The sequence below is a fragment of the Streptomyces sp. NPDC059788 genome, assembly GCF_042732265.1.
GTDB lineage: Bacteria > Actinomycetota > Actinomycetes > Streptomycetales > Streptomycetaceae > Streptomyces.
The window spans coordinates 110,181-167,492 of the sequence record NZ_JBHWHY010000002.1; the positions used below are offsets into that span (position 1 = coordinate 110,181).

General features: G+C 72.3%; 48 protein-coding genes (1 of these 48 cut by a window edge). 30 read left to right on the forward strand and 18 right to left on the reverse strand.

All coding sequences use genetic code 11. From position 1 onward, the window contains the following. Positions 1–152 precede the first annotated feature (152 nt). Positions 153–749, reverse strand: a complete 597-nt coding sequence (locus ACFV57_RS02335) for a two-component system response regulator (RefSeq protein WP_385224783.1) — start codon at positions 747–749, stop codon at positions 153–155. Next, a complete protein-coding gene (locus ACFV57_RS02340) occupies positions 746–4,768 on the reverse strand; it encodes a HAMP domain-containing protein (protein WP_385224785.1) in 4,023 nt (1,340 codons plus the stop codon). Before ACFV57_RS02340 ends, ACFV57_RS02335 begins: the two co-directional genes overlap by 4 nt. A gap of 1,061 nt (positions 4,769–5,829) precedes the next feature. Between ACFV57_RS02340 and ACFV57_RS02345 the strand changes: the two genes are divergently transcribed. From ACFV57_RS02345 to ACFV57_RS02355, 3 genes are all read left to right on the forward strand, one after another. Next, positions 5,830–7,800, forward strand: coding sequence for a SpoIIE family protein phosphatase (locus tag ACFV57_RS02345; protein ID WP_385225132.1), 1,971 nt, complete (start codon positions 5,830–5,832; stop codon positions 7,798–7,800). Between the two features lie 93 nt (positions 7,801–7,893). Beyond that, positions 7,894–9,126: a radical SAM family heme chaperone HemW gene (hemW, locus tag ACFV57_RS02350; protein ID WP_385224786.1), complete on the forward strand. Its 1,233-nt coding sequence runs from the start codon at positions 7,894–7,896 to the stop codon at positions 9,124–9,126. A gap of 97 nt (positions 9,127–9,223) precedes the next feature. Further along, positions 9,224–10,030, forward strand: coding sequence for a Uma2 family endonuclease (locus ACFV57_RS02355; protein WP_385224788.1), 807 nt, complete (start codon positions 9,224–9,226; stop codon positions 10,028–10,030). Here the strand turns inward: ACFV57_RS02355 and ACFV57_RS02360 are convergent. Both ACFV57_RS02360 and ACFV57_RS02365 read right to left on the reverse strand, forming a co-directional pair. Continuing rightward, positions 10,008–10,841, reverse strand: a complete 834-nt coding sequence (locus tag ACFV57_RS02360) for a DUF3097 domain-containing protein (protein WP_385224790.1) — start codon at positions 10,839–10,841, stop codon at positions 10,008–10,010. The two genes, ACFV57_RS02355 and ACFV57_RS02360, sit on opposite strands and share 23 nt — an antisense overlap. 28 nt (positions 10,842–10,869) lie before the next feature. Continuing rightward, positions 10,870–11,604, reverse strand: a complete 735-nt coding sequence (locus ACFV57_RS02365; RefSeq protein ID WP_385224792.1) for an MBL fold metallo-hydrolase — start codon at positions 11,602–11,604, stop codon at positions 10,870–10,872. 251 nt (positions 11,605–11,855) lie between these two features. On the opposite strand from ACFV57_RS02365, the gene hrcA reads away from it, so the two are divergent. From hrcA to ACFV57_RS02385, 4 genes are all read left to right on the forward strand, one after another. Then, positions 11,856–12,872: a heat-inducible transcriptional repressor HrcA gene (gene hrcA, locus ACFV57_RS02370; RefSeq protein ID WP_030021995.1), complete on the forward strand. Its 1,017-nt coding sequence runs from the start codon at positions 11,856–11,858 to the stop codon at positions 12,870–12,872. Next, positions 12,873–14,009: a molecular chaperone DnaJ gene (dnaJ, locus tag ACFV57_RS02375; protein ID WP_385224794.1), complete on the forward strand. Its 1,137-nt coding sequence runs from the start codon at positions 12,873–12,875 to the stop codon at positions 14,007–14,009. It begins immediately after the preceding gene. Between the two features lie 281 nt (positions 14,010–14,290). After that, on the forward strand, positions 14,291–15,442 hold the full coding sequence (locus ACFV57_RS02380) for a nitronate monooxygenase (RefSeq protein WP_385224796.1): 1,152 nt from the start codon (positions 14,291–14,293) through the stop codon (positions 15,440–15,442). Then, positions 15,439–16,182 (forward strand): 16S rRNA (uracil(1498)-N(3))-methyltransferase, encoded by a 744-nt coding sequence (locus ACFV57_RS02385; protein WP_385224798.1) that lies wholly within the window; start codon positions 15,439–15,441, stop codon positions 16,180–16,182. The genes ACFV57_RS02380 and ACFV57_RS02385 overlap by 4 nt, the downstream gene beginning before the upstream one ends. 139 nt (positions 16,183–16,321) lie before the next feature. On the opposite strand, the gene ACFV57_RS02390 is transcribed toward ACFV57_RS02385, so the two are convergent. Then, positions 16,322–16,750 carry an OsmC family protein gene (locus ACFV57_RS02390; RefSeq protein ID WP_385224800.1) on the reverse strand — a complete coding sequence of 143 codons (429 nt, stop codon included), beginning with the start codon at positions 16,748–16,750 and terminating at the stop codon, positions 16,322–16,324. A 124-nt stretch (positions 16,751–16,874) separates the two neighbouring features. On the opposite strand from ACFV57_RS02390, the gene ACFV57_RS02395 reads away from it, so the two are divergent. The 3 genes from ACFV57_RS02395 (at position 16,875) to ACFV57_RS02405 (ending at position 19,177) form a co-directional block, all read left to right on the forward strand. After that, positions 16,875–17,699: a hypothetical protein gene (locus tag ACFV57_RS02395; protein WP_385224802.1), complete on the forward strand. Its 825-nt coding sequence runs from the start codon at positions 16,875–16,877 to the stop codon at positions 17,697–17,699. 193 nt (positions 17,700–17,892) lie between these two features. Beyond that, positions 17,893–18,249: a histidine triad nucleotide-binding protein gene (locus ACFV57_RS02400; protein WP_385224804.1), complete on the forward strand. Its 357-nt coding sequence runs from the start codon at positions 17,893–17,895 to the stop codon at positions 18,247–18,249. Between the two features lie 22 nt (positions 18,250–18,271). Continuing rightward, positions 18,272–19,177: a ribonuclease Z gene (locus tag ACFV57_RS02405; RefSeq protein ID WP_385224806.1), complete on the forward strand. Its 906-nt coding sequence runs from the start codon at positions 18,272–18,274 to the stop codon at positions 19,175–19,177. Positions 19,178–19,202: 25 nt separating this feature from the next. Here the strand turns inward: ACFV57_RS02405 and ACFV57_RS02410 are convergent, their stop codons facing one another. Further along, positions 19,203–19,997, reverse strand: coding sequence for an HAD family acid phosphatase (locus ACFV57_RS02410; RefSeq protein WP_385224808.1), 795 nt, complete (start codon positions 19,995–19,997; stop codon positions 19,203–19,205). A 216-nt stretch (positions 19,998–20,213) separates the two neighbouring features. Here ACFV57_RS02410 and ACFV57_RS02415 point away from each other — a divergent pair, with 216 nt between their 5' ends. The 3 genes from ACFV57_RS02415 (at position 20,214) to ACFV57_RS02425 (ending at position 23,481) form a co-directional block, all read left to right on the forward strand. Further along, positions 20,214–21,662, forward strand: coding sequence for an enolase C-terminal domain-like protein (locus ACFV57_RS02415; RefSeq protein ID WP_385224810.1), 1,449 nt, complete (start codon positions 20,214–20,216; stop codon positions 21,660–21,662). 95 nt (positions 21,663–21,757) lie between these two features. Then, positions 21,758–22,843 carry an S-(hydroxymethyl)mycothiol dehydrogenase gene (locus ACFV57_RS02420; RefSeq protein ID WP_385224812.1) on the forward strand — a complete coding sequence of 362 codons (1,086 nt, stop codon included), beginning with the start codon at positions 21,758–21,760 and terminating at the stop codon, positions 22,841–22,843. Continuing rightward, complete coding sequence (locus tag ACFV57_RS02425) at positions 22,843–23,481, forward strand: MBL fold metallo-hydrolase (protein WP_385224814.1); 639 nt, start codon at positions 22,843–22,845, stop codon at positions 23,479–23,481. Before ACFV57_RS02420 ends, ACFV57_RS02425 begins: the two co-directional genes overlap by 1 nt. 14 nt (positions 23,482–23,495) lie before the next feature. Here the strand turns inward: ACFV57_RS02425 and ACFV57_RS02430 are convergent, their stop codons facing one another. Then, positions 23,496–24,830, reverse strand: coding sequence for a 6-phospho-beta-glucosidase (locus ACFV57_RS02430; protein WP_385224816.1), 1,335 nt, complete (start codon positions 24,828–24,830; stop codon positions 23,496–23,498). Between the two features lie 66 nt (positions 24,831–24,896). Between ACFV57_RS02430 and ACFV57_RS02435 the strand changes: the two genes are divergently transcribed. The 4 genes from ACFV57_RS02435 (at position 24,897) to ACFV57_RS02450 (ending at position 30,277) form a co-directional block, all read left to right on the forward strand. After that, positions 24,897–26,123, forward strand: a complete 1,227-nt coding sequence (locus tag ACFV57_RS02435; protein WP_385224818.1) for a carbohydrate kinase family protein — start codon at positions 24,897–24,899, stop codon at positions 26,121–26,123. A 214-nt stretch (positions 26,124–26,337) separates the two neighbouring features. Beyond that, positions 26,338–28,428: a PhoH family protein gene (locus ACFV57_RS02440; RefSeq protein WP_385224820.1), complete on the forward strand. Its 2,091-nt coding sequence runs from the start codon at positions 26,338–26,340 to the stop codon at positions 28,426–28,428. A 20-nt stretch (positions 28,429–28,448) separates the two neighbouring features. Then, a complete protein-coding gene (gene ybeY, locus ACFV57_RS02445) occupies positions 28,449–28,946 on the forward strand; it encodes an rRNA maturation RNase YbeY (protein WP_385224822.1) in 498 nt (165 codons plus the stop codon). A gap of 14 nt (positions 28,947–28,960) precedes the next feature. Next, a complete protein-coding gene (locus ACFV57_RS02450; RefSeq protein ID WP_385224824.1) occupies positions 28,961–30,277 on the forward strand; it encodes a hemolysin family protein in 1,317 nt (438 codons plus the stop codon). On the opposite strand, the gene ACFV57_RS02455 is transcribed toward ACFV57_RS02450, so the two are convergent. Continuing rightward, the gene (locus ACFV57_RS02455) at positions 30,243–31,466 is read right to left on the reverse strand and encodes an MFS transporter (protein ID WP_385224826.1); all 1,224 of its coding nucleotides are present in this window, start codon (positions 31,464–31,466) and stop codon (positions 30,243–30,245) included. The genes ACFV57_RS02450 and ACFV57_RS02455 overlap by 35 nt on opposite strands. An 88-nt stretch (positions 31,467–31,554) precedes the next feature. On the opposite strand from ACFV57_RS02455, the gene ACFV57_RS02460 reads away from it, so the two are divergent. Beyond that, positions 31,555–32,343, forward strand: coding sequence for a helix-turn-helix domain-containing protein (locus ACFV57_RS02460; protein ID WP_385224828.1), 789 nt, complete (start codon positions 31,555–31,557; stop codon positions 32,341–32,343). Here the strand turns inward: ACFV57_RS02460 and ACFV57_RS02465 are convergent. After that, entirely contained in the window at positions 32,325–33,857 is a 1,533-nt protein-coding gene (locus ACFV57_RS02465) for an MFS transporter (RefSeq protein ID WP_385224830.1), read from the reverse strand. The genes ACFV57_RS02460 and ACFV57_RS02465 overlap by 19 nt on opposite strands. A gap of 161 nt (positions 33,858–34,018) precedes the next feature. Between ACFV57_RS02465 and ACFV57_RS02470 the strand changes: the two genes are divergently transcribed. Both ACFV57_RS02470 and ACFV57_RS02475 read left to right on the forward strand, forming a co-directional pair. After that, positions 34,019–34,909, forward strand: coding sequence for a helix-turn-helix transcriptional regulator (locus ACFV57_RS02470; RefSeq protein WP_385225134.1), 891 nt, complete (start codon positions 34,019–34,021; stop codon positions 34,907–34,909). 106 nt (positions 34,910–35,015) lie between these two features. Then, positions 35,016–35,369 carry a cytidine deaminase gene (locus ACFV57_RS02475; RefSeq protein ID WP_385224832.1) on the forward strand — a complete coding sequence of 118 codons (354 nt, stop codon included), beginning with the start codon at positions 35,016–35,018 and terminating at the stop codon, positions 35,367–35,369. A 100-nt stretch (positions 35,370–35,469) separates the two neighbouring features. Here ACFV57_RS02475 and ACFV57_RS02480 read toward each other — a convergent pair whose 3' ends face one another. Continuing rightward, on the reverse strand, positions 35,470–37,023 hold the full coding sequence (locus ACFV57_RS02480; RefSeq protein WP_385224834.1) for a class I adenylate-forming enzyme family protein: 1,554 nt from the start codon (positions 37,021–37,023) through the stop codon (positions 35,470–35,472). A gap of 289 nt (positions 37,024–37,312) precedes the next feature. Here ACFV57_RS02480 and ACFV57_RS02485 point away from each other — a divergent pair, with 289 nt between their 5' ends. From ACFV57_RS02485 to ACFV57_RS02505, 5 genes are all read left to right on the forward strand, one after another. Further along, positions 37,313–38,932 carry an NAD(P)-binding domain-containing protein gene (locus ACFV57_RS02485; RefSeq protein ID WP_385224836.1) on the forward strand — a complete coding sequence of 540 codons (1,620 nt, stop codon included), beginning with the start codon at positions 37,313–37,315 and terminating at the stop codon, positions 38,930–38,932. Beyond that, the gene (locus ACFV57_RS02490; RefSeq protein WP_385224838.1) at positions 38,929–40,029 is read left to right on the forward strand and encodes an alpha-hydroxy acid oxidase; all 1,101 of its coding nucleotides are present in this window, start codon (positions 38,929–38,931) and stop codon (positions 40,027–40,029) included. The genes ACFV57_RS02485 and ACFV57_RS02490 overlap by 4 nt, the downstream gene beginning before the upstream one ends. Beyond that, positions 40,026–41,468: a cytochrome P450 gene (locus ACFV57_RS02495; RefSeq protein ID WP_385224840.1), complete on the forward strand. Its 1,443-nt coding sequence runs from the start codon at positions 40,026–40,028 to the stop codon at positions 41,466–41,468. The genes ACFV57_RS02490 and ACFV57_RS02495 overlap by 4 nt, the downstream gene beginning before the upstream one ends. Positions 41,469–41,506: 38 nt before the next feature. Then, positions 41,507–42,772 (forward strand): cation:proton antiporter, encoded by a 1,266-nt coding sequence (locus tag ACFV57_RS02500; RefSeq protein ID WP_385224842.1) that lies wholly within the window; start codon positions 41,507–41,509, stop codon positions 42,770–42,772. 115 nt (positions 42,773–42,887) lie between these two features. Beyond that, positions 42,888–43,886: a GTPase Era gene (locus tag ACFV57_RS02505; protein ID WP_385224844.1), complete on the forward strand. Its 999-nt coding sequence runs from the start codon at positions 42,888–42,890 to the stop codon at positions 43,884–43,886. Positions 43,887–43,928: 42 nt separating this feature from the next. On the opposite strand, the gene ACFV57_RS02510 is transcribed toward ACFV57_RS02505, so the two are convergent. The 4 genes from ACFV57_RS02510 to ACFV57_RS02525 all read right to left on the reverse strand — a co-directional run bounded on the left by ACFV57_RS02510 (position 43,929) and on the right by ACFV57_RS02525 (position 48,046). After that, entirely contained in the window at positions 43,929–45,188 is a 1,260-nt protein-coding gene (locus tag ACFV57_RS02510) for an MFS transporter (protein ID WP_385224846.1), read from the reverse strand. Continuing rightward, on the reverse strand, positions 45,185–46,573 hold the full coding sequence (locus ACFV57_RS02515; protein WP_385224848.1) for a GH1 family beta-glucosidase: 1,389 nt from the start codon (positions 46,571–46,573) through the stop codon (positions 45,185–45,187). The genes ACFV57_RS02510 and ACFV57_RS02515 overlap by 4 nt, the downstream gene beginning before the upstream one ends. A gap of 80 nt (positions 46,574–46,653) precedes the next feature. Further along, positions 46,654–46,920, reverse strand: a complete 267-nt coding sequence (locus ACFV57_RS02520; protein ID WP_385224850.1) for a protealysin inhibitor emfourin — start codon at positions 46,918–46,920, stop codon at positions 46,654–46,656. Positions 46,921–46,981: 61 nt separating this feature from the next. Next, positions 46,982–48,046 carry a M4 family metallopeptidase gene (locus tag ACFV57_RS02525; protein ID WP_385224852.1) on the reverse strand — a complete coding sequence of 355 codons (1,065 nt, stop codon included), beginning with the start codon at positions 48,044–48,046 and terminating at the stop codon, positions 46,982–46,984. Positions 48,047–48,351: 305 nt separating this feature from the next. Here ACFV57_RS02525 and leuA point away from each other — a divergent pair, with 305 nt between their 5' ends. The 4 genes from leuA to ACFV57_RS02545 all read left to right on the forward strand — a co-directional run bounded on the left by leuA (position 48,352) and on the right by ACFV57_RS02545 (position 52,823). Beyond that, positions 48,352–50,130 carry a 2-isopropylmalate synthase gene (leuA, locus tag ACFV57_RS02530; RefSeq protein WP_385224854.1) on the forward strand — a complete coding sequence of 593 codons (1,779 nt, stop codon included), beginning with the start codon at positions 48,352–48,354 and terminating at the stop codon, positions 50,128–50,130. A gap of 250 nt (positions 50,131–50,380) precedes the next feature. Next, positions 50,381–51,106: a TerB family tellurite resistance protein gene (locus ACFV57_RS02535; protein WP_385224856.1), complete on the forward strand. Its 726-nt coding sequence runs from the start codon at positions 50,381–50,383 to the stop codon at positions 51,104–51,106. 57 nt (positions 51,107–51,163) lie between these two features. Then, positions 51,164–51,910: a DNA repair protein RecO gene (gene recO, locus ACFV57_RS02540; protein WP_385224858.1), complete on the forward strand. Its 747-nt coding sequence runs from the start codon at positions 51,164–51,166 to the stop codon at positions 51,908–51,910. Positions 51,911–52,007: 97 nt separating this feature from the next. After that, entirely contained in the window at positions 52,008–52,823 is an 816-nt protein-coding gene (locus tag ACFV57_RS02545; RefSeq protein ID WP_385224860.1) for an isoprenyl transferase, read from the forward strand. A gap of 81 nt (positions 52,824–52,904) precedes the next feature. On the opposite strand, the gene ACFV57_RS02550 is transcribed toward ACFV57_RS02545, so the two are convergent. From ACFV57_RS02550 to ACFV57_RS02565, 4 genes are all read right to left on the reverse strand, one after another. Continuing rightward, positions 52,905–53,333: a Fur family transcriptional regulator gene (locus ACFV57_RS02550; protein WP_385224862.1), complete on the reverse strand. Its 429-nt coding sequence runs from the start codon at positions 53,331–53,333 to the stop codon at positions 52,905–52,907. A 98-nt stretch (positions 53,334–53,431) separates the two neighbouring features. Next, entirely contained in the window at positions 53,432–54,340 is a 909-nt protein-coding gene (locus ACFV57_RS02555) for a metal ABC transporter permease (RefSeq protein WP_385224864.1), read from the reverse strand. 1 nt (position 54,341) lies between these two features. Continuing rightward, positions 54,342–55,115 (reverse strand): metal ABC transporter ATP-binding protein, encoded by a 774-nt coding sequence (locus ACFV57_RS02560; RefSeq protein WP_385224866.1) that lies wholly within the window; start codon positions 55,113–55,115, stop codon positions 54,342–54,344. 67 nt (positions 55,116–55,182) lie between these two features. Then, positions 55,183–56,172 (reverse strand): metal ABC transporter substrate-binding protein, encoded by a 990-nt coding sequence (locus ACFV57_RS02565; protein ID WP_385224868.1) that lies wholly within the window; start codon positions 56,170–56,172, stop codon positions 55,183–55,185. A 199-nt stretch (positions 56,173–56,371) separates the two neighbouring features. Between ACFV57_RS02565 and ACFV57_RS02570 the strand changes: the two genes are divergently transcribed. Further along, on the forward strand, positions 56,372–57,312 hold the 5' portion of the coding sequence (locus ACFV57_RS02570) for a glycine--tRNA ligase (protein ID WP_385224870.1). It continues 442 nt past the right edge of the window; the window shows 941 of its 1,383 coding nt (coding positions 1–941); the start codon lies at positions 56,372–56,374; its stop codon lies beyond the right edge, outside the window.

The window sequence follows — 57,312 nt, forward strand, 5'->3', positions numbered from 1 at the left end:
AGCCGGGGGGGCGCCCGCCCGCCCCCCCCCCCGCCGCCCCGGCCGCCGCGCGCGCCCCCCGCCCCGCCTCCCCGCCCCCCCCCGGGGCGGGGGGCGCCGCGGGCGCCCCGCCGCCCCACCCACCGCCCGCAGCCCGGACCGGCGCCCGGACGCTACCGTCCGCGCCGCAGGGCCCGTACCGATTCCGCCATGTGCGCCACGCTCTCGCTCAGCTCGCGTTCGCCGGGATCGTCGCTGTCGGAAAGCCGGCGTTCGATCTCGGAGATACGGTCCGCCAATTCGTCCATACGGGCGTGGTCCTGCTTTATGAGGCGGCGCAACTGCCGGTTCTTGCGGTGCAGGTCGAGGAAGACGTTGACCTTCGCGCGCAGCACCCACGGATCGAAAGGTTTGGTGAGGTAGTCGGCGGCGCCGGTCGAATAGCCGCGGAAGGCGAATCCGGAATCGCTGTCCGTCCCGGTCAGGAAGATGATCGGGATGTCCTTCGTCTGGTCGAGACGTTTGATGTTCGAGGCGGTCTCGAAGCCGTCCATGCCGGGCATGAGAATGTCCAGCAGGACGACCGCGAACTCCTGCCGCAGCAGCGCCTTCATGGCTTCCTCGCCGGAACGGGCCCGTACCAGGGGCTCGCCGAGCGAGCCCAGGACCGCTTCGAGCGCGGCGAGGTTGTCCTCCATGTCGTCGACGAGAAGGATGCCCGCCCGGTCGTCGGTTCCGGCGCCGGCGCCGGTGTCGGGTGCGTGGGTCATGATGGGCCTTCGGTGCCTTGGGACCTCGGGGAGGTCGCGTCGGGGTCTTGCTTGCCTGGTTCACCGCCCGGGGCCTCGATGCCGTTGCCGTGCCGGGACAGGAGCTCGACGGCGGCCGCCAGCAGACGGTCCACGTCGACGGGTTTCGGGACGTATTCGTTGGCTCCGCTCTCCAGGGATTTCTCGCGGTCTCCCGGCATCGCTTTCGCCGTGAGGACGATGACGGGCAGATCCGCGAAGCGCGGGGTGCGCCGGATCGCCCGGATGGTTTCGTAGCCGTCCATCTCCGGCATCATGATGTCCATCAGGACCAGATTGACGCCGGGATTCTTTTCCAGCATCTTGATGCCCTCGCGGCCGTGTTCGGCGTAGAGCACCCGCATTCCGACCCGGCTCAGCACATTCGTGAGTGCGAAGACGTTACGGATGTCGTCGTCGACGACCAGGACCTGGCAGCCGGACAGCAGGGGGCCCGAGGGCCCGTTCACCCAGTCCTCCAGCCGGGTGGTGGTCGGCCAGGGCGCCTCGTCGCGCGGGGCGGGCGGGCCCGAGCGCGGGTGGTGCCGCGGTGTCTTCGCCAGGTGCAGCGAGCCGTCCGGGCGCTGCTCGCCGCCGTCCAGCGGGTCGGCGTACCCGGGGCAGTCGATGGGGACGTGCAGGGTGAAGACGCTGCCCACGCCGGGGCGGCTGCTCGCGGTGATCCGGCCGCCGAGCAGCCCCGAGATCTCCCGGCTGATCGACAGGCCCAGGCCCGTACCGCCGTACTTGCGGTTGGTGGTGCCGTCCGCCTGCTGGAACGCCTCGAAGATGACCGGCAGCTTCTCCGGCGCGATACCGATGCCGGTGTCGGTGACGGTGAAGGCGATCGTGCCGTCGCCCGAGCGGTCCACCCGCAGGTCGATCTTGCCGGCGGCGGTGAACTTCACCGCGTTGGACAGCAGATTGCGCAGCACCTGCTGGAGGCGCTGTTCGTCGGAGAACAGTTCCTTGGGCACGTTCTCGCTCACCGACACCTCGAAGGCCAGCCCCCGGTCGAGGGTCATCGGCCGGAAGGTGTCGTGGACGTAGTTGAGCAGCTTGATCAGCGGCAGTCGCTTGGGCCGTACGTCCATCCGGCCCGCCTCGATCTTGGACAGGTCGAGGATGTCGTTGATGAGCTGGAGCAGGTCGGACCCGGACCGGTGGATCGTGATCGCGAACTGCACCTCCTGCTCGTTCAGGTGCCCGTCCGGGTTGTCGGCGAGCAGCCGGGCGAGGATGAGCAGCGAGTTGAGCGGATTGCGCAGCTCGTGCGACATGTTCGCGAGGAATTCGGACTTGTACTGGGAGGAGCTGGCCAGCAGCGCCGCCTTCTCCTCCAGCTCCTCGTTCGAGCGTTGCAGCTCCGCCTGCCGCCGCTGGAGCTCGTCGGTCCGCTCCTGGAGCTGGCGGGCCAGCCGCTGCGACTCGCTGAGCAGGGACTCCGTACGGGAGTTGGCGACGATGGTGTTGATGGCCACGCCGATGGTGTTCACGAACTGGTCGAAGAACGCCAGGTGCACATCGGAGAAGCGGGAGAAGGACGCCAGCTCGATGACGCCCAGCGTCTGGTCCTCGAACAGCACCGGGATGATGACGACGGTCGCCGGGTTGGCCTCGCCCAGCCCGGAATTGATCTTGATGTAGTCCGGTGGGGCCTCCTCCACCAGGATGCGCTTCTTCTCCAGGGCCGCCTGGCGCACCAGGCCGTGGTCCATCGAGCCGGGCGTGTCGATCGTGGTGTCCAGGGACGACCCGTACCCGGCGATGAAGGCCATCTGCAGGTCGTCGCGGTCGGTGTCGGCCAGGAAGAAGGCGCCGTACTGGGCGTTCACCAGCGGCGTCAGCTCCCGCAGGATCAGGTCGGCGACCTCCATCAGGTCCCGGTGGCCCTGCATCAGGCCCGCCAGCCGGGCGAGGTTCGACTCCAGCCAGTCCTTGGCGCGGGTGGTCTCGCGGAGGTTGGAGACCATCAGGTTGATGTTGTCGCGCAGCTCGGCGACCTCGCCCTGGGTCTCCACGGTGACGTTACGGGTCATGTCGCCGGCGGCCACCGCGGAGGCCACCTCGGCGATGGCCCGCACCTGGGTGGTGAGGTTCGACGCCAGCTCGTTGACGTTCGTCGTCAGCCGTTTCCAGGTGCCGTACACGCCCTCGACCCGGGCCTGGCCGCCCAGCCGCCCCTCGCTGCCCACCTCGCGGGCGACGCGGGTGACCTCGGACGCGAACGACGACAGGGTGTCGACCATCGTGTTGAGCGTCGTCTTCAGTTCCAGGATCTCGCCGCGCGCGTCCACGTCGATCTTCTTCGACAGGTCGCCCTGCGCGACCGCGGTGGCCACCAGGGCGATGTTGCGCACCTGCGTGGTCAGGTTGGACGCCATGAAGTTGACGTTGTCGGTGAGGTCCTTCCACACCCCGGAGGCGCCGCGGACCTGGGCCCGGCCGCCGAGGTTGCCTTCCGTACCGACCTCCCGGGCCACCCTCGTGACCTCGTCGGCGAACGCCCGCAGCTGCTCCACCATCGAGTTGACGGTGTCTTTCAGCTCCAGGATCTCGCCGCGCGCGTCCACCGTGATCTTCTTCGACAGGTCGCCGTCGGCCACCGCGGTGGTCACCTGTGCGATGTTGCGCACCTGGGAGGTGAGGTTGGACGCCATGAAGTTGACGTTGTCCGTGAGGTCCTTCCAGACTCCCGAGGCGCCGCGTACCTGGGCCTGACCGCCCAGGTTGCCTTCCGTGCCGACCTCGCGGGCGACGCGGGTGACCTCGTCGGCGAAGGCGGAGAGCTGGTCGACCATCGTGTTGATCGTCGACTTCACCTCCAGGATCTCGCCCTTCGCCTCCACCGTGATCTTCCGGCCCAGGTCGCCCTCCGCGACCGCCGTCGCCACCAGGGCGATGTTGCGCACCTGGGAGGTGAGGTTGTCGGCCATGAAGTTGACGTTGTCGGTGAGGTCTTTCCAGACGCCCGACACGCCGCGTACGTGCGCCCGGCCGCCGAGCCGCCCTTCGGTGCCGACTTCGCGGGCGACGCGGGTGACCTCGTCGGCGAAGGCGGAGAGCTGGTCGACCATCGTGTTGACGGTCAGCTTCAGCTGGAGGATCTCGCCGCGCGCGTCGACCGTGATCTTCTGGCTCAGATCACCGTTGGCCACGGCCGTGGTCACCTGGGCGATGTTGCGGACCTGGCTGGTCAGATTGGACGCCATGAAGTTGACGTTGTCGGTGAGGTCCTTCCAGACGCCCGACACGCCCCGCACCTGGGCCCGGCCGCCCAGCTGACCTTCGGTGCCGACTTCGCGGGCGACGCGGGTGACCTCGTCGGCGAAGGCGGAGAGCTGGTCGACCATCGTGTTGACGGTCAGCTTCAGCTCCAGCAGCTCGCCCGCCGCCTCGACCGTCACCTGCCGGGTCAGGTCGCCGCGCGCCACCGCCGTCGTCACCAGCGCGATGTCGCGCACCTGGGCGGTCAGCCGGGCCGCCATCGTGTTGACCGCCTCGGTCACATCACGCCAGCTCCCGGACAGCCCGGCGACCTTGGCACGCCCGCCGAGCCGGCCCTCCGTACCGGACTCGCGGGCCACCCGGGTCACCTCGCCGGTGAACAGCGACAGCTGGTCGACCATTCGGTTCACCGCCCGGCCCAGGCGACGGCGGTCGCCGCGCAGCGGGCGGTTGCCGTCGTGCAGGTCCACCCGCAGGGTCAGGTCGCCGCCCGCCACCGCGTCCAGTACCTGGGTGGCCTGGGTGGTCGGGATGACCAGGGCGTCGATGATGGCGTTGGCGGCCTGTACGGAGGTGGCCCAGGTGCCGGGTCCGGGGCTGGCCGACATCCGCTCGTCCAGCCGGCCCTGGCGTACCACCTCCGACCGCAGGCGTAACAACTCGTCGGACAGGTGCTGGTTGCGGGAAGCTATCTGGTTGAAGACCGCGGACAGCTCGGCCACCAGTCCTTCCTGGGCAACCGGCAGTCGGGTACGGAAATCTCCGGCCGCCATCGACGTCAAGGCGGTCAGAAGCGGTCTGAGATCGGCCGTGCGCACGACGTCACCGGCCGGCTCAGGGGACACTCGAGGCACTGCCGAATCGACCGCCATGTCTCCCCACTTCAGTAACTCGGTGCTTATGAGTGCGCTCAGTCTGTCACTCTGGGCGTGGCGTATTCGGCGCTATTGCGGAACTGCTCGGGAGTTGCTCAATGAGGACGACAACTTCGTCAGACAGGGACGCCCCGGGCCGGGCCGTCGCGGTGGCCCGGGCGGCGTCCCGCCCCGGCCGCGGCGGTACCGGCGCGGGGCCCCGCGGCAGCACCCCGGCCGGGGACTGCCCCGGCGCCGCCTCCCGGGCGGGCCACCAGGCCATGGCCGAAGCGGCTGCCGGCGGACCTCGCGAGGAGCTTTCCGGCGCACTTTCCGAAGGGGGCGGGCCGGTGGATTCCCGTACGGACGCGGACACGGAGGCGGTCACGGAGGCGGCCGGCGCGACGGACGAGGTCGCGGGGGAGGAGGCGGCCGAGGTGACAGATTCGGCCACTGGGGCGGGTGTGGTCCAGGTGCCGGATTCGGCCACGGTGTCGGGTGCGGGTGAGGCGACGGCACCGGCCACCGGGGCGGATGTGGCTGCGGGGGTGGGTGCGGCCGGTGTGACCGACGTGGCCGGTGCGGCGGCCGAGGCGACCGGCGCGGTCGCTCCGGCTGGTGCGGTCGCTCCGGCTCGCGCCGTACCAGCCGCACCGGAAGAGGCGCGCGACAAACGCAGGGCGTACGAGGCCCCCGGCCCGTCCGCCGCACCACCCGCCGCAGCAACCCCTGCACCACCTGCCGCAACGCCCGGTACCGCACCGTTCGAGCCACGTCCCGACCGGGGCGCCGAGTCGGCGCCTGCGCCCGTTGTGGAGTCCGCGCCCGCTGCTGAGCCGGAACCCGCGTCCGTTGCCGAGTCCGCGCCCGCGGCTGCACCCGCCCCCACTCCGGCGCAAGCACCCACGCTCACGCCGTCACCCGCGCCCGCGCCCGCTTCCGGGCCCGCGCCCGCGGCCACGCCCGCCGGACGGGACAGCATCCGCCGGGCGAGTCTGCCCGGCAATCCGCGCGCCGCCGCGGCGGCCCGCCAGTTCGTACGGGCCGTCCTGGCCGACTGGCTCACCCAGTCGCTGCCCGGCGCCGACGCCATCGGCGACCACCTCGCCGACGAGGCCGTCCTCCTGGTCAGCGAGCTGGTCACCAACGTCGTGGTGCACGCGGGCACCACCGTCGACCTGCTGTGCCGCCTGGAGCCGGAAGCGGAAGCGGAAGCGGCGGGCGCGGATACCCGAGCGAACACGGACACCCGAGCGGGCGCGGATACCCGAGCGGGCGCGGGAATCAAGGCGGGCGGCTCGTGCCCCGCCGTCGTCGTCGAGGTGTCCGACCACCACCCCGCCCGTGCCGTACGGGCGCGCCAGTCGACCTCCGTACACGAGACCAGGGGCCACGGCCTGCAACTGGTCGGCGCGGTCGCCGAGTCCTGGGGCATCACGTACCGGCGCGACCTGAAGACCGTGTGGTTCCGGCTCCTGGCCGGCCCGCGGGACCGCCCCTACGGCCCGCCGGACCGGTTCTCCCACCACGACATGGAGCTACAGCACGGCCTGCGGGCCGCCGAGCTGCTGGCCCCCGCGCCCGCCCGGCGGTCCCCGGCCCGGCGCAGCGAAGCGGACTGGATCAACCACGGCGCCCTGTCCTTCCTCGCGGAGGCCTCCGACCTGCTGTCCGGCCAGCTCGACGAGGAACAGGTGGCGCTGCTCGCCGCCCAGCTGGTCGTACCGCGCCTCGCCGACTGGTGCGCGGTCTGGCTGCACGGCGACGCCGCCAGGGAGACGACGGGCGGGCCGCAGCGCCTCGCCCGCGTGTGGCATTCCAACGAGAGCCGCATCGACGCGCTGCGCATGGCCCTGGAGAAGGAACCGCCGTCCATGCCCGAGCCCGGCCCGCAGCGGGACGGCGCCGGGGCCGCGGTGCCCTGGCCCTGGCCCCAGGAACCGAGCGGGTACGGGCCGGGCGGCGCCGCGCTGGCCTGCCGGCTGGTGACCGGCGGCCGCGACCACGGCACGCTGCTGATCGGGCGGGCCGGACTGATGCGCTTCCCCGACGAGGTCGTGGGCCTGATAGAAGACCTGACCCGCCGGGTCGCCCGCGCCGTCGCCACGGCGCGCGCGTACCGCAACCAGGAGCGGATCAGCCAGGTGCTGCAACGCCGCCTGCTGCCCAGGGGCCGGCCCGCCGTCCCCGGCATGGAGTCCTCCGTCGTGTACGAACCGCGCGAGGGCGCCTGGGCGGGCGGCGACTTCTGGGACCTGTTCGACGCCGGGAACGGGCGCTGGTGCTTCGCGCTCGGCGACGTCTGCGGCAGCGGCCCGGAAGCCGCGGCGGTCACCGGCCTCGCCCGCCCCGTCCTGCGGCTGCTGGCCCGCGACGGGTTCGGCGTCGGGGAGGTGCTGGACCGGCTCAACAAGACCATGGCGCGCGAGGCCGCGGACTCGGTGGCGGCCGTCACCGCCGCGCTCGCCGCGGCGGGCAGCGGCCTCGACCCCTCCGTGGAACTGCGCGCCGAGGGCGAGCAGACCCGCTTCCTGTCCCTCCTGTACGGCGAGATCGAGCCCCGCGCCGACGGCGCGGCGGGCGTGCGGTGCACCCTGGCGAGCGCCGGGCACCCGCTGCCGCTGGTCCTCGGCACGAACGGCGCGGTACGGGTCGCCGCGGCGCCGCAGATGCTGGTCGGAGTGGTGGAGGACACGTCGTACGAGTCCGAGTCGTTCGACCTGGCCCCCGGCGAGACGCTGCTGTGCGTCACGGACGGGGTGACCGAGCGGCGCTGCGGCCACCTGCTGTTCGACGACGATGACGGCCTGGCCGGCCACCTCGGCGCCTGCACCGGCCTGGGCGCCACCGCGGTCGCCGAGCACATCCGGCGGGCGGTGCACGAGTTCGCCGCCACACCGCCGGACGACGACCTGGCGCTGCTGGTGCTCCAGGCGACGGGGCGGCGGTAGCGGGCGGGACCTCCCGGGGGCGGCTGCGGGCAGGCGGTGCTTCGTACCGGCCGCCCGCAGGGGCTGCCCGCCCGATGCCGGACAATGGAAGACATGCCTTCCGCACTCCCCGACGGTGAGCCCATGCCCGAAGACGGGGCACTGCCCGGTCACGCCCTGACCGGCGCGTCCACCCGGCCGCTCGGGTTCTACCTGCACGTGCCGTACTGCGCGACGCGCTGCGGCTACTGCGACTTCAACACGTACACGGCCACCGAGCTGCGCGGCTCGGGCGGCGCCCTCGCCTCGCGGGAGAACTACGCGGACACCGTCGCCGAGGAGATCCGCCTCGCCCGCAAGGTGCTCGGCGACGACCCGCGGCCGGTCGAGACGGTGTTCGTCGGCGGCGGCACGCCGACCCTGCTCCCGGCCGCCGACCTCGGGCGGATGCTCGCCGCGATCCGGGACGAATTCGGGCTGGCGGACGGCGCGGAGATCACCACCGAGGCCAACCCGGAGTCCGTCGACCCGCGCTACCTGGCCGAACTGCGCGCGGCGGGCTTCAACCGGGTCTCCTTCGGCATGCAGAGCGCCCGGCAGCACGTCCTGAAGATCCTGGACCGTACGCACACGCCGGGCCGCCCCGAGGCCTGCGTCGCCGAGGCGCGCGCGGCGGGCTTCGAGCACGTCAACCTCGACCTGATCTACGGCACGCCCGGCGAGTCGGACGACGACTGGCGGGCCACGCTGGACGCGGCGCTCGGCGCCGCGCCCGACCATGTGTCCGCGTACGCGCTGATCGTCGAGGAAGGCACCCAGCTGGCCCGCCGCATCCGGCGCGGCGAGGTGCCGATGACCGACGACGACGTGCACGCGGACCGCTACCTGATCACGGAGGAGGCCATGGCCGCGGCCGGCTTCCACTGGTACGAGGTCTCGAACTGGGCCACCACGGACGCGGGCCGCTGCCGCCACAACGAGCTGTACTGGACCGGCGCGGACTGGTGGGGCGCCGGCCCCGGCGCGCACAGCCACGTCGGCGGCGTCCGCTGGTGGAACGTGAAGCACCCCGGCGCGTACGCGCAGGCCCTCGGCGAGGGCCGGTCGCCCGGCGCGGGCCGCGAGATCCTGTCCGACGAGGACCGCCGCGTGGAACGCATCCTCCTCGAACTCCGCCTCGCCGCCGGCTGCCCCCTCGACCTCCTCGCCCCGGCGGGCGCGAAGGCCGCCGCCCGCGCCCTCGCCGACGGCCTCCTGCAGCCCGCCCCGTACGAGGCGGGCCGCGCCGTCCTGACCCTGCGGGGGCGGCTGCTGGCGGACGCGGTGGTGCGGGATCTGGTGGACTGATCACCCGGCCGGGTGAAGGGCGGGCGTAGCCCCGGCCGGGCCCTCCGGTGCGTCCCTAGGCTGCGGTCCGCGTACGTGGGATGCGGAGGGGCACGGGATGGACGATGTGGACGGTCGGCCGGTCACCGGCGTGGTCGAGTTCTTCCGGCGGCTGGAGGTTCCGGAGGGATGCAGGAAGGAACTCCTCTGGGGCGAGATCCTGATTTCGCCGGGACCTGACCGCGCCCACGACGACATCGTCGCGTCCGTAGCGGAGCAGATCCCGTACGAGCGCCGGCACCGTCAACGGACGCCGGGCGTCCCGTCCCCGCGGGAAGGGAGCGAGCCGCAGCCGCCGGTCCCGCACCCCCTCGTCGCCTTCTACAGGGGCCTTGAGGTTCCCGAGGGATACAAGGCGGAGCTTCTGCGGGGGGAGATCGTGCTGTCGGGCGGGCCCGGTGCGGTCCACCACCGGGGCGTCGAAAGCGTCCCGGACCGCGCCCCGGAGGGGTGCTGGGAGTACCTGCGGATTGTGGACGCCGGGATTCCCGAAGAGGTCAGCGAGCCGCAGTCGGACCTGGTGGTCCTGGAGTGCGGTGCCGGACCCGCGTCCGGGCGGCTCATGCCGTCCGAGGTGGTCACGATGCTCGTCGAGGTCGTCTCCCGGACCAGCGCCGACCGCGACTACCGCGTCAAGCGCAATATCTACGCCGCGGGCAGAATCCCCGCCTACCTGATCATCGACCCCCTCATGGCCCGGTGTGTCCTGCTCACCGAGCCCACCGGCAGCGGCGACGACGCCGACTATGCGGTGCAGCGCACCACCGAGTTCGGCGCCCCCGTCCCGCTGGACCTGCTCGGCGTCGATCTGGACACCAGCGGGTTCCGGACGCTGACCGGCCTCAGCCCTCACTCCCACCCGTAACAAAATCGATCAACTCCTCCACCCGCCCCAGCAACGCCGGCTCCAGGTCCTTGTACGAGTGGACGTGGGAGAGGATGTGCTGCCACGCGGCCCCGGTGTTCTCGGGCCAGCCCAGGGCCCGGCACACGCCCGTCTTCCAGTCCTGGCCGCGGGGGACGGACGGCCAGGCCGGGATGCCGGCCGAGGACGGCTTCACCGCTTCCCAGATGTCGATGTACGGGTGGCCGACGACCAGGACGTCCTGGCCGGTGACCGACGCCGCGATGCGGGACTCCTTCGAGCCGGGGACCAGGTGGTCGACGAGGACGCCGAGGCGGGCGTCCGGGCCGGGGGAGAAGGACCGGACGATCGCGGGGAGGTCGTCGACGCCTTCGAGGTATTCGACGACGACGCCCTCGATGCGCAGGTCGTCGCCCCAGACGCGTTCGACCAGTTCGGCGTCGTGGCGCCCTTCCACGTAGATGCGCCCGGCGCGGGCGACCCGTGCGCGGGCGCCGGGGACGGCCAGCGAGCCGGACGCCGTACGGGCCGGACCGCGCGCGGCGGGCCGGGCCGCGGGCCTCACGAGGGTGACGGGTCTGCCGTCCAGGAGGAAGCCGCGCGCGGTCATCGGGAAGACCCGGTGCTTGCCGAAGCGGTCTTCGAGGGTGACGGTCGGCCCCTCGGCGGTCTTCTCGCAGCGGATGACCGCACCGCAGAACCCGGTGACGGCCTCCTCCACGACGAGGTCCGTCTCCGCCTCGACCTCGGGGGCCGGCTGCTGCTTCTTCCACGGCGGGGTCAGGTCCGGGCCGTACTCTCTGCTGCGCATCCGACAGACGATAAGAAGGGATGGCCGGTCAGCGCCGCGACACGCCGAAGCGTCGGCTCAGCGCGTCGCGTTGGTCACGGACGAATCGGGCATCCACGACAGCACCGTGCCCGGGTACGTACACCGCGTCCTCCCCGCCGAGGGCCAGCAGCCGGTCCAGGGCGGCCGGCCACCGGCCGGGGATCGCGTCCGGCCCGGCCTGCGGCTCGCCGGACTCCTCGACCAGGTCGCCGCAGAAGACGACTTCGGGCGAGCCGTGCGTGCCGGGGACGAGGACGACCAGGTCGTGCGCGGTGTGGCCGGGGCCGACGTTGGCGAGTAGCACCTGCCGGTCGCCGAGGTCGAGGGTGCGCTCGCCGGAGATCAGGTGGTGCGGGCGCACGAGGAGGTCGGCGGCCTCCGCCGCGGCGTCCGGGTCCACGCCGTACGCCACCGCGTCGCGCCGCAGGTCGTCCTGGGCGCGCGGCAGGTACTCGTCGAGTCCGGCCGCGCCGAAGACCTGGACGCCCGCGAACGCCGCGGTGCCCAGCACGTGATCGAAGTGGGGATGGGTCAGCGCGACATGTGTCACGTTCCGTCCCGTGATGTCGCGCAGCTGCCGGCGCAGCTCGGCGCCGTCCCGGATCGTGGCGCCGGTGTCGACGATCAGCACGCCGGCCGACCCGACGACGGCACCGACCGTCTCGTCCCAGCCGGACATCCGGCGGCGCCCGACCCCCGTGCCGAGCCGTTCCCACCCGGCCTCTTCCCAAGTCGTACGCATACCGAGACGCTAGCCGTATCGCGATACCGTTGCCCGCCGGACCGGGTGTTCCCGGGCATCCGCCGGTGCCCGTGGCGGGCCTCCGGGGCGGCGCCGGGCGCAACCCCGGTACCGCCGCCCTTGCCCTGCCCGTGTGACCCGGCCGTACACTTGGTCAGGGTCTGGCACTCGGACCTGATGAGTGCCAGGGAAGACGACCCGGAAGAACCCGGCCGCGCGCCGGTGACACGGCCGGACTGGAGGTGTGCGCGATGCTCAGTGAACGCAGACTCGAAGTGCTGCGCGCCATCGTCCAGGACTATGTCGGGACCGAGGAGCCGGTCGGCTCCAAGGCGCTGACACAGCGGCACCAGCTCGGTGTCTCCCCCGCCACGGTCCGCAACGACATGGCCGCGCTGGAGGACGAGGGCTTCATCGCCCAGCCGCACACGAGCGCCGGGCGCATCCCCACGGACAAGGGCTACCGCCTCTTCGTCGACAAGCTGGCGGGCGTCAAGCCGCTTTCCAGCCCGGAGCGGCGCGCCATCCAGAACTTCCTGGACGGCGCCGTCGACCTGGACGACGTGGTGGGCCGTACGGTGCGGCTGCTGGCGCAGCTGACCCGGCAGGTCGCCGTCGTGCAGTACCCGTCGCTGACCCGGTCCACGGTGCGGCACGTGGAGCTGCTGTCGCTGGCACCGGCCCGGCTGATGTTGGTCCTGATCACGGACACCGGCCGTGTCGAGCAGCGCATGGTGGACTGCCCGGCGCCGTTCGGCGAGACCTCCTTGGCGGACCTGCGGGCGCGGCTGAACAGCCGCGTGGTCGGGCGGCGGTTCACGGACGTGCCGCAGCTCGTGCAGGATCTCCCGGAGTCCTTCGAACAGGAGGACCGGGGCACGGTCTCGACAGTTCTGTCGGTGTTGCTGGAAACTCTGGTGGAGGAAACCGAAGAGCGGCTGATGATCGGCGGTACCGCCAATCTCACGCGCTTCGGGCACGATTTCCCACTGACCATCCGGCCGGTGCTGGAGGCCCTTGAGGAGCAGGTGGTGCTTCTCAAACTGCTCGGGGAGGCCAAGGACTCCGGCATGACCGTACGCATCGGGCATGAGAATGCCCATGAGGGCCTGACTTCCACATCGGTCGTCGCGGTCGGCTACGGTTCGGGCGACGAGGCAGTCGCCAAACTCGGCGTGGTCGGACCGACCCGCATGGACTACCCCGGAACGATGGGAGCGGTACGCGCAGTGGCACGTTACGTCGGACAGATCCTCGCGGAGTCGTAAGTGGCCACGGACTATTACGCGGTCCTGGGCGTACGACGCGATGCCTCGCAGGACGAGATCAAGAAGGCTTTCCGGCGGCTGGCCCGTGAGCTGCACCCGGATGTGAACCCGGACCCGAAGACCCAGGAGCGGTTCAAGGAGATCAACGCCGCTTACGAGGTGCTGTCGGACCCGCAGAAGAAGCAGGTCTACGACCTCGGCGGCGACCCCCTCTCGCAGGCGGGTGGCGGCGGCGGGGCCGGCGGCTTCGGTGCGGGCTTCGGCAACTTCTCCGACATCATGGACGCGTTCTTCGGCACGGCGTCGCAGCGCGGGCCGCGCTCGCGCACGCGGCGCGGCCAGGACGCGATGATCCGGCTGGACGTCGAGCTGGACGAGGCGGCCTTCGGCACCACCAAGGACATCCAGGTGGACACCGCCGTCGTCTGCACGACCTGTTCGGGCGAGGGCGCGGCGCCGGGCACCTCGGCGCAGACCTGTGACATGTGCCGCGGCCGCGGTGAGGTCTCGCAGGTCACCCGGTCCTTCCTGGGCCAGGTCATGACCTCGCGGCCGTGCCCGCAGTGCCAGGGCTTCGGTACGGTCGTGCCGACCCCGTGCCCGGAGTGCGCCGGTGACGGCCGCATCCGCTCGCGCCGTACGCTCACGGTCAAGATCCCGGCCGGTGTGGACAACGGCACGCGCATCCAGCTCGCGGGCGAGGGCGAGGTCGGCCCCGGCGGCGGCCCGGCCGGCGACCTGTACGTGGAGATCCACGAACTGCCGCACCCGACGTTCCAGCGGCGCGGCGACGACCTGCACTGCACGGTCACGATCCCGATGACGGCGGCGGCGCTGGGCACCAAGTGCCCGCTGGAGACGCTGGACGGCGTGGAGGAGATCGACATCCGGCCAGGGACGCAGTCCGGCCAGTCGATCCCGCTGCACGGCCGCGGCGTCACGCACCTGCGCGGCAACGGGCGCGGCGACCTCATCGTGCACGTCGAGGTCATCACCCCGTCGAAGCTGGACGCGGAGCAGGAGGAGCTGCTGCGGCGGCTCGCCAAGCTGCGCGGCGAGGAACGCCCGACGGGACAGTTCCAGCCGGGGCAGCAGGGGCTGTTCTCGCGGTTGAAGGACGCGTTCAACGGGCGGTAGCGGCTGTTCTGCCGGGGGTCCGGGGGTTGTCCCCCGGGCAGGCGCAGTCGGCCGGGGCAGCAAGGGCTGTTCTCGCGGTTGAAGGATGCGTTCAACGGGCGGTAGCGGCCCGTACGGACATACGGCGGCGGCCGGGCTCACCAGCCCGGCCGCCGTTCCCGTTGTCCACCGCGCTGCCGTACGGTGTTCGCGCCCGAAGTGCCCTGATCGCCCGGCCTGTTTGATCTTGGTGCGTACGGCCCCGGTTCGGGGCCCGGCGTGCGGCGTGACACGATGTGGTCATGCCCACAGCGCTGACCGATCTCTGCCGCTATCCGATCGCGCAGGCCCCCATGGCAGGCGGCGTCGCCCGCCCGGAGCTGGCCGCCGCCGTCTGCGGAGCCGGCGGGCTCGGCTTCCTGGCCGCCGGGTACAAGACGGCGGACGGCATGTACCAGGAGATCAAGCAGCTGCGCGGGCTCACCGACCGCCCCTTCGGCGTCAACCTCTTCATGCCGCAGCCCTCGCTCGCCGACAACGCGGCCGTCGAGGTCTACCGCGAGCAGCTGGCGGGCGAGTCGGCCTGGTACGAGACCCCGCTGGACGACATCGACCCGTACGGCGGCGCCGACGACGGATACGAGGCGAAGCTCGCGATCCTGCGCGAGGACCCGGTGCCGGTCGTCTCGTTCCACTTCGGCTGTCCGTCCCGCGCGGTCCTCGACGGCTTCGCCAAGGTCGGTACGTACACGATCGTGACCGCCACCACGGCGGCCGAGGCACAGGCCGCGCAGTGGTCCGGCGCCGACGCGGTCTGCGTGCAGGGCGTCGAGGCCGGCGGCCACCAGGGCACCCACCGCGACGACCCGCAGGCCGACGGCACCGGCGCCGGGTTCGGGCTGCTGTCGCTGATCGCGCAGGTGCGCGAGGCGGTGCAGATACCGATCATCGCGGCGGGCGGCCTGATGCGCGGCTCGCAGATCGCCGCGGCGCTGGCGGCGGGCGCGGCGATGGCGCAGCTCGGTACGGCGTTCGTGGTCACCCCGGAGTCCGGCGCCAACGCGCTGCACAAGCAGGCGATGACCAACCCCCTGTTCACCCGCACCGAGCTGACTCGGGCCTTCTCCGGGCGCCCGGCCCGCGGCCTGGTGAACCGCTTCCTGCGCGAGCACGGCCCGTACGCCCCGGCCGCCTACCCGGCCGTGCACCACCTCACCTCGGGCCTGCGCAAGGCCGCCGCCAAGACCGGCGACGCCCAGGGCATGGCGCTGTGGGCGGGCCAGGGGCACCGGATGGCGCGGCAGCTCCCGGCCGGGCAGCTGGTCGAGGTGCTGATGGCCGAACTGGAGGCGGCGCGCGCCGGGTTGACCGTGGGGGACGCGCACGAGTCCGGTCCGGCGGAGAACCACCTGCCCGGTACGGGGCTGCCGGGCGAGCTGGGAGGTGCGCTGTGACGGCGCCGGTCTTCCTCGTCGAGGACGTCCCGGGGCCGGGCGAGACCGTCCTGGACGGGCCCGAGGGGCGGCACGCGGTCTCCGTACGGCGGCTTCGCGCGGGCGAGCCCGTGGTGCTGACGGACGGGCGGGGCAGCGGCGCGGTGGGCGTGGTGCGGGCGGCCGAGGGCAAGGACCGGCTGGTCGTCGAGGTGACCGGGGCGCAGGTCGAGCCGGAGCCGTCGCCCCGGATCACCGTCGTGCAGGCTCTGCCCAAGGGTGACCGCGGCGAACTGGCCGTGGAGACCATGACGGAGACCGGTGTGGACGCCATCGTCCCGTGGGCCGCGTCCCGTTGCATCACGCAGTGGAAGGGCGAGCGGGCCGCGAAGTCCCTCGCCAAGTGGCGCAACACGGCCCGTGAGGCGGGCAAGCAGGCACGTCGGCTGCGCTTTCCCGAGGTCGCCGACCTGATGTCGACCAAGCAGGTCGCGGCGCTGCTGTCGGAGGCGGACTTCGCCGCCGTACTGCACGAGGACCGCGACGCGGGCAGCGCGCCGCTGGCGGCCGCCGAACTGCCGTCGAGCGGCCGGATCGTGCTCGTGGTCGGCCCCGAAGGCGGGGTGTCGCCGGAGGAGTTGGCGGCGTTCGAGGAGTCGGGCGCCAAGGCGTACCGGCTCGGGTGGAGCGTGCTGCGGACGTCCACGGCGGGTACGGCGGCCACGGCGCTGCTGTTGGGCCGTACGGGCCGCTGGAGCTGACCGGACGCCAGGCGCCGCAGGACACGCGCCGGGGCGCGTCGGGACAGGTCCGGACGTGACCGCACGTGTCAGAACCGGGGCAGCGGCGGGGCAGCGGCGTACGTGACGCCGCGGCCCCGCCGTCCCACAGGCCGCCGGATCAGACCAGCTCCGCCTGGAGGGTGATGTTCTTGACACCGGCCAGCGCCTGGCTCACCGGGCAGTTCTTCTTCGCGTCCTCGGCCGCGGCCTGGAAGTCCTCCTCGGACAGGCCGGGCACGCTGGCCTTGACGGTCAGCACGATGCCGGTGATGCCCTCGCCGGGCTGGAAGGTCACGTCGGCCTGGGTGTCCAGCGCCGCGACGGTGTAGCCCTTGCCCGCGAGGCCGTGCGAGAAGGCCATCGAGTAGCAGGACGAGTGGGCCGCCGCGATCAGCTCCTCGGGGCTGGTGACGCCGTTCGGCTGCTCGGCGCGGGCCGGCCAGTTCACGTCGAACGTGCCGACGTTGGAGGAGGCGAGGGCGACGCTGCCCTTGCCCTCCATGAGGTTGCCTTCCCAGTGGGTGGCGGCGGTGCGGGTGGTTGCCATGGTGGACGACTCCTGATGTGGGCGGACGACGGTCTGTGCTGGATCAGCTTAGTGAAACCGGTGGCGCGCACACTGGCCGAGCCGTGGCTGTTGGTCCGGCCGCGGCGGTGGGAGGCTGCCGGACATGGGGGCCATAGGGCGCTTACGAGACGTACGGCACGGGCGGGCCCGGCACGCGCGGACCGGCCGGTGCCGGTTCGGCGGGGCGCGGCGCGGCAGGCTGCTGGCGGTGGTGGGCGCCGCGGGCGCCGCGATCGTCGGCGTGTCCGCGTGCGAGCCGGCCGGCGGTCTGAACACCTCGGCGATCGCCGTCACCACCGACCAGGCGGGCACGCGGGCGCTGGTGGCGGCCGGTGTCAACGTGAGCTGGCTGAGCTGTACGGCGACACTCCGGGGGGACCAGCGGGCCACCGCCAACCCGACGGCCACCGCGACCCGGAAGGCGGTCGCCACCGTCGACTGCCAGGGCCAGACCGCCCACGGCAGCAAGATCACCATCACCGGCTGGGTCACCTCCGGAGTCGACGGCCGCTGCGTACGTGGCCGGCTGACCGCGCGCGTCGCCGGACAGGTCGTCTTCCGGGTGGGCGTGCTCGGCGACTGCGATGCGGACGAGCCGACCGGCACCTCGCGGCCGACCGTCACCCACACGGTCCAGCCACCCAGCAGCGGTCACACGTCCGAGCACCCGCCGTACACCCCGCCCGTCACGGTCACCGTCACGGCCCAGCCGTCCCACCCCGACCCGGATCCCGACCCGGACCCGTCACCCAGCGACACCTGCACGGACGACTCGCACGACCACGACGGTCAGGGCGACGGCCACGACGGTCAGGGCAACCACGACGACCACGGCAACCACGACGGGCAGGACGGCGGTCAGGACGGCGGCCACGACGGCCAAGGCGACCACCAGGACCAGCACCCCACCTGGGCGGCAGAACACTGACCACCACCGCCCCGCCGGCCACCTCCCCACCAGCAACCGTGGCAACTCCCGCCCCGGCCGCATCACCCCGCACGGGCGGACCGGTAACATCCGGTCCCGTAGACGTGATGGTGACGCGACACGGCGCGGTACGGGCGGGCTCCGGACGAACGGGCCGCCGGATACCGGCCGACGACCCGGGAGGAGCCCACCGGTGGCGGGAGAACCGCAGGCCGATTGCCTGTTCTGCAAGATCGTGGCCGGCGAGGTGCCCGCGACGATCGTGCGGGAGACCGAGACGACCCTGGCGTTCCGGGACATCAGCCCGCAGGCGCCGACGCACGTCCTGGTCATTCCCAAGGTGCACTACGCCAACGCCGGCGAGCTGGCCGCTGCCGAGCCGCGGATCGCCGGTGAGGTGCTGAGCGAGGCCGCCGCCGTGGCCGGGGACGAGAAGGTCGACTCGACCGGCTACCGGATCATCTTCAACACCGGTCCGGGCGCCGGGCAGACCGTCTTCCACGCCCACGCGCACGTGCTGGGCGGCCGCGACCTCCAGCGCCTGGTCTGACCGGACCGGAAGCCGCCGCACCGTGTCCGTACGCGAGTTCGTCGTCCTCGGCACCGCCAGCCAGGTGCCCACCCGGCACCGCAACCACAACGGCTATGTGCTGCGCTGGGACGGCGAGGGCATCATGTTCGACCCCGGCGAGGGCACCCAGCGGCAGCTGCTGCGTGCCGGGGTCGCCGCCCACGACCTCAACCGGATCTGCGTCACGCACTTCCACGGCGACCACTCGCTGGGCCTCGCCGGGGTCATCCAGCGCATCAACCTCGACCGGGTGCCGCACCCGGTCACCGCGCACTACCCGGCGAGCGGCCAACGCTTCTTCGACCGGCTGCGGTACGCCACCGCCTACCGCGAGACGGTGCGGCTGGCCGAGGAGCCGGTGGCCGCCGACGGGGTGCTCGCCCGTACCCCGTCGTACGTCCTGGAGGCCCGCAAGCTCTCCCACCCGGTCGAGTCGTACGGCTACCGCCTCATCGAGCCGGACGGGCGCCGGATGCTGCCGGAGCGGCTCGCCGCGCACGGCATCGCCGGGCCGGACGTCGGGCGGCTCCAGCGCGACGGCGTGCTGAACGGCGTCACCCTCGACGAGGTCAGCGAGGTCCGGCGGGGCCAGCGCTTCGCCTTCGTGATGGACACCCGGCTGTGCGACGGGGTGCACGCGCTCGCCGAGGGCTGCGATCTGCTCGTCATCGAGTCGACGTTCCTCGACGAGGACGCGCGGCTGGCCGCCGACCACGGCCACCTGACGGCGGGCCAGGCGGCGCGCGCCGCCGCCGAGGCGGGCGTGCGCCATCTGGTCCTCACCCACTTCTCCCAGCGCTATGCGGACCCGGGGGAGTTCGAGCGCCAGGCGCGGGCGGCCGGTTTCGCGGGCGAACTGACCATCGCCCGCGATCTGATGCGCGTGCCGGTCCCCAAGCGCACCTGAGGACCGCGCACGCACCGCCCGCGGGTCAGGGCAGGAAGTACATCGGGTTCGGCAGCTTGAACGTCTTGTCGCCGTAGCCGCCGTTCAAGTCGCTGTACTGGTCGCCGAAGTTGGCGACGATGTTGTAGCCCTGCGACTCGATGTGCTTGCGGGTGCCCGCCTTGAACTCGACCGTCGAGCACTTGGCGCCGCACGGCAGGTAGGCCGGCGGGTTCTTCTTGTCCTTCAGGTAGACGTGCTTGCGGTCGAGCGGGACGCCGTAGCCGACGTTCTTCAGGTTGCGCACGCTCCACTCGCGCTGCGCCTCCTTGCGGCCGGTGACGAAGAAGACCTCGTACCCCTTGCCGTGCGCCCAGTTGACCAGGCGGTCCATGCCGAAGACCGGGGCCATGTCGGTGCTCGCCAGGTACTTGTCCTGGGCCGCCTCGGTGTGGTGGAAGCCGACCTGGAGCTCGTAGTTGTACGTCAGCAGCGTCGTGTCGTCCATGTCCAGGACGATGGCGGGCTTCTTGCCGTGGTGGTGCTTGGCGGCGGACTTGGCCAGGTAGCGGCGGGCGGAGTCCGTGATGCCGCGCATCTGCTTGGCGTAGTTGCTGCGGGGCGAGGCGTAGTGCTGCCCGTCCGCGGTCACCGTGTCGCCGTAGTACGCCTTGATCCGGTCCTGTACCTGGGTGAGGTTCGGGATCTCCTTGTCCGTACGCGGTACGGAGTGCTCGGCGGTGGCCTGGCCGACGCCGAACGCCGCGGTGCCGGCGACGACCACGGTGGCGGCCGCGGCGCCGAGGCGGACACGGCGGCGGGTGAGGAGGGGGTGGCGCATGTGCTGCTCCTAGGTGAACCGGTGGGGGCCACTCAGGTTTAACAGAGCGTTTATGTGGACATCTACGCGCGAAGATTCAATGGTTGGTAAAGGCTGGCCGGAATCGCCGGAATGGCCGGTTACGTTCGGCTGCCTGGCGGCATCCGGCCGGGCTTCGCGCCGGCGCCGGACATACCCATTGACACCGCTCCCGCCCCGTACCTACCGTCCGTCTCCATGGACGGACAGCGTCTGCATACGGAAACCCATCCGACGCACCTTGAGCCGCAGCCGCAGCGCTCCCCGCAGCCGCAGCAGCCCTCCGCGGCCTCCACCACCGGCACCGCCTCCACCACCCGCCGCAGCGCCCCCGCCACCCCCACCACCATCACCGCGATCCGTCTCACCCCCATCCTCGTGGCCGACCCGCCCCTGCTGAACACCCAAGGCGTCCACCAGCCGTACACCCCCCGCCTGATCGTCGAAGTGACCACGGCGGGCGGCGCGACCGGCCTCGGCGAGACCTACGGCGACACGAAGTACCTCGACCTCGCGCGGCCCCTGGCCGACGCCCTGACCGGCCGCCAGGTCACGGACCTGAACGCCCTGCCGCGCCTCGCGGCCGAGGTCTGCGGCGACTCCACGGCGGCCACCGGGGCCGACGACGTCACCGCGGGCGGCCTGCGCGGTGTACAGACCGCGGACAAGCTGCGGCTGTCCGTCCTCTCCGGCTTCGAGGTCGCCTGCCTGGACGCCTGGGGCCGGCTCGCCGGTCTGCCCGTCCATGCCCTGCTCGGCGGCAAGGTCCGCGACCGCGTCGACTACAGCGCCTACCTCTTCTACCGCTGGGCCGGACACCCCGGCGGCCGCGGCGGACCCGACGAAGGGGGCGGACCCGACGACTGGGGCGCTGCCCTCGACCCGCCCGGCATCGTCGCCCAGGCCCGCCGCTTCCGTGACACGTACGGCTTCCGCTCCTTCAAGCTCAAGGGCGGTGTCTTCGAGCCCGCCCAGGAGATCGCCGCGGTACGGGCCCTGGCCGCCGCCTTCCCCGGCCACCCCCTGCGCCTCGACCCGAACGGCGCCTGGAGCGTCCCCACGTCCATCGAGGTCGCCCGCGAACTGCAGGACGTCCTCGAATACCTGGAGGACCCCACCAGCACCACCGCCCACATGGCCGAGGTCGCCGCCCGTACGGACCTGCCGCTCGCCACGAACATGTGCGTGACCACCTTCGCCGAGATCCGGGAGGCGTTCACCCGGGACGCCGTCCAGGTCGTCCTCTGCGACCACCACTACTGGGGCGGCCTGCGCAACACCCGCGAACTCGCCGCCGTCTGCCGCGCCTTCGGCGTCGGCCTGTCCATGCACTCCAACACCCACCTGGGTATCAGCCTCGCCGCCATGACCCACGTCGCCGCGACCGTCCCCGGCCTCGATCACGCCTGCGACACCCATTACCCCTGGCAGCGGGAGGACGTCCTGACCGAACGCCTCGCCTTCACGGACGGCGCGCTGCCGGTGTCCGACGCCCCGGGCCTCGGTGTCACCCTGGACCGCGACCGCCTGGCGGCCCTCCACGAGCGCTGGCTCGCCGACGACGGCACGCTGCGCGACCGCGACGACGCGGCGGCGATGCGGGCGGCCGACCCGGAATGGGTGGTGCCGGAGGTGCCGCGCTGGTGAACGGCGCGTCGCGGCCGGTGACGCGCGGGCGCTCCGGGTGCCGGGGACGCGTACCGTATTCATCCCGTACGTGATCTTTGGAGGGAGCTGTCCCGATGGCACAGGAAGTGCGTGGCGTCATCGCGCCGGGCAAGAACGAGCCGGTGCGGCTGGAGACGATCCTGGTGCCGGACCCCGGACCGGGCGAGGCCGTGGTGAAGGTGCAGGCGTGCGGAGTGTGCCACACGGACCTGCACTACAAGCAGGGCGGGATCAACGACGAGTTCCCGTTCCTGCTGGGGCACGAGGCGGCGGGCGTCGTGGAGTCCGTCGGGGCGGGCGTGACCGATGTGGCGCCCGGGGACTTCGTGGTGCTGAACTGGCGAGCGGTGTGCGGAAAGTGCCGGGCATGCCGGCGCGGACGGCTGGAGTACTGCTTCGACACGCACAACGCGCGGCAGAAGATGACGCTGAAGGACGGCACCGAGCTGACGCCCGCGCTCGGCATCGGCGCGTTCGCGGACAAGACCCTCGTCGCGGCGGGGCAGTGCACCAAGGTCGACCCCGAGGTGTCCCCGGCCGTGGCCGGGCTGCTGGGCTGCGGCGTGATGGCCGGCATCGGCGCGGCGATCAACACCGGCGAGGTGGGCCGCGGCGACAGCGTCGCGGTCATCGGCTGCGGCGGCGTCGGTGACGCGGCGATCGTCGGCGCCCGGCTGGCCGGCGCGTCCCGGATCATCGCCGTGGACGTGGAGGACCGCAAGCTCTCCATGGCCAAGACCATGGGCGCCACCCACACCGTCAACTCGCGCGCCGCCGACCCCGTCGAGGCGATCCGCGAGCTGACCGGCGGCTTCGGCGCCGACGTGGTGATCGACGCGGTCGGGCGCCCCGAGACGTACCGGCAGGCGTTCTACGCCCGCGACCTGGCCGGCACGGTCGTCCTGGTCGGCGTGCCGACGCCGGAGATGAAGCTGGAACTGCCGCTGCTGGACGTGTTCGGCCGCGGCGGCGCCCTGAAGTCGTCCTGGTACGGCGACTGCCTGCCGTCCCGCGACTTCCCGATGCTGATCGACCTGCACCAGCAGGGCCGCATCGACCTGGCGGGCTTCGTGACGGAGACCATCGGCATCGAGGACGTGGAGCACGCCTTCGAGCGGATGCACCAGGGCGACGTGCTGCGCTCGGTGGTGACGCTCTGATGGCGGCCCGCGTCGACCACCTCGTCACGTCCGGCACGTTCTCGCTGGACGGCGGCACCTGGGACGTCGACAACAACGTCTGGATCGTCGGCGACGACATCGAGGCCGTCGTCGTCGACGCCGCCCACGACGCCGACGCGATCTTCGACGCGCTCGACGGCCGGACGCTGCGCGCGATCATCTGCACGCACGCGCACAACGACCACATCGACGCGGCCCCGGCGCTCGCCGCCCGTACCGGCGCCCCCATCCACCTGCACCCGGACGACCTGCCGCTGTGGCGGCAGACCCACCCGGACCGGGCGCCGGAGGAGTCCCTGGCGGACGGCCAGGTGCTGACCATCGGAGGCGTCGACCTGACCGTGCTGCACACCCCCGGCCATGCGCCGGGCGCGGTCTGCCTGTACGCGCCGGACCTGGGGGAACACGGCACGGTGTTCACCGGCGACACCCTCTTCCAGGGCGGTCCCGGCGCCACCGGCCGGTCGTTCTCCGACTTCCCGACCATCGTCGGGTCGATCCGCGACCGGCTGCTGACGCTGCCCCCGCAGACCGAGGTCCGTACGGGGCACGGCGACGGCACGACGATCGGGGCCGAGGCCCCGCACCTGGACGAATGGGTGAAGCGGGGGCACTGAGCCCCCGGTCCGCCTCAGTCCGTGGCCGCCCGCTCCAGGATGCGGGCGGCCACGGCCGGCGAGTCCACGAGCGGGTGCAGGGCCATCGCGCGCAGCGCCGCGTCCCGGTCCTTGAACTCCGCGGCCTCGACCGTGGCCAGCTCGACGGCCTTGAGCTGGAGCATCAGCCCCAGCTGGTCCGCGCGCAGGGGCGCGCACGGCAGCGGTCGCGCGCCGTGCGCGTCCACCTCGCACACCGTCTCGATGATCGCCTCGGGCGCGAGCTGCGGCACGGTCGTACCGTTGCGCACGTTCAGGATGAGGCGCGCGTGCCGGTCGCCCGCGACGGCGCGCATGACGGCCAGCGCCACCTGGTCGTAGCCGCCGCCTTCCAGATCACAGGTGTCGCGCTGCCAGCCGCCGGACGCCTCCCGGCTGTCGGCCATGTACGTCTCCTCGCGCTCCTGCCGGGTGCGCTCCCAGAGCGCGTACGCCTCCTCGGGAGAGACGTCCCTCGCCGCTTCGAAGAAGCCGCCCTGCTGCTGGTCCAGGAACTCCCCGCGGGTCTCGGACACGCTCTGCACGGAGGCGAGCGTCTCGCGGCGGAAGTAGTAGTAGTGCAGGTATTCGTTGGGGATCGAGCCCAGCGCGCGCAGCCAGTCGGCGCCGAAGAGTTTCCCCTCCTCGAAGGAGGTGAGGGCGTCGGTGTCGGACAGCAGGGAACCCAGCAGGTCCGTGCCGTCCTCCGAGGTCAAGGAGCGCAGCCAGCCGAGGTGGTTGAGGCCGACGTAGTCGTACGCCACCCGGTCCGGATCGGCACCCGCGGCCCGCGCCGCGCGCCGCACCAGCCCGACGGGCGAATCACAGATGCCGATCACCCGCCCGCCCAGCACCTGCGACATCGCCTCGGTGACGATCCCGGCCGGATTGGTGAAGTTCACGACCCAGGCGTCCGGCGCGAGCGCCGCCACCCGCTCGGCGATCCGCAGCGCGACGGGCACCGTGCGCAGCCCGTACAGCACACCGCCCGCACCCACCGTCTCCTGGCCCAGCACACCCGCGTCCAGCGGAATCCGCTCGTCCGCGATCCGCCCCGCGGTGCCGCCGACCCGGATCGCGGAGAACACGAAGTCCGTACCGCGCAGCGCGTCGTCCAGGGACTCGGCGATCCGTACGCGCACCGGGGACGGCCGCCCCGGGCCGGTCCGCCGCTCGGCCTGCCGGGCGAGCACGGAGGCGATCACGGCCACCCGCCGCGGATCGGTGTCGTACAGCGTCACCTCGGATACGGCCTGCGCGGGATCGTCCAGCAGCGCGCGGTGCACGAGCGGTACCCGGAAACCCCCGCCGCCCAAAATCGTGAGCCTCATGGGCCGGAACGTACCGCAGCATCGGGCAGACTGGCGTCACGTGCACGGAAGAGAGGGGCAGGCACGGTGAGCACACACGATGTCCAGCGAACCACGGGCCACGGTCCGGCCGGCCACGTACCACCGGGCCCCGCACCCGCGCTCGACCCCCTGGCCGCCGTACGGGCCGACGCCGATCCGCCCACCGACGTCTACCTCACCGGCACGGTCTTCCTGGACATCATCTTCACCGGCCTGGACTCGGCCCCCGTACGCGGCACGGAGTCCTGGGCGCGCGGCATGGGCTCCAGCCCCGGCGGCGTCGCCAACATGGCCACCGCGCTGGCCCGCCTGGGCCTGCGCACCTCCCTCGCCGCGGCCTTCGGCGACGACATGTACGGCGAGTACTGCTGGGAGGCGCTGGAGCGGGGCGAACACGTCGACCTCTCGCTGTCCCGCACCGTCGCCGGCTGGCACTCGCCGGTCACCGTCTCCATGGCGTACGAGGGCGAGCGCACCATGGTCTCGCACGGCCACGAGGCGCCCAGCGGCCCCGCCCGCACCGCCTTCGACGGCAAGCACGCGCCGGGCTGCCCGCCGCCGTCCCGGGCCTGCGTCGCCTCGCTGACGCCCGGCAGCCCCGAGGGCTGGCTCGGCTGCGCCGCCCACCGCGGCAGCCGGATCTTCGCGGACGTCGGCTGGGACGACACCGGCCGCTGGGACCCGGCCGACCTCGCCGAACTGGAGCACTGCGAGGCCTTCCTGCCCAACGCGGAGGAGGCGATGCGCTACACCCGCCTGGACTGCCCGCGCGCCGCCGCCCGCAAGCTGGCCGACCTGGTGCCGGTCGCCGTGGTCACGCTGGGCGCCGAGGGCGCGTACGCGGTGGACGGGCGGACCGGCGAGACCGCCGAGGTGCCCGCCATCGCGGTGGAGGCCATGGACCCGACCGGCGCCGGCGACGTCTTCGTGGCGGGCTTCGTCACGGGCTCGCTGGCCGGCTGGCCGCTGGCCGACCGGCTCGCCTTCGCGGGACTGTCCGCCGCGCTGTCCGTACAGGAGTTCGGCGGGTCGCTGTCCGCGCCGGGCTGGGTGGAGATCGCGGCGTGGTGGCAGCGGGTGACGGCGGCGGAGGCGTACGGACGGACACCGCCCGCGCCCACTGACGGCGGCACCGCCCCCGCGGCCTGCGCCGAGAACGCGGCCGCGCTGCGCCGCCGCTACGCCTTCCTGGACGCGCTGCTGCCCACCGCCGCCCGCGCCTGGCCGCTGGCCCGCGCCCTGCCGACGCTGGGCTTCCGCCGCCCCGCGTGAACGGCCGGCCGACCCCACGTGAACGTCCGGCCACGCGCGGGACCCCCGGCTTTCGGCGGCCCGTCACCCGGGGAACACGGGAACAGGGGAACGCCGGAAAAGGCTTCGGGCTTGTCAGTGCACCGTCGTACCCTTGGTATCCCAAGGAGCCGAGCTACGGGGCACGCCCCCGCAGCGCAACGAATGGGGGATGAGCAGGCCACAGAGCCGGCCCATGACTCAGACACCTACACGACCGCAGGCGCACGCCCAGTTCACCGTCCCCGCCAAGCACCCGATGGTGACGGTCCTGGGGTCCGGGGACGCCCTGCTGCGCGTCATCGAGAACGCCTTCCCCGCCACCGACATCCACGTACGGGGCAACGAGATCCGGGCGACCGGCGACCCCGCGGAAGTGGCCCTGATCCAGCGCCTCTTCGACGAGATGATGCTGGTCCTGCGCACCGGCCAGCCGATGACGGAGGACGCGGTGGAGCGCTCCATCGCCATGCTGCGCTCCGCGGCGAACGGCGAGGGCGCGGCGAGCGAGACCCCCGCCGAGGTGCTCACCCAGAACATCCTGTCCAACCGCGGCCGCACCATCCGCCCCAAGACCCTCAACCAGAAGCGCTACGTCGACGCCATCGACCAGCACACGGTCGTCTTCGGCATCGGCCCCGCCGGCACCGGCAAGACCTACCTCGCCATGGCCAAGGCCGTCCAGGCCCTGCAGTCCAAGCAGGTCAACCGCATCATCCTGACCCGCCCCGCGGTCGAGGCCGGCGAACGCCTGGGCTTCCTGCCCGGCACCCTCTACGAAAAGATCGACCCGTACCTGCGCCCGTTGTACGACGCCCTGCACGACATGCTCGACCCGGACTCGATTCCGCGGCTGATGGCGGCGGGGACGATCGAGGTGGCGCCGCTCGCATATATGCGTGGCCGCGCGCAACCGATCTTCACGAACGTCCTGACTCCGGACGGCTGGCGCCCCATCGGCGATCTCCAGGTGGGCGATCTCGTCATAGGGTCGAACGGTGAGCCCACCCCCGTCCTCGGTGTCTATCCGCAGGGCGAGAAGGACATCTACCGCGTCACCGCACAGGACGGTTCCTGGACCCTGTGCTGCGGCGAGCACCTGTGGACGGTCCGCACCGCTTCGGACAAGCGCCGGGACAAGCCGTGGCGGGTCCTGGAGACCAAGGAGATGATCGGCAACCTCCGCGCGGCGCAGGCCCGCCGCTACGAGCTGCCGCTGCTCACCGCTCCGGTCTGCTTCCCCGAGCGCGCTGTTCCGCTGGACCCGTACGCGCTGGGCCTGCTGCTCGGTGACGGCTGCATCACAGGCAGCACGACGCCTTCGTTCTCCACCGATGACCCGGAACTGGCCACCGCTCTCGGCGCGGCGCTGCCCGGTGTGTCCGTCCGGCGGAAGAACGACGTCGACTACGTGCTCAACCGCGTCAAGGCGCCGGGCGACGTCGTAACGCTGGAGAACCCGGTCACGGGCGCTCTGCGGGCCCTGGATCTGCTCGGCACCAGGTCGTACTCGAAGTTCGTGCCGGACGACTACCTCCAGAACTCCGCCGAGGTCCGTCTCGCCGTCCTTCAGGGGCTGCTCGACTCCGACGGCGGCCCGGTGACCCAGGCCGACCGTACCTGCCGCATCCAGTACACGACGGCGTCGATCCTGCTCCGGGACGACATCATCGCGCTGGTCCAGTCGCTGGGCGGCGTCGCCTACAGCCGCCGCCGGGCGGCCGAGGGCCGGAGGCCGGGACGGGCGGGTGGTCGCGATGTCGCCCAGCGACTGGACGCGCACATCGTCGACATCCGTCTCCCCGAAGGCATCGAGCCCTTCCGCCTCGCCCGCAAGGCCGAGAAGTACCACGCGGCCGGGGGCGGCGGACGTCCGATGCGGTTCATCGACTCCATCGAGCCCGCGGGGCGCGAGGAAGCGGTGTGCATCCAGGTGGCGGCCGAGGACTCGTTGTACGTCACACAGGACTACCTGCTGACGCACAACACCCTCAACGACGCCTTCATCATCCTCGACGAGGCGCAGAACACCAGCCCCGAGCAGATGAAGATGTTCCTCACCCGGCTCGGGTTCGATTCGAAGATCGTCATCACCGGTGACATCACGCAGATCGACCTGCCGGGCGGTACGAAGAGCGGTCTGCGGCAGGTGCAGGAGATTCTGGAGGGGCTGGACGACGTGCACTTCTCGCGTCTCACCAGCCAGGACGTCGTCCGGCACAAGCTCGTCGGCCGTATTGTCGATGCGTACGAGAAGTACGACAGCCAAAACGGCAAGCGAACCTGAGAAACGAGAAGCAGCACTACATGTCGATCGACGTCAACAACGAGTCCGGTACGGACATCGACGAGCAGGCGATTTTGGACGTCGCCCGCTACGCCGTGGCCCGGATGCGCATCCACCCGCTCTCCGAGCTGTCGGTCATCGTCGTCGACGCCGACGCCATGGAACAGCTCCACATCCAGTGGATGGACCTGCCGGGTCCGACCGATGTCATGTCCTTCCCGATGGACGAGCTGCGTCCGCCGGCCAAGGACGACGAGGAGCCCCCGCAGGGGCTCCTCGGTGACATCGTGCTGTGCCCGGAGGTCGCCAAGAGGCAGGGCGAGGAGGCGCCGACGCAGCACAGCATGGACGAGGAGCTCCAGCTGCTGACCGTGCACGGCGTCCTGCACCTGCTCGGGTACGACCACGAGGAGCCCTCCGAGAAGGCCGAGATGTTCGGCCTCCAGGCGGCGATCGTCGACGGCTGGCGTGCCGAGCGCGGGCTGACGGGTCCGTCGCCGGCCCCGACCGTCACCTGACGGCGGGAGATCCGGTGACCACCCAGCTGATCGCGGTCGCGGTCCTCCTCGTCGTCGTCGCGTGGCTCGCGGCCTGCGCCGAGGCGGGCCTCGCCCGTACGACGAGCTTCCGGGCGGAGGAGGCCGTACGGTCCGGGCGGCGCGGCAGCGCGAAGCTGGCCGCCGTCGCCGCCGATCCGGTCCGCTATCTGAACGTGGCGCTGCTGGTGCGCGTCGGCTGCGAGATGGCGGCCGGGGTGCTGGTGACATACGCCTGCCTGCGCTCCTTCGAGGCGACCTGGCAGGCGCTGACCGTGGCCATCGCGGTGATGGTGCTGGTCTCCTACGTCGCGGTCGGCGTCTCGCCCCGTACGATCGGCCGCCAGCACCCGCTGAACACCGCCACCGCCGCGGCGTATGTGCTGCTGCCGCTGGCCCGGATCATGGGGCCGATTCCGCGGTTGCTGATTCTTCTGGGCAATGCGCTGACGCCGGGCAAGGGGTTCCGGCAGGGCCCCTTCGCCTCCGAGGCGGAGCTGCGCTCGCTGGTCGACCTCGCGGAGAAGGAGTCGCTGATCGAGGACGAGGAGCGCCGTATGGTGCACTCCGTCTTCCAGCTCGGCGACACCCTCGTGCGCGAGGTGATGGTGCCGCGTACGGACCTGATCTCGGTCGAGCGCTTCAAGACCATCCGCCAGGCGCTGACCCTCGCGCTGCGCTCCGGTTTCTCCCGTATCCCGGTGACGGGGGAGAACGAGGACGACGTGGTGGGCATCGTGTACGTCAAGGATCTCGCCCGCAAGGTGCACATCAGCCGGGACGCGGAGACGGAGCTGGTCTCGACGGCCATGCGGCCCGCCGTCTTCGTGCCCGACACGAAGAACGCGGGCGACCTGCTGCGTGAGATGCAGCAGGACCGCAACCACGTCGCGGTCGTCATCGACGAGTACGGCGGCACGGCCGGCATCGTGACGATCGAGGACATCCTGGAGGAGATCGTCGGCGAGATCACCGACGAGTACGACCGGGAGCTGCCGCCCGTCGAGGAGCTGGGCGACGGCCGCTACCGGGTCACGGCCCGGCTGGACATCGGCGACCTCGGTGAGCTGTACGGCTTCGCGGAGCTGGACGACGAGGACGTGGAGACGGTCGGCGGTCTGCTCGCCAAGCACCTGGGCCGGGTGCCGATCGCGGGTGCCACGGCCGAGATCGATCTCAGCGACAACGCGTCCGCCCTCTCGCCGAAGGCGCTGCGGCTGACCGCGGAGGCCCCGGCCGGGCGCCGCAACAAGATCGTCACGGTGCTGTGCGAGCCGGTCAGGGGCGACGACGACGCAGGCGGTCGGGACTGACCGCGACGAGCAGTCCGGCGAGCGCCGTGGCGGCCCCGGTGGCCACCACGGCGGGCCAGCCGCCGCCGGACCACGCCACCGTGCCCACCAGCGAGCCGACGGCGATGCCGGAGAAGCGCAGGGTGAAGTAGAGGGTGTTGAGGCGGCTGTGCACGGCGGGGTCGAGGCTGAACAGCGCCGTCTGCGACGCGGCCTGGCCGCCCCAGACGCCGACGTCCAGCACGACCACGCCGGCCAGCAGCCAGACCAGGGCGGTGCCGCCCGGCAGCAGGAGCAGCCAGCCCGCGAGCACCAGGCCGATCAGCGCGGCCAGCGCGCCGCGCCGCCCGAGCCGGTCGGCCAGCCGTCCCGCGTACGGCGAGGCCAGCGCGCTCGCCGCGGCGACCAGTCCGAACAGCCCGATCTCGGTCGACCCGTACCCGTACTGCCGCTCCAGCAGGAACGTCAGCGTCGTCCAGAACGCGCCGAACGCGACACCGACCAGCGCGCCGGACACGGTGATCCGCCGGACCAGCGGGTGGGCGGCGAACAGCCGCGGCAGCGAGGCGAGCGTCGTCCGGTACGGGGCGGCCGCGGCCGCCGGGACGCGGGGCAGGGCCCGGCTCAGGACGGCCATGGTCAGCAGCGTCAGCACACATGAGCAGCCGAACACCGCGCGCCAGCCGACCTGCTCCGCCAGCGCCCCCGAGTACGCGCGGGAGGCCAGCACCCCGATCAGCAGCCCGGCCTGTACGGTGCCGACGACCCGGCCCCGGTCCGCGTCGCCGCCGCCCGCGGCCAGTGCGACGGCGAGCGGCGTGACGAGCTGCGGTACGGGCGAGAGCAGACCGACGGCGAAGCCGGCCACCACCAGCCAGGTGACGGTGGGCGCGAGGGCGCAAGCGGCGAGCGCGAGGGCGGAGGCCGCGCCGAGGCCGAGGATCAGCCGTCGCCGGTCGTGGCTGTCGCCGGCCGGGACGAGCAGCAGGATGCCCGCCGCGTAGCCGAGCTGGGTGGCGGTGGGCACCGCGCCGAGGACGTCCGGGGCCACTTCGAAGGAGTGGGCGGCGGCGCCCAGCAGCGGCTGGTTCAGGTAGACGTTGGCGGCGGTGACGGCGCAGGTCGCGGCGAGCAGCAGTGCCGTCGGGCGGGTCAGGCCGGGGCGGGGCGGGCGGGCGGTGCGCGGGGGAGCGGAGGCGGGTTCGATCACATGAGTCGACGCTAGGGCGGGGCGGGGTGGCAGGCTTGTGCGGGAGTGCCATGTTCTGTCGAGAACGTGCCAGGTGCCAAGAGGACGGGTGGCGAGCGCTGTGTACGGCAAGAGCGAGAACCGCGACGACTACCAGCGGGTGCCCCGGCCGGTCGCGGCGATGGCCCGCGACCTGCCCGACGGACACCACATCCCCGATCACCACCATCCCCGCGCCCAGCTGATCTACGGCACGACCGGTGCGATCACGGTCGCCACCGGGCACGGGGTGTGGGTGGTCCCCGCCACCCGCGGCGTGTGGGTGCCCGCGGGCCTCACCCACGCGATGACCTGCGCGGGCGCGGTCGCCATGCGCACGCTCTACATTGAGCCGCGGTCCGCCTGGCGCCTGCCCGCCACGCCCACCGTCGTCTCGGTCTCCCCGCTGCTGCGCGAGCTGCTCGACGAGGCCACCCGGATTCCGGTGGAGTACGACCCGCAGGGCCGCGACGGCACGGTGATGGAGCTGCTGCTTTACGAGCTGGCGCCGCGGCCCGTCCCCGCCCTGCACCTCCCCGTGCCGGACGACCCCCGGCTGGCGGAACTGTGCGCGGCGATCCGGCGCAGCCCCGGCGACCACTGGACGACGCCGTACGCCGCGTCCCGCGCCCACCTCAGCCCGCGCAGCCTGCACCGCAGGTTCGCCGCCGCGACGGGGATGAGCCCGGCCCGCTGGGTGCAGCAGGCCAGGCTCGTCCACGCGGTCACCCTGCTGGCCAGGGGCACCCCGGTCACCTCCGTCGCCGCCGGCCTCGGCTATGCCACCCCCAGCGCCTTCACGGCGATGTTCCGGCGGGCGCTGGGCACCACGCCGTCGGCCTACTTCGAGGGTGTGTAGTCCGGGCGGGTCCGGCGGGCGGCCCGGGCGAGGCCGACGGCGGACAGCACCGCGACGGCCGCGACGACGAGTGCGTCAGCGCCGAGCCCCAGCCTGATGCCGCCGAGCGTGGCGTCCGCGAAGCCCGCGCCGCCCTCCCGCAGTGACGCGATCCGGCCCGACGCCAGCGCGCTCAGCAGCGGTATGCCGACGGTGATGCCGATCTGCTGGGAGCTGGTCACCAGGCCGGTGGCCAGGCCCTGTTCGGTGTCCGGCACACCGGAGGTCACGATCACTCCGTACGAGATGATCGCCCACAGGTGACCGAAGCAGGCCACCGTCATCGCGACCGTCACGAACCAGACGGCGGACGGGGCCGTGCCCACGCTCAGCAGTGCCGCGGTGAAGACGGCCTGGACGGCCAGTCCGGTGAGCAGGGTCCGGCGGGCACCGATCCGCCCGATCAGCTTCGGCGCGACGATGCCGGAGAGCACCGCGAAGAGCCCCTGCACACCGAAGACCAGGCCGGTGTGGAAGGCGGACAGGCGCAGCACTTCCTGGAGGTAGAGCGTCAGCAGGAAGACCACCGCGCTCATCGTCGCGAACGTGACCAGACCGGCCAGGTTGCCCCATGCGACCGTGGGACGGCGCAGCATCGGCAGTGAGACCAGCGGCTGGTCGGCGCGGGACTCCACGATCACGAACGCGACGAGCAGGACGAGGCCGAGGGCCAGGGCGGCCGGCACGTCGGGGCGGCCGAAGCCCGCTTCGGCGGCGGTGGACAGCGCGTAGATCAGCGAGAGCAGCCCGCCGGTGACGGTCACCGCGCCGGGTATGTCGATGCGCGGGCGGCCGGGGTGCCGGGATTCGGTGAGCAGTGCGGGCGCGACCGCCAGCACGGCCACCCCGGCCACGGCGAGCACGCCCATCGTCGAGCGCCAGCCGAGCGAGTCGGTCAGCACGCCGCCGAGCACCATGCCGATGGTGAAGCCCGTCGAGAGCAGGGTGCCGCTGATGCCGAGCGCGCGTTCGCGCTGCGGGCCTTCGGCGAAGGTGGTGGTGAGCAGGGACATGCCGGTGGGCACGATGACCGCGGCGCCCAGGCCTTGCAGCGCCCGCCCGGTCAGGAAAGCCGCCGGGCCCCAGGCGAGCGCGGCCAGCACGGAGGCCGCCGCGAAGAGGGCGAGTCCGGTGAGGAAGAGGCGGCGCCGCCCGTAGAGGTCGGCGATGCGGCCGAACAGCAGCAGGAAGCCGCCGGACGGCAGTGCGAAGGCGGTGACCGCCCACTGGAGGTCGGCCTGGCCCATGCCCAGGTCCCGGCCGAGCACCGGCAGCGCCACGTTCAGGATCGAGAAGTCCAGCGCGACGATGAACTGTGCGGCGCAGAGCACGAGCAGGATCAGCTTGGCGCGGGCGGACATCGGCTCGGGGGCGGGCGCTTTAGCGGGGGGCGGCGTGTCGGCGAGGGGCGGACGCGCGTCGGCGCGGGGTGTGGCGGGCGGGAGTGTGTCGGGCGGGAGTGTGTCGGTTGGCATACGAGGAGCCTGCGGCTCAGGAATACGGCGTGGGGAGCGGGAACTTATCGTGGTGTCCGGACCACCAGGCAGGGTCCGGACGACCGGGTCGCGACGGCGGCCGGAGCTACAGCCGGCAGGGGGATGGCGTGGGAGAGTCCGCACGGGCGGTATCCGTACCGATGACAGGGGAGCCGGGCGGCGCCAAGCCGCGCCGGCGCGAGGAGTTGCGGGACTTCCTGATGAGCCGCCGCGCCCGGGTCAGCCCGGCCGACGCGGGCCTGCCCGACGGCGGCCGCCGCCGTACGCCGGGGCTGCGCCGCGAGGAGGTCGCGGTGCTCGCCGGGGTCGGTGCCTCCTGGTACCAGTGGCTGGAGCAGGGGCGCGACATCACCGTCTCGCCGCAGGTGCTGGACTCCGTGGCGCGGGTGCTGCGGCTGAGCGACACCGAGCGGCGGCATCTGTACGTGCTGGCCGGGCTCAACCCGCCGCTGCGGCAGGACCCGGACCCGGCCGTGCTGGACATGTGCGAGGGGCTGCAACGGCTGATCGACGCGTGGATGCCGTTCCCGGCGCACATCCTGGACCCGTACTGGAACAACGTCGCCTACAACGAGGCGGCGCGGCTGGTCCTGAACCACGGTCATGAGGGCGTCGACATGAACTGCGTGATCGCGTTCTTCACCGATCCGGTCTACCGCGCCCGCGCCGCCAGCTGGGAGCGGAACGCGCCGGGGGTGGTGGCGCAGTACCGGGCGGCCTGGTCGAACCGGCCCGGCGACGAGGGGTACGAGTCGGTGGTCCGGGAACTGTCCGCGGTCAGCGAGGAGTTCGCGGCGCTGTGGGCGCGCGGGGACGTCCAGGACGGCGGGCAGATCCACAAGGAGCTGGAGCACCCGCTCGTCGGCACGCTGCTCTTCGAAACCACCCAGCTGCGGGTTCCGGCCCGTCCGGACCTGACCATCGTGCTGCACAATCCGCGGCGGTCGGCGGAGACCGACACGGCGGCGAAGCTGGAGTGGCTGACGTCGCCGGAGGGCCGCCGGGGCGGGATGTACTCGGTGGCGGGGTGATCCGGTGGTGCGGACGGGGCGGGGCGTGCGCCCGTTACCGCCGTGCGCCCGTACCGCCGTAAGCCCCCTCGTCCCCGTCGGCCCGGCGCCGCATATGCTCGCCCGTATGAGCGAAGCCGCACCGCTGGACCCGGAAGACCGCAAGATCATCACGCTGGCCCGTTCCGCGCGGGCCCGCAACGGTGTGCCCGAGGGCGCCGCCGTCCGTGACGAGACCGGGCGCACCTATGTCGCCGGGACCGTCGACCTGGAGTCGTTGCAGCTCAGCGCGTTGCGTACGGCGGTCGCCATGGCCGTCGCGAGTGGCGCGCAGTCGCTGGAGGCGGCGGCCGTGGTGACCGAGGCCGAGACGGCCTCGGACGAGGACCGCGCGGCCGTACGGGACCTCGGCGGCGCGGGGACGCCGGTGCTGGTCGCCGGTCCGGACGGCGCGCTGCGGGTCTCGGTCCAGGCGGGGTGACGCGGGCCTCGGTCCGGACGGGCTGATGCGGGTCCCGGTACGGGCGGGTTGAAAGGCCGGTACGGCCCTCCGGCCGCCCGGCCCTCCCGCAGCCCGGCCGTCAGCCGGAGCCGCCGGTTTCCCGCTCCCCGAGCGCGGCCAGCAGTGCCTTCTTGTCCGGCTTGCCGCTCGCCGCGACCGGCACGTCCCGTATGACGGTGATCGTGGCGGGCACGCTCGCCGGGCCCAGCCGGTCCGCGACGTGCGCGCGGAGCGCCGCGGGGTCGGGGTGGCGCGCCGCCGCCGGGACGACGAACGCGTGGGCGGCCTCGCCGGTCCGCTCGTCCGGCGTGCCCACGACGTACGCCTGGTCGATGTCGGGGTGCGCGGCCAGCGCCTGTTCGATGGCGCCGGCGTAGTGCAGGACGGCGTTGACGATGATCACGTCGCGGGTGCGGCCGGTCAGCCGCAGGTAGCCGTGTTCGTCGAGCCGGCCCAGGTCGCGGGTGCGGACCCAGCCGTCGCGCAGTACGGCGCGGGTCTCCTCCTCGTCCCGCCGGTAACCGGCCAGCGCTCCGGCCGTACGCACCCAGATCTCGCCGGGCGCGCCGTCGGCGACCGGCCGCCCGTCGGCCGGGTCCCGTACGGCGATCTCCACCCCTTCCAGGGGGCGCCCCACCGTGCCGTACGCGGTGTCCGGCCGGCGGGCCAGGTCGTCGGGGGTGAGCAGGGTCAGCATCCCGGTCTCGGTCTGCCCGTATCCCTGGTGCACGATGGGGCCGAGCCGTTCGGCCGCCTCGGCGAGCCGGTGGGGGGACAGGGGAGATCCGGCCACGAGCAGCGCCCGCAGGCTCGTGAGGTCGATGGTGTTCCCGGTGTCGGTGCGCAGGGTGTCAAGGATGTGGTGCAGCCGGGGGACGGTCAGCAGGCAGGCGGTGACGCGGTGGCGCGCGAAGACCTCCGGGAAGGACAGCGGCGGGTCGGCGATGACGGCGGTGCCGCCGCCCAGCAGGCACAGCCCCAGGTGTTCGAAGATCACCGCGCTGGTGAGGGTGCCGAAGAGCAGGAAGCGCGCGTAGGCCGCCGCGAGCGCGGTGAGGCGCGCGCTCCGGTGGACCGGCTGCCACGGCCAGCTTCCGGTGAGGCTGCGGTAGCTGTGCGCGCACTCCTTGGGCTGTCCGGTGCTGCCGCTGGTCAGCGTGATCAGGGCGATGTCGTCCGGGCGTCCGCGGGCCACCAGGTCGTCCGGCGAGGCCGGTTCCGCCGTGCCCAGCAGGTCCTTCTCCAGCCCGATCCGGCCGAGGCGCCCGGCCGCCGCGAGGAGTTCGGCGGTGCCCGACGGCTCGTCGTGCACCAGGACGTCGATGCCGTCGGCCAGGACGCGGGCGAGGTGGCCCGGCGGGAGTCCCGGGCGCAGGCCGGTCAGCCGGGCGCCCAGCAGGTGCACCGCGAAGTGCAGGGCGAACGCCTCGGGGGTGACACCGGCGGCCACCGCCACGGACGACCCCGGGCCCACGCCCGCGGCGCGCAGCCCGCGTACACAGCGGCCGGTCAGGTCCAGGACCTCGCGGCGGGGGACGGCGCGCCCGCGGTGTTCAAACGCCGCCGTGTCCGGCTGCCGCCGGAAGGCGTCGACGAGGGACTGCGGGAAAGGGCTTTCGGCTGGCTGGTTCATTTCGCGGCATCCGCTCCAGGAGGTGAACGGCTGAAATGCGTCACGGGGCCGGCGGGACAAGCGGGGCGGGGAGTGCGGCAGCGTAATGCGGTGACCGCCCCGGGCGCGACAGAAGGGCGTTCCGGGTAAAAGTCCCGGACCTTGTGACACTGGCTTGTGCAGCGTACTCGCAAACCCGGAAATGACTGTGACGCACATCACTTGATCGCGCTCTGGTGTTGTTCTTTAATGCTCAAGTAATCTCGGATTCCGCTCCATCTCCATCCCCCGCAGGTGACAGGAGAATTGCGTGAGCCACGAAGAAGCACTGGACTATCTGGTGATCGGCGCCGGTCCCGCCGGATTGCAGGCCGGATATTTCCTGCAACAGACCGGGCGCAGTTATCTCATCGTGGAGTCGGGTGCGGCTCCCGGTACGTTCTTCACCCGCTTTCCGCGCCACCGCACCCTCATCTCCATCAACAAGGTGCACACCGGCTGGGACGACCCCGAGCTGAACATGCGCACCGACTGGAACTCGCTGCTCTCCGACGAGCACACCCCGCTGTTCACCGCCCGTACCGCGCGATATTTCCCGGCCGCCGACGAGATGGTCGGCTACCTGGCCGACTTCGCCGCCACCCACCGCCTCGCCATCCGTTACGGCACCCGGATCACCGGGATATCCCGACCGGACGGCGGCCCGGCCGGGCCCGGCGACTTCCTCGCCCGCGACCAGGACGGCACCGTCCACCGCGCGCGGCGGCTCATCGTCGCGACCGGCGTCACCCGCCCGTACATCCCGGCCATCGAGGGCGTGGAGACGGCCGAGCGCTACGACGAGGTCCCGGTCGACCCGGCCGGCTTCACCGGGCAGCGGGTGCTGATCATCGGCCGCGGCAACTCCGCGTTCGAGACCGCCGACAACCTCATCGAGACCGCCGCCGTCATCCACGTCGCCGGCCCCGGCTCGCTGAAGCTCGCCTGGCAGACCCATTTCGTCGGGCACCTGCGGGCCGTCAACAACAACTTCCTCGACACCTACCAGCTCAAATTGCAGAACGCAGTGCTGGACGGGCACATCTTGCGTATCCGGCAGCAGCCGGACGGCTCGTACGTGGCGTCCGTTTCCTTTTCCCGGGTCAACGAGGTCGTCAAGGACATCGCTTACGACCGGGTCATTCTCGCCACCGGCTTCCGCTTCGATCCGTCGATATTCGAGCCGGCCTGCCGCCCCGAACTCGCCGTCAACGACCGTTTCCCGGCCCAGACCGACGCCTGGGAATCACCCAACGTCCCCGGTCTCTACTTCGCCGGCACCATCACCCAGGCACGCGATTTCAAGAAATCCACCAGTGCTTTCATCCACGGCTTCCGGTACGGCGTACGGGCCCTGCACCGCATCCTCGAAGCCCGCCACCACGGCCGCCCCTGGCCCGCCCGCGCCCTGCCCACCACCGCCGAGGCGGTCACCGACGCCGTGATCGCCCGCGTCAACCGCAGCTCGGCGCTCTTCCAGATGTTCGGCTTCCTCGGCGACGCGGTGCTCGTCGACCGGGACGGCACGGCCCGCTACTGCGAGGAGGTCCCGGTCGACCACCTGCACACCGCCGTCGCCGACGGCGGCTTCGGCGACGTCGGCCACTACTGCACCGTCACCCTCGAATACGGCGAGGGACACGACAAGGTGAACCCGTTCGACATCACCGCCGGCCGCGTCTCCCAGCAGGACACCACCGGCCTGGACGGCCGCTACCTGCACCCCGTCGTCCGCACCTTCGACGGCACCGCCCCCGGCAAGGCGACCGCCGAACACCACGTCACCGAGAACCTGGAGAACGAGTGGGACAGCGAGGAGGTCCACCGCACCCCCCTGCGGAGCTTCCTGCGCGCCCGGCTCACCGACCCGGCCACGGCGGACCAGCCGTGATCCCCACCCTCGACGACCTGCGCGAACGCGCACGCGAGCGGCTGGACCCCCGGGTGTACGACTTCTTCGCCGGGGGCGCCGGCGGGGAGACGGCGCTCCGCGAGAACGAGGCGGCGTTCCGCAGACTCGCCCTGCTGCCCCGCGTGCTGCGCGGGGCGGCCACCCGCGACCTGTCCGTGACGCTGTGCGGTGACCGGCTGTCCCTGCCCGTCCTGGTCTCGCCCACCGCCTTCCACCGCCTCGCCCACCGGCAGGGCGAGACCGCCACCGCCCGCGCGACGGCCGCGGCCGGCACGGTCCTGGTCACCGGCATGGCGGCGACCGTGCCGGTGGCCGAGGTCACCGCCGCCGCCCGCGCCGTACGGGCCGAGGCGGCCGTCTGGTTCCAGCTGTATCTGCAACCCGAACCGGAGGTCACCCTCGCCCTGGTGCGCAGGGCCGAGCGGGCCGGGTGCACGGCGCTGGTCGTCACCGTCGACTCACCCGTCTTCGGCCGCCGCGAACGCGACGCCCGGCACGGCTTCGACGACCTGCCCGACGGTCTGGCCGCCGAGAACATGCGCGGCCTGCCCGGCGCCCCGGACGGCCGCCCCCGCGACATCGCCATGTCCCCGGGGCTCTCCTGGGACGACCTGCGCAGGCTGCGGGCGCAGACCCGGCTGCCGGTGCTGCTCAAGGGCATCCTGCACCCCGCGGACGCCCGCATCGCCGTCGCCGAAGGAGTCGACGGCCTGCTGGTCTCCAACCACGGCGGACGGCAGCTCGACGCGGCACCGGCGACCGTCGAGGCACTGCCCGCAGTCGTCGCGGCCGTCGCGGGCCGGGTGCCGGTGCTGCTCGACGGCGGTGTCCGCCGGGGCTCCGACGCCGCCGTGGCCCTCGCGCTGGGCGCGTCGGCCGTCGGCGTCGGCCGCCCGGTGCTGTGGGGCCTGGCCGCGGACGGCGAGGACGGCGTGCGGCACGTACTGGAGCTGCTGCGCGCGGAGTTCGACCACGTACTGGCGCTGTGCGGCGGCAGCGGCCCCGCCGACCTCGGCCCGGACCTCGTCGTCGTACGGGGGAGCCGACACGCCGGACGGAACAGGGAGGACGCATGAGCCGCCCCCGGGCCACCGGCCCCCTCCGGACCGCCAGACTGCTCACCGCGGCCGCCGCCGTCCTCTCCGTCCCGTACTGGCTGCCGCGCTCCGTCGTCGCCGCCCGCGTCGCGCTCTTCGCCCGGATCAACGGCGACGAAGGCATCGCCTTCCCGAACGCCGATGTTCCCGCCGACCGCTTCCAGGAGATCTACTCCCACCCGGCCGCCAACGGCCGCAGCCGGGGCGCCGCCCTCTCCGACCTCTTCTGGTACTGGCTCGCGCCCGGCGCCGAGGTGCATCAGGAGCACCTGGAGGACGGCCCGCGCTACGACGAGGTGGCCCGCACCACCCTCGCCGTGCTCGCCGGGCCCAGCCAGGAGCTGTCCGCCGCCGTGGCCCGCCGCACCGCCGCCGTCCTGGACGAACTGGTCACCGGCCGCGCCGCGTTCGTCCGGCTGCGCGATGTGATGATGCCGGTGTGGGCGGAGTTCTTCCACGGCCTGGTCTTCCGCGAACCCTGCCCGCCCCGCGTCCGGCGCCTGATCGTGGACAACGCGGCGGACGTGATCGACTCCCTCAAGTGCACCCGGCCGCGCCACCTGGCCCGCCGTGACCGCCTCACCCGCCACCTGCGCCGCCGTATCGCCGCCGGGGACGTGCCGCCGGACCACCTGCCGGACTCCCTCACGCCCGGCGAGCAGGCGTACTACCTCCAGGGCACCTTCTTCAACACGGCCGTCGTCCAGATGTCCGAGGCCATGGCCCACCTGCTGCTCGTGCTGGCCCAGCACCCGGACGAGCAGCGGAAACTGGCCGCGGCACCGGACGACGAGCGGTACTTCGCCAACGTCCTCAACGAGACGCTGCGGCTCTACCCGCTCTTCGGCGTCGCCCACCGCATCAGCACGGACGACATCCCGCTCGGCCCCGACACGGTCATCCCCGCCGGCTCGGTGCTGTGCTTCAACTACCCCGACTACCACGCCACCGGCTACCGCGCCCCCGACGTCTTCGACCCCGCCCGCTGGGACCGCCTCGTCGCCAAGCGGCAGCACCACATCCCGTTCGGCGTCGCCGCCAACCGCCCCTGCCCCGCCTGGCGGCTCGCCCCGCTCGCCATGCACGCCGCGACCCGCGAGGTGCTGCGGCGCTTCACCCTCCACTCCGACGTCGCCCACACCCGCTCCATCCCGCACCGTGCCCCCTGCCTGCTGGTCCGGCGCGGCCGTCCGCTGCCGCCGCACCGGCTGCTCGCCGCCCGCGCCTTCCTGCGGGTCCGCGACCGGTGGGAGGACGTGTGGCGCAGCTGCGCCCAGCTCGTCCTCGGTACGTGGATGGTGCTGGACGCCCGCCGCCTGCGGCCGGCCGAGCGCTACTTCGCCGCCCACGACACCCAGGGCGTCCCGCTGCCGGCCGGTACCGCCGGGGCGGCCCGCTGCCCCTACCCGCACACCTGATCCCCACGCCAGCCCCGCGAGCCGAAGGGCGTTCCGCCATGACCGTCACGGAGTTAGGCCCGGTCTTCTTCCTGGCCGTCGTCGTCATCCTGCTCGTCTGCCGGCTCGCCGGCCGCGCCCTGCGCGCGCTGGGCCAGCCGCCCGTGGTGGGCGAGATGGTCGCCGGCGTGGTGCTCGGGCCGTCCGTGCTGGGCCTGCTGGCGCCCGGCGTGGAGGCGGCCCTCTTCCCGCCGGAGCTGCGGCCCGCGCTGTACGTCGCCGGGCAGATCGGCCTGGTCGTCTTCATGTTCCAGACCGGGTACGAGTTCCGTACGGCGGGCATCCGGTCGGTGGCGAAGCCCGCCGCGATGATCTCTTCGGCGGGCATTCTCGTACCGCTCGCGCTGGGCGTGGGCCTGACCTACGCCGTCCACGGCCGGGTCGATGTCTTCCCGAAGGGCGTCTCCGTCGGGGTCTCGGCCCTCTTCGTCGGCGTGACCCTCGCCATCACCGCCTTCCCCATGCTGGCCCGCATCATCACCGAGCGCCGCCTGACCAGCACCCGCTTCGGCTCGCTGTCCCTGGCGTCCGGCGCGGTGGACGACGCGCTGGCGTGGGTGCTGCTCGCCGGGGTGCTGAGCATGGCCGGCAGCGGCGCCGGACCGCTGGCCCTCGCCCTCGGCGGGAGCCTCGGCCTGGTCATCGTCCTCGCCCTGCTCGCCCGCTCCGGGACCCGGGCCGCGGGTCTGGTGAGCCGCCGCAGCCCCGACGAGCTGCTGCTCATCACCGTGGTCCTGCTCTTCCTCGCCGCCTGGTACACCGACCGCATCGGCCTGTACGCCGTCTTCGGCGCGTTCAGCCTGGGGGTGGTCTTCCCTCGCTCCGAGCCGGTGGACCGGGTCATCGAGGCGATCGCGCCGATCAGCCGGATCGTCTTCCTGCCCCTGTTCTTCACCTACTCCGGGCTGAACACCGACTTCGCGCTGCTGGCCTCGCCCGGCCTGCTGCTGTTCACCGTGGCCTGCGTGGCCCTGGCCGTCCTCGGCAAGCTGGGCGCCTGCTGGGTGGCGGCGCGGGCGGCGGGGGAGGACGGCGCGGTCGCGCTGCGCATCGGGACGCTGATGAACGCGCGGGGCCTGATGCAGCTCATCGCGATCAACATCGGCCTGGCGGCCGGCATCGTGACGCCGTCGCTGTTCGCGGTGCTGGTCGTGGTGGCGCTGGTGACGACGGTGATGGCCACCCCGCTGCTGACCCTGTGGGACCGGCTCGACGCGCGCCGGACGGTGGGCGCGCCCGCCGAGCGGGTGGGCGCCGCGCCCTGAGCGCGCCCGGCCCGTACCGTCGCGCCCGCCGCCCGGCCCGCACGGCCGCCCCGCGCCCCGGCCCGTACGGCCGTCCCCGGCCACGTGGTCGGCGCGGCTCCGCCGATCGGGGACAATGGGCGCCATGAGCGTTCGTACAGAGTCCTCCGCCCAGCACCGCGCCGGCTTCGCGTGCTTCGTCGGCCGCCCGAACGCGGGCAAGTCGACCCTCACGAACGCTCTGGTCGGCACCAAGGTGGCCATCACCTCCAACCGCCCGCAGACCACCCGGCACACCGTGCGCGGCATCGTGCACCGCCCGGACGCCCAGCTCGTCCTGGTCGACACCCCGGGCCTGCACAAGCCGCGCACGCTGCTCGGCGAGCGCCTCAACGACGTCGTACGGACCACCTGGGCCGAGGTCGACGTGATCGGCTTCTGCCTGCCCGCCGACCAGAAGCTGGGCCCCGGCGACCGCTTCATCGCGGGCGAGCTGGCCGGGATCAAGAAGACCCCGAAGATCGCCATCGTCACCAAGACCGACCTGGTGGACTCCAAGCAGCTCGCCGAACAACTCCTCGCGGTCGACCAGCTCGGCCGGGAGCTGGGCATCGAGTGGGCGGAGATCATTCCGGTCTCGGCCGTGGAATCAGAAGGGGCGGGGCGAAGCCCCTCCGATCGGGGTGGTGGCGGGCGAGGGGCCGGCCAGGTCGGCCTCGTCGCCGACCTCCTCGTGCCGATGCTCCCGGAGAGCCCCCCGCTCTACCCCGAGGGCGACCTCACCGACGAGCCCGAGCAGGTCATGGTCGCCGAGCTGATCCGCGAGGCCGCGCTCGAAGGCGTACGGGACGAGCTGCCGCACTCCATCGCCGTCGTCGTCGAGGAGATGCTGCCGCGCGAGGACCGCCCGGCGGACAAGCCGCTGCTGGACATCCACGCCAACGTCTACATCGAGCGGCCCAGCCAGAAGGGGATCATCATCGGCCCCAAGGGCAAGAGGCTCAAGGAGGTCGGCGTGAAGTCCCGCAAGCACATCGAGGCGCTGCTCGGCACGCCGGTCTTCCTCGACCTGCATGTGAAGGTCGCCAAGGACTGGCAGCGCGACCCGAAGCAGCTGCGCAAGCTCGGCTTCTGAGACCGGACCCCCGAGGGCCGCGGGGCCTTCGGGAAGCCCCGCTCACTCCACCCCGCGGATCTGCCGCACCAGCAGCGCCCCCGCCAGCCCCACGCCCGCGGCGACCAGGTACAGCACCCGGTAGCCGCCCAGGTACGTCACGATCGGCGCGGCCAGCGCGGGGGCGGCCACCTGCGGCAGCGAGTTGGCGATGTTGACGACGCCGAGGTCCCTGCCCCGGTGGGCGGCGGCCGGCAGCACGTCCGTCATCAGCGCGAAGTCCACCGACGTGAAGACCCCGAAGCCGACGCCCAGCAGCGCGGCGGCGGCCAGCGCGCCGCTCCAGGTCTGCAGGACGGCGAGCAGCGCGGTGGCCACCGTCATGATCACGCCCGCCCACAGCACGAACGGCTTGCGGCGGCCCGTACGGTCCGACCAGATCCCGCCGACGACGACGGTGGCGAGCAGCGTCACCCCGTTGACGGCGGTGAGGACGAGCACGCCGTCCTCGGGACGCGGCCGGTGCAGCACGTCGCGCAGGTAGTAGAGCAGGTACAGCAGGGCGATCGCGTTGCCCAGGTTGACCAGGAAGCGGGTCAGCCAGGCCCAGCCCAGGTCCGGATGGCGGCGCGGGCTGATCCAGAACCCGGCGAGGAAGGACCGCCGGGCGAACGGCGGCCGGTCGCCCGGCCCGATCCGCAGATCCCGGTAGCGCAGCACGTACGGGAGCGTGGCCAGCACGGTGAAGGCGGCGCAGGCCGCGTACCCCGCCGCGATGCCTCCCGCGGCGGACGCCAGTCCCGTACCGGCCAGCACACCGAGGATCTGCGCCGCGCCCAGCCAGCCGCCGACCGTGCCGCGCTGGAGGTGTGGGACGCGGTCCGGAACGGCCGCGGTGACGGCGGCGAACGCGGCGTTGAGCGCGAGCTGCACCAGGCACCACCCGGCCGCCATGGCGCCGACGCTCCTGGCGGCGGCCAGCAGGCACAGCGCCCCCGCACCCCCGAGCACGCCGGCCACGATCCACGGCGTGCGGCGCCCGAACCGCGACACCGTACGGTCCGACAGCGCGCCGAAGAGCGGATTGGCCACGAGCGAGACCGCGGCGCCCAGCCCCGTGACCCACGCGAGGACCGACTCCTTCGACGTGCCCGGCGGCGCCAGCTCGGCCGCCTGGAGGGCCAGCAGGACCTGGAGCGGGCCGTACCAGCCGACCCAGACCGCCCCGTTGGCCAGCGCCAGCGCGGCGGTCCAGCCGCGGCCCACCCGCCCGGCCGGCTCGGCGAGGGCCCCGGGCGTGCCCGCGGCCCCCGCGCCGGTCACCGCTGGGCCCGCAGCGCGTCCCGCAGCCAGCGGTACGAGGCCTTCGGGGTGCGGGCCAGGGTGGCGTAGTCGACGTGCACCAGCCCGAAGCGCCGGGCGTATCCCTCGGCCCACTCGAAGTTGTCCAGCAGCGACCAGACGAAGTAGCCGCGCACATCGACCCCGGCGGCGATCGCGTCGTGCACGGCCCGCACGTGCGCGTCCAGGAAGGCGATCCGCTCCCGGTCCTCGACGCCCTCGTACGAGCAGCCGTTCTCGGTGATGACGACCGGCGGCAGGCGGTCGCCGTACCGGTCGCGGAAGCCGGTCAGCAGCTCGGTCAGCGCCGCGGGCACCACCGGCCAGCCGAAGTCCGTCAGCGGATACCCCTCGATCTCCCGCGGCGCGAAGGGTAGGCCCGGCGGCAGCTCGACCCCCGCGAAATCCACCGGTCCGGCGCCCACCTCAGTCTCCGGCGCGCCCACCTTCGTCGGCTGGTAGTAGTTGATCCCGTACCAGTCCAGCGGCGTACCGATGACCTTGAGGTCCTCGTCCACCGGCCCGGACAGCAGCGCCGCCGTCAGCTCCTCCTCCGGATAGCGCCCCAGCAGCACCGGCTCCGCGAACAGCCGGTTCAGCAGCAGGTCGTAGAGCCCGGCCGCCTCCCGGTCGGCGGCGGAATCCGACGCGGCCCACGTCGGCCCGTGCGAATTGGCGATCCCGATACCGCTCGCGCCCCGCGCGCGCAGCGCCTGCACGGCCAGCCCGTGCCCCAGCAGCTGATGATGCGCGGCAGGCAGTGCCTCGAACCCCAGCTTCCTGCCCGGCGCGTGCTGCCCCAGACCGTAGCCCAGCAGGGTCAGTTCGGCGGGCTCGTTGAGCGTGATCCACCGGTCCACCCGGTCCCCGAGCCGCGCCGCCACGGCATCCGCGTACGCCGCGAACCGCCGCGCCGTGTCCCGCTCCAGCCACCCGCCCGCCGCCTCGACGGCCTCCGGCGTGTCCCAGTGGAAGAGGGTCGGCACCGGCCGGACACCCGCCGCGCACAGCGCGTCCACCAGCCGGTCGTAGAAGTCCAGCCCCGCCGCGTTCACCCGCGGCCCGCCGTCCGGCATCACCCGCGGCCAGGCGACCGAGAAGCGGTACGCGCCGACGCCCAGGTCCCGGATCAGCGCCACGTCTTCCCGGTAGCGGTGGTAGTGCCCGGTCGCCACCCGGGCGTGCGAGCCGTCCTTGACCCGCCCGGCCCGCTCCACGAAGGCGTCCCACACCGACCGCCCCCGCCCGTCCTGGGCCACCGCCCCCTCGATCTGGTAGGCGGAGGTCGACACCCCCCACAGGAACCCCGGGGGAAACCGCGGCAGCGCGTCCGGCGGGGACCCGGCGGGCACGAACGAAGCGTCCATGCGCCGGATCCTGGTTACCGCCGCGTACACGTGTCAAGAGGTGTGTACGGAACGGGAGTTGCCGCGCTCGTGGGTGGTGCTCAGCTGCCTTCCTTCAGGACGCGGCCGATCAGTTTGCGCTGTTCGTCGGTCAGGCGGGGGTCGGAGGCGTAGACCGTGTGGCCGTCGATGGTGATCTGGTAGCTGAAACCGTCGGGAACGCCTACCGGGGGCGTACCCCGGCCGTCGGCGGCTGCCTTCTCGGCCAGGGCGTGCCATTCCGCGGCATCGGGCAGACCGCGGGTGTCGACCTCGGCGTGGCGCTCGATGCCGGCGAAGCCGCCGGTGCGTCGCACTTGAATCCGCATGACGGGCTTCCTACCCAGTGGGGTACGGGGAAACGGACAGAACGGGCCAGATGCCGGCGGATCAGCCGGTCGGGACGCCCACCTGCGACCACGCCTTCAGCAGGGCCTGCAGTTCCGCGCCCTCACCGTACTTGGTGCGTGCCGCGGCGACCGTCAGGCGCGCGAAGTCGGCGAACTGCGCGTCCTTGTCCAGCTCGCCGCCGGTCAGCGTGTCGTACCAGATCTGGCCCGCCCGCTCCCACGCGTTGCCGCCGAGGTCCGTGGCGAGCAGGTAGAAGGCGTGGTTGGGGATGCCGGAGTTGATGTGCACGCCGCCGTTGTCGCGGGAGGTCTTGACGTAGTGGTCCATCGTCGCCGGCTGCGGGTCCTTGCCCAGGACGTCGTCGTCGTACGCGGTGCCCGGGGCCTTCATCGAGCGCAGGGCCTCGCCGGTGACGTTCGGGCCGAGCAGTCCGGCGCCGATCAGCCAGTCGGCCTGGGAGGCGTTCTGGCCGAGCGCGTACTGCTTGATCAGGGCGCCGAAGACGTCCGACATGGACTCGTTGAGCGCGCCGGACTGGCCGAAGTAGTCCAGGTTGGCGGTGTGCTGGGTGACGCCGTGGGTCAGCTCGTGGCCGATCACGTCGACGGGGATGGTGAAGTCGAGGAACAGGTCGTTGTCGCCGTCGCCGAAGACCATGCGCTGGCCGTCCCAGAAGGCGTTGTCGTAGTTCTCGCCGTAGTGGACGGTGGCGTTCAGCGGCAGACCGGAGTCGTCGATCGAATGCCGGCCGTAGACCTTCAGGTACAGCTCGAAGGTCGCGCCGAGGCCCGCGTGCGCGCGGTTGACGGAGGCGTCCTTGGACGGCTTGTCGGTTTCCGCGTGGACTTTCTTGCCCGGCAGCACTTCCTGGTGCTTCGCGTCGTAGATCGTGCGGTTCGGCTTGTCCGACGGGGCGCCGGTGGGCGCGGCGAGGGCGCGGACGGTGGTGATGCGGCGGCGGGTGCGCTGCAGGGCGTCGTGCTCCAGGGTGCTCAGGGCGCGCCGGGAGCGGTCCGGGTCGTCGAGCCGGGCCAGCTTGTCGAGGACGTGGGGCGGCACGATCGTGCAGAAGACGGGGTGGGCCGCGGTGGCTTCAGGGTTCATGCACGGCAATGTGGCACTGGGTCATCACGGTGTCACTCCCTGCCGCCATGATTCCTGAAAACGTGTGGTTGATCGCGGTTCGGGGGTTACATCCGCCCGGTCCCGCATACTGATACGGGGCCGCCTTCCCCGCGTCACCTCGGCTAGGGTGCTGCGCATCATGCGTTACGGGCTGCTTCTCCTTAGCTGCCGCGGCGAGGGTCTGTTGTCGTAGGGCCGACCCCCTCCCCGCGGAGTTCGGTGCTGCGATGCGTTCGCCCCGTCGGCCTCTTCCCCCGCGGATACACGAGGAGCCCCGCGCCACCATGACGAATCCGTCGATTCCCGCCGAGAACTCCGTCGGCCGCCCCACCCCCATCACGAACGCGACCCGCACCCAGAAGCCGTCCGGCCTGCCGGTCCACCGCTACGGCGGCTACGAGGCCGTGCACATCCCGGACCGCACCTGGCCGGAGAACCGCATCACCGAGGCCCCCCGCTGGCTGTCCACGGACCTGCGCGACGGCAACCAGGCGCTGATCGACCCGATGTCGCCGGCCCGCAAGCGCGAGATGTTCGACCTGCTGGTCAAGATGGGCTACAAGGAGATCGAGGTCGGCTTCCCCTCGTCCGGCTCGACCGACTTCGACTTCGTACGGTCGATCATCGAAGAGGGCGCGATCCCCGAGGACGTGACGATCTCCGTCCTGACGCAGGCCCGCGAGGAGCTGATCGAGCGGACGGTGGAGTCGCTGCGCGGCGCCCACCGGGCCACCGTCCACCTGTACAACGCCACCGCCCCGGTCTTTCGCCGGGTGGTCTTCCGCGGCTCGCGCGAGCAGGTCAAGCAGATCGCGGTGGACGGCACGCGGCTGGTCATGGAGTACGCGGACAAGATCCTGGGGTCCGAGACGGCCTTCGGCTACCAGTACAGCCCGGAGATCTTCACCGACACCGAGCTGGACTTCGCCCTGGAGGTCTGCGAGGGCGTCATGGACGTCTGGCAGCCCGAGGAGGGCCGCGAGATCATCCTGAACCTGCCGGCCACGGTCGAGCGCTCCACTCCCTCCACCCACGCAGACCGCTTCGAGTGGATGTCGCGCAACCTGTCGCGCCGCGAGCACGTGTGTCTGTCCGTCCACCCGCACAACGACCGCGGTACCGCGGTGGCCGCCGCCGAGCTGGCGATCATGGCGGGCGCGGACCGTATCGAGGGCTGCCTGTTCGGGCAGGGCGAGCGCACCGGCAACGTGGACCTGGTCACCCTGGGCATGAACCTGTTCAGCCAGGGGGTGGACCCGCAGATCGACTTCTCGCAGATCGACGAGATCCGCCGGACCGCCGAGTACTGCAACCAGATGGAGGTCCACCCGCGCCACCCGTACGCGGGCGACCTGGTCTACACCGCCTTCTCCGGCTCCCACCAGGACGCCATCAAGAAGGGCTTCGAGGCCATGGAGGTCCAGGCCGCGGAGCAGGGCAGGAGCGTGGGCGACCTGGAGTGGGCGGTGCCGTACCTGCCCATCGACCCCAAGGACGTCGGCCGCTCGTACGAGGCCGTCATCCGCGTCAACTCGCAGTCCGGCAAGGGCGGTATCGCCTACGTCCTGAAGAACGACCACAAGCTGGACCTGCCGCGCCGGATGCAGATCGAGTTCTCGAAGACCATCCAGGGCAAGACCGACGCCGAGGGCGGCGAGGTCACGCCGGACGCGATCTGGTCGGTCTTCCAGGACGAGTACCTGCCGACCCCGGACAACGCCTGGGGCCGGATCGCGCTGCGCAGCGCGCAGACCTCCACGACGACCGAGGGCACCGACGCGCTGACCGTCGAGGCGGTCGTGGACGGCGCCGACACGGTCCTGACCGGCACCGGCAACGGTCCGCTGGCGGCGTTCTTCGACGCGCTGCACGCCATCGACGTGGACGTACGGCTGCTGGACTACGTCGAGCACACGATGAGCGAGGGCGTCGGCGCCCAGGCCGCCGCGTACATCGAGTGCGCGATCGGCGACAAGGTGCTGTGGGGCGTCGGCATCGACGCGAACATCGTGCGCGCCTCGATCAAGGCGGCCGTCTCCGCGGTCAACCGCGCGAGCCGCTGATCACCGGGCCGATGTGCGGCCCGTCCCGCCGGCCCCCGGGCCGGACCGGTGTACGGGCCGCCGACCGCCCGTGACCTGCGACGTACCCGGCGTCCCCCGGTTCTTCCCGCGAGAGCCCGGGGACGCTTGGACGTTCAACCGGTTTAAACGGCCGTCTTGTCCGGTCCGCGCTACTGACGGCGCGTCTTCGATGTGGCTAACATCACGTCAACGCGGCAAAGATGCCGGAGCGTTACGGAGGGTCGACGTGATGCACAAGCTGGCTGTGATGGGTGTGCGGACGTCCTGGCGCACCGTCGCCGACGGCGAGTTCTTCTGCCCCGAGTGCGGCGGGGACCGCAACTACCTCCGGCGTACCGGCCGCCGCCGCCTGACCGTCCTCGGCGTGCCGCTGCTGCCGCGCGGCACCGCGGGCCCGGTCGTCGAGTGCTCCGCCTGCCGCGGCCACTTCGCCCTGGACGCACTGGACCACCCCACCACGACGCGCTTCTCGGCGATGCTCCGGGACGCCGTGCACACCGTCACGCTGGCCGTGCTGGCCGCCGGCGGCACGGCCTCGCCGGGGGTGCGCAGCACCGCCGTGGGGACGGTGCGCGCCGCGGGCTTCGCGGAGTGCACGGAGGACCAGCTGCTGACCCTGCTCGCCGCGCTCGCCGCCGACACCGGCCGGCTGCCGGGCGCGCACGACGGCGCCCTGTCGCGCGCCGTCTCCGGCACCGGTGGCCGTCCCGGCGGCGGGCTCGACCCGTGCGGCACGGCGCTGGCCATAGAACTGCACGAGGCGCTGGAGCCGCTGGCCCCGCACCTGGCTCCGGCGGGCCGGGAGTCGCTGCTCCTCCAGGGCGCCCGGATCGCCCTCGCCGACGGCCCGTACCTCCCGTCCGAGCGCGAGGTCCTGACGACCGTGGGCGCGGCGCTGCTGCTGTGCCCGGACGACACCGCCCGGCTGCTGGCGGCGGCCCGTACGCCTTCCTGAGGGCGGTACGGACCCGGCCGGACCGGAGCTCGCGCCGCGTGCGCGAGAATGGACGGCATGAGTCTGTTCCGCGATGACGGCATTGTGCTGCGTACCCAGAAGCTGGGCGAGGCGGACCGGATCATCACGTTCCTCACCCGCGGTCACGGCCGGGTACGGGCGGTGGCCCGGGGCGTGCGCCGTACGAAGTCGAAGTTCGGCGCCCGGCTGGAGCCGTTCTCCCACGTCGACGTGCAGTTCTACGCCCGCGGCAGCGAGCTGGTCGGGCGCGGCCTGCCCATGTGCACACAGAGTGAGACCATCGCGGCCTACGGTGGCGGCATCGTCACGGACTACGCCCGCTACACCGCCGGCACGGCCATGCTGGAGACCGCCGAGCGGTTCACCGACCACGAGGGCGAGCCGGCCGTGCAGCAGTATCTGCTGCTGGTCGGCGGGCTGCGCACGCTCGCGCGCGGCGAGCACGAGCCGCATCTGGTGCTGGACGCGTTCCTGCTGCGCTCGCTCGCGGTCAACGGCTACGCCCCCAGCTTCGACGGCTGCGCCAAGTGCGGCCTGCCCGGCCCGAATCGGTTCTTCTCCGTGGGCTCGGGCGGCGTGGTGTGCGGTGACTGCCGGGTGCCGGGCAGCGTCGTACCCTCCTCGGAGGCCATCGGGCTGCTGGCGGCGCTGCTGTCCGGCGACTGGGCGACGGCGGACGCCTGCGAGGCGCGGCACGTCCGGGAGGGCAGCGGGCTCGTCGCGGCGTACCTGCACTGGCACCTGGAGCGCGGACTGCGCTCGCTGCGGTACGTGGAGAAATAGATAGGGTCAGCAGCTCGGGGGCGAGGACCGGCCCGAAGGACGGGCGGCGGCCCGGCCCCGGGCGCAGCACGCACTACGCATAGGAGATGTGGACCGGATGGCACGACGCGGATTCCTGGGGCGCGGCCGACGTGAGTACGAGACGCCCGAGCCGCACCCGTCCGGCGCGCGTCCGCCGAAGATCCCCGGCGAACTCGTCCCGAACCACGTGGCGGTCGTCATGGACGGCAACGGCCGCTGGGCCAAGGAGCGCGGCCTGCCCCGCACCGAGGGCCACAAGGTCGGCGAGGGCGTCGTCCTCGACGTGCTCAAGGGCTGCATCGAGATGGGCGTCAAGAACCTGTCGCTGTACGCCTTTTCCACCGAGAACTGGAAGCGCTCGCCCGACGAGGTCCGCTTCCTGATGAACTTCAACCGCGATGTCATCCGCCGCCGCCGGGACGAGATGGACGCGCTGGGCATCCGTATCCGCTGGGTCGGCCGGATGCCGAAGCTGTGGAAGTCCGTGGTGCAGGAACTCCAGGTCGCCCAGGAGCAGACCAAGGACAACGACGCCATGACGCTGTACTTCTGTGTCAACTACGGCGGCCGGGCGGAGATCGCGGACGCGGCGGCGGCCATCGCGGCCGACGTGCGGGCCGGGAAGCTGGACCCGGCGAAGGTCACCGAGAAGACCGTCGCCAAGTACATGTACTACCCGGACATGCCGGACGTGGACCTGTTCGTACGGCCGTCGGGCGAGCAGCGCACGTCCAACTACCTGATCTGGCAGAGCGCCTACGCCGAGATGGTGTTCCAGGACATTCTCTGGCCCGATTTCGACCGGCGGAACCTGTGGGACGCCTGCCTCGAATACGCCAAGCGGGACCGCCGCTTCGGTGCGGCGCCGGAGGCGGAGCCCGCGCAGCAGTAAGCACCTCCGTACACGAAAGCGGCCGGGCCCCTGAATTCAGGGACCCGGCCGCTTTCGTGCCGCCGCCGCGGGCGCCGCGCGTCAGGCGGAGCCGGCGGCCGCCTTGGCCGCGCACTCACCGCACGTACCGAAGATCTCGATCGTGTGCCCGACGTCCCGGAAGCCGTGCTCGGCGGCGATCTGCTCCGCCCACTTCTCCACGGCCGGGCCCTCCACCTCCACGGCCTTGCCGCAGTTGCGGCACACCAGGTGATGGTGGTGGTCGTCGGTGCTGCACCGGCGGTAGACGGCCTCGCCCTCGTTCGTCCGCAGGACGTCGACCTCGCCGGCGTCGGCGAGGGACTGCAGCGTCCGGTAGACCGTCGTCAGCCCGACCGAGTCCCCCCGGTGCTTGAGCATGTCGTGCAGTTCCTGCGCGCTGCGGAACTCGTCCACCTCGTCCAGCGCCGCCGCCACGGCGGCCCGCTGCCGTGTCGACCGGCCGCGCACCGGAGATCCAGCGCTCGCCACCGTTGCCTCCCTAGGTCTCGGGACGTCCCCTGCACATCAGTCCGGCCATTGTGCCAGGTGATGACCGGAGCCCGGGGGCAACGCTTACGCACAGGTCCCTACCCCTTGGCCCCTTGCACGCTGACATCGTCACCGGGGGAGCGGCTGCCGGGCACGTCCAGAGTGCACTGCCTGGCGGCCTCGGCGGCGGCCCGCGCGCGCTTTCCGGCCAGCGGGGCGGCCAGCGCGGCCATCAGGGCGAAGACCGCGATGGCCAGCAGCACGATGCTCGCGCCGGGCGGCACGTCCACGTAGAAGGAGAAGACCGTACCGGAGAGGGTGACGACGACTCCGATGGCGACGGACAGCGCGAGGGTCATCGCGAAGCCGCGGGTGGCCTGCTGCGCGGCGGCCACCGGCACCACCAGCAGCGCGCTGACCAGCAGCAGACCGACGGCACGCATCGCGACCGTGACGGTCAGCGCGGCGGTGACGGCGAGCAGCAGGTTCAGCCACCGCACGGGCAGGCCCATGACGCGGGCGAACTCCTCGTCCTGGCAGACGGCGAACAGCTGCCGGCGCAGTCCGAGCGTGACGGCCATCACGAAGGCGGCCAGCAGACAGGTGACCGTCACGTCCTCGGCCGAGACGCTGGTGATCGAGCCGAAGAGGTAGCTGGTGAGATTGGCGGTGGAGCCGCCGGGCGCCAGGTTGATGATCAGCACGCCGCCGGCCATACCGCCGTAGAAGAGCATCGCCAGCGCGATGTCCCCGCGGGTACGGCCCTTGGAGCGCACCAGCTCCATGGCGATCGCGCCGAGCGCGGCGACCAGCACGGCCATCCACACGGGCGAGGCGCGCAGCAGGAAGCCCAGCGCGACACCGGTCAGCGCGACGTGCCCGATGCCGTCGCCCATGATCGCCTGACGGCGCTGGACGAGGTAGATGCCGACGGCCGGCGCGGTGACGCCGACCAGGAGGGCGGCGAGCAGCGCGCGCTGCATGAAGGCGTAGTTCAGGAGGTCCATGTCAGGTCAGCAGTCCTGTCCGGACCGGCTCGGCGGCCGGGTCCGCGTGGGGGTGGACGTGGTCGTGGCCGGGCAGGGCATGCTGGCCCACGGCCTCGGGCGGCGGGCCGTCGTGCACCACGCAGCCGTCGCGCAGCACCACGGCGCGGTCGATCAGCGGCTCCAGCGGACCCAGCTCGTGCAGCACGAGCAGCACGGTGGCACCCGCCTCGACCTGCCCCCGCAGCGTCTCGGCCAGCACCTCCTGGCTGGCCAGGTCCACCCCGGCCATCGGCTCGTCCATGATCAGCAGTTCCGGCTCGGCGACCAGCGCGCGGGCGATCAGCACCCGCTGGTGCTGGCCGCCGGAGAGTGCCTCGGCGGAGTCCTTTGCGCGGTCGGCCATGCCCACCAGGTCCAGTGCCCGGTGGACGGCGTCCCGGTCGGTCCTGCCGGGCCACTTCAGCTTCGTACGGGAGAGCCGGCCGGACGCGACGATCTCGCGGACGGTGGCGGGGACGCCGCCCGCCGCGGTGGTGCGCTGCGGTACGTACCCGATGCGCGCCCAGTCCCTGAACCGGCGCTGCGGGGTGCCGAACAGCTCCAGCTCGCCGCTGGTCAGCGGCACCTGGCCGACCACGGCGCGGACGGCGGTGGACTTGCCCGAGCCGTTGGCGCCGAGCAGCGCCACCACCTCGCCGCGCCGTACGGTCAGGTCGACACCGCGCAGGACGGGACGTGCGCCGAGCGCCGCACCCGCCCCGCGCAGCGATATGACCGTGTCCTGGTCCTTCATGGCCGGGTCCTCCCGTCGTGCCGTACGTACCTGTCCCGCCGGGTGCCCGGCCGCGTCGCCCGCCCGCTCACCTGGCGCCGAGCGCCTTCTGCAGGGCCGCGAGGTTGGAGTCCATGACCTGGAGGTAGTCCCGGCCCTTGGACTTGTCGGTGATCCCCTCGATGGGGTCGAGCACGTCGGTCCGCACGCCGAGGTCCTTGGCGAGGGTCTTGGCCATCGCGGGGTTGGTCAGCGTCTCGAAGAAGACCGTGTCGACGTGGTGGTCCCCGGCCAGCTTCTGCAGCTCCTTCATGCGGCTGCCGCTGACGTCGCCCGACTCGGGGTCGATGCCGCTGATGGCCTCCTCGGTGAGGCCGTAGCGCTCGGCGAGGTAGCCGAAGGCGGCGTGCGTGGTGATGAAGGTGTCCGACTTCTTGTTCTTCAGCCCGTCCTCGAACTTCTTGTTCAGGTCGGTCAGCTTCTTGACCAGGTCGTCGGTGTTGCGGGCGTAGTCCGCCTGGTGTGCGGGGTCGGCCTCCGCGAGGGTCTTGCCCACACCCTTGGCGACCTGGGCGAACTTCACCGGGTCGAGCCAGATGTGCGGGTCGTTGCCGTCGGCCTCGTGGCCGTGGTCGTGGCCCTCGTGCTCGTCGTGGCCGGTGCCGTTGTCGCCGGTGGTGTGGGCGTGGCCGTCGACCTCGTCGCCGTGCTTCTTCAGCTGGGTCAGGGACGCCGCGTCGACGGTGTGCTCGACGCCGGCCTGCGCGACGGCCTGGTCGACGGCGGGCTGGACGCCCTTGAGGTAGACGATCGCGTCGGACTCGCCGAGGGCGGCGGTCTGGCGGGGGCTGAGCTCCAGGTCGTGCGGTTCGGTGCCGGGGGAGGTCAGGTCGGTGACCTTGACGTGGTCCTTGCCGATCTCCTTGGCGAGGAACTCCATCGGGTAGAACGAGGCCGTCACGTTCAGCTTGCCGTCACTCCTGCCCCCGCCGGAGTCGGAGCAGGCGGACAGGGCCGTCATGCCGAGGACCGTGGCTGCGGCTATGACGGCGGCGGGTATGTGACGTCGTACGTTCATGACACTCATTTTCAACAAAAGTGGAAACGATTGTCAACAACGGGTCTCGCGGCGGGCGGCCGGGGAACCGATTTGATCCGGGGGGCAGGGCCGCCGGTAACCTGAGTTATTCGCCCGCGCGTATCCCGACCGCCGCCCCTCATCGAGGCGCAGGGCGCCGCCTTGTCCACCCGTTCGTCGTCGCAATGAAGAGAGCACCGTGGCCGCCGACAAGATCGACACAATCGTCAGCCTGAGCAAGCGCCGTGGCTTTGTATATCCGTGCAGTGAGATCTACGGCGGCCAGCGCGCCGCCTGGGACTACGGTCCGCTCGGCGTCGAGCTCAAGGAGAACATCAAGCGTCAGTGGTGGCGCTCCATGGTCACCTCGCGCGACGACGTGGTGGGTCTCGACTCGTCGGTGATCCTGGCCCCCGAGGTGTGGGTCGCCTCCGGTCACGTCGCCACGTTCACCGACCCGCTCACCGAGTGCACCGCCTGCCACAAGCGCTTCCGCGCCGACCACCTGGAAGAGGCGTACGAGGCCAAGCACGGCCGGCTGCCCGAGAACGGCCTGGCCGACGTCAACTGCCCGAACTGCGGCAACAAGGGCCAGTTCACCGAGCCCAAGCAGTTCTCCGGCCTGCTCTCCACCCACCTCGGCCCGACCCAGGACAGCGGCTCCGTCGCCTACCTGCGCCCCGAGACCGCGCAGGGCATCTTCACCAACTTCGCCCAGGTCCAGCAGACCTCCCGCAAGAAGCCGCCGTTCGGCATCGCGCAGATGGGCAAGTCCTTCCGCAACGAGATCACGCCCGGCAACTTCATCTTCCGCACCCGCGAGTTCGAGCAGATGGAGATGGAGTTCTTCGTCAAGCCGGGCGAGGACGAGCAGTGGCAGGAGTACTGGATGGAGCAGCGGTACAACTGGTACCGCGACCTCGGCCTGCGCGAGGAGAACATCCGCTGGTACGAGCACCCCGCCGAGAAGCTCTCGCACTACTCCAAGCGCACCGCTGACATCGAGTACCGCTTCCAGTTCGGCGGCTCGGAGTGGGGCGAGCTGGAGGGCGTCGCCAACCGCACCGACTACGACCTGTCCTCGCACTCCAAGGCGTCCGGCCAGGACCTGTCGTACTTCGACCAGGAGGCCGGCGAGCG

What these genes read in the sequence shown, in the direction of transcription:
- ACFV57_RS02335 (WP_385224783.1), bottom strand. Translation starts at nt 749, where the DNA reads ATGACCCACGCACCCGACACCGGCGCCGGCGCCGGAACCGACGACCGG.
- ACFV57_RS02340 (WP_385224785.1), bottom strand. Translation starts at nt 4,768, where the DNA reads ATGGCGGCCGGAGATTTCCGTACCCGACTGCCGGTTGCCCAGGAAGGA.
- hemW (WP_385224786.1), top strand. Translation starts at nt 7,894, where the DNA reads ATGCCTTCCGCACTCCCCGACGGTGAGCCCATGCCCGAAGACGGGGCA.
- ACFV57_RS02355 (WP_385224788.1), top strand. Translation starts at nt 9,224, where the DNA reads ATGGACGATGTGGACGGTCGGCCGGTCACCGGCGTGGTCGAGTTCTTC.
- ACFV57_RS02360 (WP_385224790.1), bottom strand. Translation starts at nt 10,841, where the DNA reads ATGCGCAGCAGAGAGTACGGCCCGGACCTGACCCCGCCGTGGAAGAAG.
- ACFV57_RS02365 (WP_385224792.1), bottom strand. Translation starts at nt 11,604, where the DNA reads ATGCGTACGACTTGGGAAGAGGCCGGGTGGGAACGGCTCGGCACGGGG.
- hrcA (WP_030021995.1), top strand. Translation starts at nt 11,856, where the DNA reads ATGCTCAGTGAACGCAGACTCGAAGTGCTGCGCGCCATCGTCCAGGAC.
- ACFV57_RS02380 (WP_385224796.1), top strand. Translation starts at nt 14,291, where the DNA reads ATGCCCACAGCGCTGACCGATCTCTGCCGCTATCCGATCGCGCAGGCC.
- ACFV57_RS02390 (WP_385224800.1), bottom strand. Translation starts at nt 16,750, where the DNA reads ATGGCAACCACCCGCACCGCCGCCACCCACTGGGAAGGCAACCTCATG.
- ACFV57_RS02395 (WP_385224802.1), top strand. Translation starts at nt 16,875, where the DNA reads ATGGGGGCCATAGGGCGCTTACGAGACGTACGGCACGGGCGGGCCCGG.
- ACFV57_RS02410 (WP_385224808.1), bottom strand. Translation starts at nt 19,997, where the DNA reads ATGCGCCACCCCCTCCTCACCCGCCGCCGTGTCCGCCTCGGCGCCGCG.
- ACFV57_RS02415 (WP_385224810.1), top strand. Translation starts at nt 20,214, where the DNA reads ATGGACGGACAGCGTCTGCATACGGAAACCCATCCGACGCACCTTGAG.
- ACFV57_RS02420 (WP_385224812.1), top strand. Translation starts at nt 21,758, where the DNA reads ATGGCACAGGAAGTGCGTGGCGTCATCGCGCCGGGCAAGAACGAGCCG.
- ACFV57_RS02425 (WP_385224814.1), top strand. Translation starts at nt 22,843, where the DNA reads ATGGCGGCCCGCGTCGACCACCTCGTCACGTCCGGCACGTTCTCGCTG.
- ACFV57_RS02430 (WP_385224816.1), bottom strand. Translation starts at nt 24,830, where the DNA reads ATGAGGCTCACGATTTTGGGCGGCGGGGGTTTCCGGGTACCGCTCGTG.
- ACFV57_RS02440 (WP_385224820.1), top strand. Translation starts at nt 26,338, where the DNA reads ATGACTCAGACACCTACACGACCGCAGGCGCACGCCCAGTTCACCGTC.
- ybeY (WP_385224822.1), top strand. Translation starts at nt 28,449, where the DNA reads ATGTCGATCGACGTCAACAACGAGTCCGGTACGGACATCGACGAGCAG.
- ACFV57_RS02465 (WP_385224830.1), bottom strand. Translation starts at nt 33,857, where the DNA reads ATGCCAACCGACACACTCCCGCCCGACACACTCCCGCCCGCCACACCC.
- ACFV57_RS02470 (WP_385225134.1), top strand. Translation starts at nt 34,019, where the DNA reads ATGACAGGGGAGCCGGGCGGCGCCAAGCCGCGCCGGCGCGAGGAGTTG.
- ACFV57_RS02475 (WP_385224832.1), top strand. Translation starts at nt 35,016, where the DNA reads ATGAGCGAAGCCGCACCGCTGGACCCGGAAGACCGCAAGATCATCACG.
- ACFV57_RS02480 (WP_385224834.1), bottom strand. Translation starts at nt 37,023, where the DNA reads ATGAACCAGCCAGCCGAAAGCCCTTTCCCGCAGTCCCTCGTCGACGCC.
- ACFV57_RS02495 (WP_385224840.1), top strand. Translation starts at nt 40,026, where the DNA reads ATGAGCCGCCCCCGGGCCACCGGCCCCCTCCGGACCGCCAGACTGCTC.
- ACFV57_RS02500 (WP_385224842.1), top strand. Translation starts at nt 41,507, where the DNA reads ATGACCGTCACGGAGTTAGGCCCGGTCTTCTTCCTGGCCGTCGTCGTC.
- ACFV57_RS02505 (WP_385224844.1), top strand. Translation starts at nt 42,888, where the DNA reads ATGGGCGCCATGAGCGTTCGTACAGAGTCCTCCGCCCAGCACCGCGCC.
- ACFV57_RS02515 (WP_385224848.1), bottom strand. Translation starts at nt 46,573, where the DNA reads ATGGACGCTTCGTTCGTGCCCGCCGGGTCCCCGCCGGACGCGCTGCCG.
- ACFV57_RS02520 (WP_385224850.1), bottom strand. Translation starts at nt 46,920, where the DNA reads ATGCGGATTCAAGTGCGACGCACCGGCGGCTTCGCCGGCATCGAGCGC.
- ACFV57_RS02525 (WP_385224852.1), bottom strand. Translation starts at nt 48,046, where the DNA reads ATGAACCCTGAAGCCACCGCGGCCCACCCCGTCTTCTGCACGATCGTG.
- leuA (WP_385224854.1), top strand. Translation starts at nt 48,352, where the DNA reads ATGACGAATCCGTCGATTCCCGCCGAGAACTCCGTCGGCCGCCCCACC.
- ACFV57_RS02535 (WP_385224856.1), top strand. Translation starts at nt 50,381, where the DNA reads ATGCACAAGCTGGCTGTGATGGGTGTGCGGACGTCCTGGCGCACCGTC.
- recO (WP_385224858.1), top strand. Translation starts at nt 51,164, where the DNA reads ATGAGTCTGTTCCGCGATGACGGCATTGTGCTGCGTACCCAGAAGCTG.
- ACFV57_RS02545 (WP_385224860.1), top strand. Translation starts at nt 52,008, where the DNA reads ATGGCACGACGCGGATTCCTGGGGCGCGGCCGACGTGAGTACGAGACG.
- ACFV57_RS02555 (WP_385224864.1), bottom strand. Translation starts at nt 54,340, where the DNA reads ATGGACCTCCTGAACTACGCCTTCATGCAGCGCGCGCTGCTCGCCGCC.
- ACFV57_RS02560 (WP_385224866.1), bottom strand. Translation starts at nt 55,115, where the DNA reads ATGAAGGACCAGGACACGGTCATATCGCTGCGCGGGGCGGGTGCGGCG.
- ACFV57_RS02565 (WP_385224868.1), bottom strand. Translation starts at nt 56,172, where the DNA reads ATGAACGTACGACGTCACATACCCGCCGCCGTCATAGCCGCAGCCACG.